The sequence below is a fragment of the Rhodococcus sp. B50 genome (assembly GCF_013602415.1).
GTDB lineage: Bacteria > Actinomycetota > Actinomycetes > Mycobacteriales > Mycobacteriaceae > Rhodococcus.
Map to the genome: position 1 here is coordinate 573,520 of NZ_WPAG02000002.1, position 57,671 is coordinate 631,190.

The window sequence follows — 57,671 nt, forward strand, 5'->3', positions numbered from 1 at the left end:
GAGGTCGTCCGGCATCCCACGACGCTGATGTTGCCCACCCCCGACGTCGCGCGACGCGCCACCCGCCTGCTCACCGAACACGACTGCGACACCGTCTGGTTCGGAGCCGCCGCGCCGCTGGCGCTGCTGGCGCCCGTGATGCGCCGCGCCGGGGCCCACCGCATCGTCGCCAGCACACACGGCCACGAGGTGGGATGGTCCATGCTGCCCGCCGCCCGGCAGGCCCTGCGGCAGATCGGCGACCACACCGACACGGTCACCTACGTCAGCCGTTACACCCGGGGGCGCTTCGCCTCCGCCTTCGGTCCGGAGGCGGGCCTCGAACACCTGCCGTCCGGTGTCGACACCGACGCCTTCCGGCCCGATCCGGGAGCGCGTGCCGAGCTGCGGGCACGCTACGGACTCGGTGACCGGCCGACCGTGCTGTGCCTGTCGCGTCTCGTACCCCGCAAGGGGCAGGACGTGCTCATCCGCGCACTGCCCGCGATCCGCACGCGCATCGACGGTGCCGTCCTCGTCATCGTCGGCGGCGGACCGTACGAGTCACGACTGCGCGAGCTCGCCCGCCGCACCGGCGTGGAGGAACATGTCGTGTTCACCGGCACCGTGCCGGCAGCCGAACTCGCCGCGCACCACACGATCGCCGACGTGTTCGCGATGCCGTGCCGCACCCGTGGCGGCGGTCTCGACGTGGAGGGTCTGGGCATCGTGTACCTCGAGGCGTCCGCGACCGGAGTACCCGTCGTGGCGGGCAGGTCGGGTGGAGCCCCGGAGACGGTGCGGGACGGCCGGACCGGGTACGTCGTCGACGGCACAGCGGTGACGGCCGTCGCCACCGCTGTGTCCGGCATTCTCGCCGATCCCGACCGTGCCGCCGCGATGGGCGCGGCCGGCCGCGAGTGGGTGTCCACCGACTGGAGATGGGACGTCCTGGGAGCGAGATTGCGCGGATATCTCGATGCCGCGGCGCCGCCGAGCGAGACCGTGGCGCCCTCGGCGGGGTGACCGGACGGGCCGCGGACGCGATATGTGAAGCTGTCCTGCGTGAGCAGCATTCAGGTGGCGGATCAGACCTTCGTAGCGGCGCCCCCGGAGCGCATCGCCGAGGAGGTCGCGGCGCCCGATCGGTGGCGTGCATGGTGCCCCGATCTCGCGCTGACCGTACGTGAGGACCGTGCGGAGAAGGGCATCCGGTGGACGGTGTCGGGCCCGCTCGACGGGACGATGGAAGTGTGGCTCGAACCGGTCCTCGACGGCGCGGTGATCCACTACTTCCTGCACTGCGAACCGGCGGGTGTCGCACCCGAGCGCGTCGCGGGTCTCGACCTCGCCGGCATGAACCGGACGCGCCGCGTTCAGGGAAAGGTGATGGCCTTCGAGGTCAAGCAGCGTCTCGAGGCCGGTCGTCCGGCCGGTGAGCCGCCGCGCCGCTGACCGGTGAGCCGCCGCGTCACCGAAGCAACCGAAGGACCGAAGTCCCGATACCGTTGTCCGCACGGTATGTGATAGACCCTCGGAGCGGGACTGATCGGTATCCACACGAGGGGCCGAGAAAGGGAGCCGTCACCACATGGCCGAGAAGACGAAGAGGTCGATCACCATCGGCGCGCCGGCCGAGCGTGTCATGCAGGTCATCGCAGATTTCGATGCCTATCCCACGTGGGTGTCGGCCGCGAAGACCGTGGAGGTCGTGGAACACCGCCCCGACGGGCGGGCCGAGCGCGTGCGCTTCGTCCTGGACGCCGGCATCGTCAAGGACACCTACGTCCTGCGGTACAAGTGGGCGCCCGACAACCGCGCCGTGAGCTGGGAGCTCGAGAGCGGCGAGATCCAGAAGGCCCAGTCCGGCTCGTACGTGCTGACCGAGAGCGCCGACGGCACCACCGTCGTCGACTACCAGCTCACCGTGGATCTCACGATCCCGATGATCGGTCTGTTCAAGCGCAAGGCGGAGAAGGTCATCACCGACACCGCCCTGAAGGAACTCAAGAAGCAGGTGGAGGGCTGAACGTCCGGCACGCCCCGGCCCGCGTGCGGTGGTTCCTCGGCAAGGGCGGCGCCGGGAAGACGACCTTGGCCGCGGCCGAGTCGCTCGCGACCGCCCGCATGGGGGAGCGTGTGCTCGTCGTCTCGATCGATCAGGCGCACTCGCTCGGCGACGTGCTCGACCTGCCCCGGGCCACCGACGGGGACACCGGCGCGTCCGACATCCGGACCGTCGAGGAGAACCTCGACATGGTGGAGATCGATGCGCTGCAGCTGCTCCGCTCGCGCTATGCGGTCCTCGCATCGATGGCGGCGCTCGCCGGGACCCACGAACACGCGGAGCAGTTCGACCTGCCCGAGCCCGACGAACTGACCGGCCTGCCCGGCGTCCAGGAACTCCTCATGCTCTCGGAGGTCGCGCGCCTCGCGGACACCGGGAGGTGGTCCCACATCGTCGTCGACGCGCCGGCCTCGGCGGACGCCCTGCGCACCCTCGCCGCGCCACGCACGGTGGCCGACTATCTCGAGCGGATCTGGCCGCAGCACAGTCGGGTCGCGGCCACCACCGGCCCCGATCCCCGGACGGCCGTCTTCGTCGCGCTGTTCGACCGGCTGCTCTCCGGCATCGCCGCGGTACGCGACCTGCTCGACGATCGCGGACGCAGCGCCGCGGTGATCGTGGCGACGCCCGACCGCGCCGGTCGTGCCGAGCTCCGCAGGGTGCGGTCGTGGCTCGCCCTGTCCGGCATCCGTGTCGAAGCTGTCGTGATCAACGGCGTCATGCCCTCGGTAGGCGGTTCGGGTGCGGCGGCGCGACTGCTCGCCGATCAGCGGGCCGCGCACGTAGCGATCGTGGAGGAGATCGGGACGACCGTCACCGACATCCCCGTGATCGTGTGCGAGCGACGTGCAGTCGAGCCGGTAGGGTTGGCAGCTCTGGAGGAGCTCGCTACGGTGCTCCGCCGGGATGCACCCACACCCTCGCCGGACACCGGCGATCCGGTCCGGGTGCAGCACGAATCGGGAACGGGGGTGGAATCGGTGTACGCGATGCGCATGTACCTCCCACTCGCCGACCCTGCGTCCCTGACGCTCGGACGGATCGGCGACGACCTGGTCGTCGGCGCCGACGGCATGCGCCGCCGGGTGCGACTCGCGTCGGGGCTGCGCCGGTGCACGGTCTCCGAAGCCGAGTTCGACGGCACCGATCTGGTGGTGCGCTTCGTGCCGGATCCGGCGGTGTGGCCGCTGTGAGGGACGATCACGAAGCCCTGCTCTCCGAGCTGTTGCTGCTCGCCGACGCCGTGCTCGACCGTGTCGAGGGTGCGGTGCAGCAGTTCGTCGTCGCGCCCGGCGAGGCACCGCATCCCGCCGACGACTCCGCTCCCGGCTCGGCGGCGACCCCGAGCGGGTGCGCGTGGTGCCCGCTCTGCGCGGCCGCAGCGCTGGTACGCGGCGAGAACCATGAGCTCGTCACCAGGCTCGCGACGAAGTTGGCGGCATTGATCGCGTTGCTCCGTGAGTTCCTCTCGCAGTTCCTGCCCGCCACCGGCGGCAGCAGCCCACCGGAACCCACCCCCGACGCGCCGACGCGCGAGCGGCCGGCCTTCGTGCCGATCTCCGTCAACGTCCGGCCGTGAACATCGGCAACGGGAACGGCGCTGTGCTCACGGTCGGGATCGACATCGGTGGAACGAGTATTCGTGCCGCGGCCGTCGATCGGAACGGCGAGGTCGCCGACAGTGTGCGCACGCAGACGCCGTCCTCCGCGGTCGCCCTCGAGAACGCTCTGTACCGTCTCGTCGATCATCTGCGCGGTCGCAACGACATAGCAGCGGTCGGGCTGGGGGTCGCGGGCTTCCTGACCGGAGACCGCACCACCGTGCGGTTCGCACCTCACCTGCCCTGGCGGGAGACGCCTCTCGCAGAGACGTTGACCGCGCGCTTCGGGCTGCCGGTCGTCCTCGAGCACGACGCCAACGCCGCGGCCTGGGCCGAATACCGCTTCGGTGCCGCTGCAGGTAGCGGAATCGCGGTGATGGTGGCACTCGGAACGGGCATCGGCGCCGCCCTGCTGCTCGACGGCAGGATCTATCGCGGTGCGTACGGTGTGGCGCCCGAACTCGGGCATGTGCAGGTCGAACCCGACGGTCGTCCCTGCCCGTGCGGAAAGCGCGGGTGCTGGGAAAGATATTGCAGCGGAACAGGTCTCGTGGACACGACCGTCGAGATGCTCGCGGCGGATCCTGGACGTTCCGTGCTCGCCGGCGAGATCGCGGCGGATCCGGGATCGCTCACCGGACGGCGGATCGCCGGCGCGGCCCACGACGGTGATCCCGTCGCGCTCGCGGCCTTCGACGACTTCGCCCGCAGACTCGGGCTCGGCCTGGCGCTCGTCGCCGATGTCTACGATCCCGAGCTCGTCGTCATCGGGGGAGGGGTCTCCGGCTCCGCTCCGCTGTTCCTCGACGCGGCGCGCGAACACTATGCGGCCGTCACCACCGGTGCCGGGCATCGTCCCCTCGCGCGCGTCCGGGTGGCGCAACTCGGTGACGCCGCCGGATTGATCGGTGCCGCCGATCTCGCCCGATCGGCGATCGAAACCTCCGGAGCGACGCAGTAGGTGAGATTATCGTCACGTCGGTGCCGAAAGGGTGGGGTCGGGCACTGAGGCGATGTGCGTGTGGCAGTCGCGTCGTCGTAGAGTCGACCGGCGGGCGGTGCTGCACCGATCCGTGTGGGGGATGATCGGATTCGGGAAGGATGCCATGTGGTACTGGCTGTTCAAGTACGTCCTCCTGGGACCGCTGCTGTGGCTCATAGGTCGTCCGAAGTTCGAAGGCGGCGAGAACATTCCGGCGCACGGCCCGGCGATCCTGGCCAGTAACCACCGCGCGGTCCTCGATTCGTTCTACCTTCCCCTCCTCGTGCGACGGCGGATCACCTTCCTGGCGAAGAGCGAGTACTTCACCGGGGCGGGCTTCAAGGGCGCCTTCCAGCGCTGGTTCTTCTCCTCGGTCGGGCAGGTCCCCATCGACCGCACCGGCGCCGACGCCGCGCAGGACGCGCTCAACGCGGGGGTCCGGGTTCTCGGCCAGGGCAAACTGCTCGGCATCTACCCTGAGGGCACCCGCTCACCCGACGGACGTCTCTACAAGGGCAAGACCGGCCTGGCGCGACTGGCACTGGAGACCGGCGTCCCCGTGATCCCCGTCGCCATGATCGGAACCGACCGGATGAACCCCATCGGTTCGAAGATGTGGCGACCGGCGAAGATCACCGTGCGGATCGGTGAGCCCCTCGACTTCTCCCGGTTCGAGGGCATGGGTGGCAACAGATTCGTCGAGCGCACCGTCACCGACGAGGTCATGTACTCGCTCATGCAGTTGTCGGGCCAGGAGTACGTCGACATCTACGCCGCGACCATGAAGAACAAGCCGGGCGCGACCGACGGCTCGGGTGCGCCAGGGGAGGCCGGCGCGTCGGCATCCGACGTCGTCATCCCGCCGCAGGACGGTCCCGTCGCGGACCGTGTTCCCGACACCCGCGCCGGGTGAGCGGGTGCGCTACTTCTACGACTGTGAGTTCATCGAGGACGGTCGCACGATCGAACTCGTCTCGATCGGTGTCGCCTGCGAGGACGGCCGCGAGTTCTATGCGGTGTCGACCGAGTTCGACCCGTCCCGGGCCGGTGCGTGGGTGCGCCGCAACGTGCTCCCGAAGCTGCCGCCCCCGGCACACCCCGCGTGGAAGTCGCGGTCGAGGATCCGCGACGACCTGCTGAAGTTCCTCGTGCCCCGGCCGGGCATCCGGCCCGAGTTGTGGGCGTGGATCGGGGCCTACGACCACGTCGTCCTCGCGCAGCTGTGGGGCACGATGCCCGAGCTTCCCGACGTCCTGCCCCGATACACCCGCGAGCTCCGGCAGCACTGGGAGGACTCGGGCTGCCCGCCCCTGCCTCCGGTTCCGGACGACAACCACGACGCACTCGCCGACGCCCGCCACAACCTCGCGAAGTTCGAGGCGATCGAGGCCGCCCGTCGTTCACGGTGACGCGGGTAACGGGGTGCTGCGCCGCTTCCGGCCGTCACGCCATATCCTGAACAGGTGAACTGGACTGTCGACGTGCCGATCGACCGCTTGCCCGAACTTCCTCCGTTGCCCGAGGAGCTGCGTGCCAACCTCGACGCGGCGCTCGCAAAGCCGGCGCTGCAGCAGCCCAGCTGGCCGGAGGAGCAGGCCGCGGCGATGCGCACCGTGCTCGAGAGCGTGCCCCCCATCACCGTGCCCCGCGAAGTCGAGGAGCTGCAGAGCCAGCTCGCCGCCGTCGCCCGCGGTGAAGCCTTCCTCCTCCAGGGCGGCGATTGCGCCGAGACGTTCGCGGACAACACCGAGCCGCACATCAAGGGCAACATCCGCACATTGCTGCAGATGGCGGTGGTGCTGACCTACGGTGCCTCGACGCCGGTCGTGAAGGTCGCGCGTATCGCCGGGCAGTACGCCAAGCCGCGCTCGTCCGACACCGATGCCCTCGGTCTGCCGTCCTACCGCGGCGACATGGTCAACTCGCTGGTCGCCGACGCGGAGGTGCGCAGGCACGATCCGTCCCGCCTCGTGCGCGCCTACGCGAACGCGAGTGCTGCGATGAACCTCGTGCGGGCCGTCACCGCCGCCGGCGAGGCCGACCTGCACCGCGTGCACGACTGGAACCGGGCCTTCGTCTCCGCCTCGCCTGCCGGCGCCCGCTACGAGGCGCTCGCCTCCGAGATCGACCGCGGTCTGCGGTTCATGGACGCCTGCGGCGTCGTCGACCCGAATCTGCGGGCGGCAACGATCTACGCCAGCCACGAGGCCCTCGTCCTCGACTACGAGCGTGCGATGCTGCGCCTCGACAATTCGGGCGACGAGCCGCGCCTGTACGACCTGTCGGCCCACTTCCTGTGGATCGGTGATCGCACCCGTCAGCTCGACGGCGCGCACATCGCGTTCGCGGAGCTGTTGTCGAACCCGATCGGCCTGAAGATCGGTCCGTCGACCACCCCGGAGATGGCCGTCGAGTACGTCGAGCGGCTCGACCCGCACAACACGCCGGGCCGGCTCACCCTGATCTCCCGGATGGGTCACTCGAAGGTCCGCGACCTGCTGCCCGGCATCATCGAGCGCGTCGAGTCCACCGGGCACAAGGTGATCTGGCAGTGCGATCCGATGCACGGCAACACCCACGAGGCGTCCACCGGCTACAAGACCCGACACTTCGACCGCATCGTCGACGAGGTCCAGGGCTTCTTCGAGGTGCACCGCGCGCTCGGCACGCATCCCGGTGGCATCCATGTCGAGCTCACCGGTGAGGACGTCACCGAGTGTCTCGGTGGCGCCCAGGACATCTCCGATCTCGACCTGCACGGTCGTTACGAGACGGCGTGCGATCCGCGTCTGAACACGCAGCAGTCGATCGAACTCGCATTCCTTGTCGCGGAGATGCTCCGCGGGTAGCCGGGGAAACGTCTCCGGATCAGGGCAGTGCGGTCAGCGTGACCGTGCTGCCCTGTTCGGCTCTCCGGCCCGCCCCGGGGTTCTGGCCGATCACGACCGACCTGTCGGAGTCGCCGAGCTGCCGCACCTCGACGTCGAAGCCGAGGCGGGTGAGTTCGTCTCGGGCCGAGCCCACCGAGCGTCCCAACATCGACGGCACCTTCACTGCATCGGATACGAGGAGAGTGACCGTTCCTCCTGCATTGACCTCGTCGCCCTCCGCCGGATCGGTGCCGGCGACGCGGCCCTCGTCGACGTCGGCGTCGAAGACCTCCCGGATCTCCCCGACGGTCAGCCCCGCCTCGTCGAGGATGCGCCTCGCCTCGTCGACCGTGCGTCCGGCGAGGTCGGGCAGGGTCACCGGGGGCGATCCTTTGCTCATCACGAGCTTCACCTCGGACCCGACGGGCAGGACCGTTCCGGGCGCGGGGTCGAGTGCGGCGACGCCTCCCTCGGGCACCGTGGTACTGAATGCGGTGCCGCCCTCCACCGGTTCGAAGGTGCGACGCCGCAGTTCGTCCTCGACGACGGATCTCTCCCCGGCGCCGGGGATGGACGGGACGGTGGGCTTACCGAGCGAGACGAGCAGCGCGATCGTGTCGCCGTCGGGCACGCGTGATCCTGCGGTGGGGTCGGTGCCGAGAACAGTGTCGACGGGGACCTCGTCGGAGTACTCGCCTCTGATCTCGCCGGCCAGCCCGGCGGTCTCGATCGCGGAGACTGCGGCAGCCCGGTCGAGCCCCTGCACGGTCGGGACGTCGGTGAGCCGGCCGGCGCCGAGCCACCACCCGGCGATCCCCATGAACAACGCGAGCACGATGATCGCGGCGATCCAGGCGGCCGCCGAGCGTCGCTGACGGCGACGGTCGGCAGTGTGGTCCGGCCGGGGCGCCACCGGTTCGGTGTCGGGGCGCGGATGGGTGCGGGTCGCGACCCGGGTGGGGTGCGGACGGGTGGCGGGAACATTCGGTCCGGGGGTGCCCGGCACGGCGGTCTGCACGGTCGTCGGCGCATGTGCGTTCGCCGCGGCGGCGCCGGGCAGCACCGCGGTCGCGGGGGCGGGGTCGTGGTGCCCGGCCGCGGAGCCGTCGGCGGTGCGCGCCGGTACGGCGGCGTCGGGATCCACCGGTGCCGGTGGCGTGCGCACCGCGGATCTCCTCGGGGCGGGAACCCGGTAGCGCGGAAGATCGAGCGTGTCGCAGATCTCCCCGAGAGCATCAGCCATCACCTGGGCATCCGCGTAGCGTTCGGCCGGTTCGCGCTCCGTGGCCCGGCGGACGAAGGCGTCGAGTTCGGGCGGCACCCCGTCGATCGCCGAACTCGGATCCGGCACGTCCTTCTCCACACGCTGGTACGCCACCGACAGTGACGTGTCGCCGGTGAACGGGGTGCGACCGGTGAGCATCTCGTACACGAGCACACCGGTCGAGTAGACGTCGCTGCGTGCGTCCGCGCTGCCGACGGTGACCTGCTCGGGAGACAGATAGGCCGCGGTGCCGAGGATCACGCTGCGCGAGGTGGTGGTCGCGGCGGCGACGGCCCGGACGAGCCCGAAATCGGCGATCTTCACCTCGCCGTTGCCGGAGATGAGAATGTTCTCGGGCTTGATGTCGCGGTGCACGAGACCCGCACGGTGCGCCACGGCCAGGGCCCCGAGAACCGGTGCCGCCACGGCGGCCGCGGCGTGAGGCGGCATCGGGCCGCGTTCGCGCAGCAACTCGCGCAGGGTGCCACCCTCGACGAGCTCCATCACGAGGAAGACGTGATCACCGTCCTGGCCCTGGTCGTACACCGCGACCAGCCCGGGGTGGGTCAGTCGCGCGACGGACCTGGCCTCGAACTCGAATCGAGCCAGGAACTGGGGATCGGCCGCGAACTGCGGGTCCATGATCTTCACGGCGACGGGACGGTCGAGTCGCATATCGGTGCCGCGGTAGACGGTCGACATGCCGCCCCGCGCGATCTGCGATTCGATGCGATAACGCCGGTCGAGCACGACGCCGACCAGTCGGTCGCCTCCAGCGGTCACCCGGTGTACCCCCGTGTCTCGTGCGTGATGGTGGGACGCCGGTACCCGGGTCTTCGAGGTATCGGCGTGACGAAGGTCCGGCCCCGCGTGTGCAAAGCGATTTCGTCCCCGTCGATCGTAGCCAGCTCTCGTGGACGGTAGCCGCGTAGCTGCCCGTGCGGGCGCAGAGATAACGTGGTGGGGTGAGTGCAATCCCTTACTGCGACGACGTTCTCGACCGCTCCGTCCCCGTGGTGCAGCTCGTCGACGTGGCGAAGAGCCTCGGCGTCGCCATCTCCCGCGTCCATCAGATGGTGCGCGACCGGCAGCTGCTGGCGTTCAAACGCGACCGGGTGCCCGTGGTCCCCGAGGCTTTCCTCGACGGCGAAGGGAACATCCTCAAGGGCCTCCCCGGTCTGATCGCGGTGCTGCACGACGGTGGTTACGAGGACGACGAGATTCTGCGGTGGTTGTTCGACGAGGACGATTCTCTTCCCGGCGGATGCCCCGTGGCCGCGATGCACACGCAATCCGCGCGCGAGGTGATGCGGCGGGCGCAGGCGCTCGCCTTCTGAGTTCCCCGGATCTCTCCGGGATCTCAGCGACGCCGCAACAGCGAACCGGTGACGTACTCGGTGAGCATCACCGCGGCGCGCGTGCGGCGAGGAACCGTCGCGCGCCGGTCGAGGACTCGGAAACCGCTACCTTCTACCTCGTCGAGGATCCGCCCGTAGAGCGTGAACGCGGTGCGGATGCCCGGCCGGATGCGGTCGGGGAGTAATGCCAGGCCGGGTTCGGCCCTGCGGTATTCGGCGCGGGTCAGCGCGACCGCGTGGGCGAGGGCCCGCCGGACCCTCGGATCCACCACACCGCTGCGCCTGCCCTCGCGCAGCAGGTCGAGGTCGACCCCGAACGCCGACCACAGGTCGAGCGGGATGTAGACGCGTCCGCGTTCGAGGTCTTCTCCCACGTCGCGAATGAAGTTGGTGAGCTGGAACGCCTCGCCGAGCGCGGCAGCGGCCGGCGGCGCGGCCGGATCGTCGACCTCGAAGATCGGAAGCAGTTCGAGCCCGATCACGGCTGCGGAGCCGTACATGTACTCGCGTAGTTCCTCCATGGTCCGGTAATGGGGCCGGAACTCGGGCGTGCCCGGCACGTCCATGCGCATGGACCGGATGAACGCCTCGAAACAGTCGATCGGGATCCGGTACTGCTCGATGGTGTCGGCGAGTGCGCGGACCACCAGCCCGGTGTCGTCGAGCGGGCCCGGATCTCCCGCGAGCGCGGCGTGCAGCCGCGTGTGCGCATCGTCGACCCCGCGGATCGCGGCTTCCGGGTCGTCCACGGCGGTGACATCGACGATGTCGTCGACGTGCCTGGCGAAGCCGTAGAGCGCGTGGACGGCGCGCCGCCGCGAGGCGGGCAACAGCCGGGTGGCGAGATTGTAGGTGCGTCCGTGCTCGGCGGTGAGGTCAGCGCAGTAGGCGTAGGCCCGGGTGAGATCGTCGGTCACGATCCCGGTAGGCCGGTCAGGCACGGTCGTCCCGCGCAGCACCCGTGGGCGGTGCCGGTCGCGGCCGCAGTCGCAGTCGCAGCGGATCGTAGGTGACCAGGGCGCGGGCCGCGACGATCGAGGCGAACACCGCGAGCGCGACGTGCGCGAGGTTGTACATGCCGATCGAGCCGTCGGGGTTGAAGATCAACATGAGCCAGGTCGACAGCGCGACGAGCACCATGAGGACCCGGGGCGACATCGTGAAGGCGGCGGCGACCGCGAGCGGCCACGAGTAATACCACGGCAGAGCAGCGGGCGACAGCAGCGTCACAGCGGTCAGGGCCACGACGATCCCGAAGACCGCGTCGCGTTCGGTGCGGCGGAACCGCCACCACGCCCACGCGAGGATCACCACCAGCGCGATCGCGCAGAGCAGGCGCGTGATGTCGAGGATCGAACCGAGGCGCCATGGAGTGATCCATGTGACGACGTGCGCCATCATCGTCGGCAGCGACAACCAGTTGATGATCTTCGACGATCCGGACAGGGCGGTGAGCCAGCCGATACCGACCCCGGCGAGCAACGAGGTGCCACCGAAGACCGCAGCGAACACGAGCAGTCCGAGTCCGGCCGCCTTGGCGAACAGGCGGACGGGCGCTGCCGGTTCGCGTCCCTCGGCGCGTGCACGGTCGCGTTCGTGAACCATCCACACCCACACCAGGAAGGGCAACGCCAACCCCGCGGTGGCCTTGATCGCGGCGCCGAGCGAGACCAGTGCGATGCCCCCGAGATGGTGGCCCTCGAGAACCAGCACGATGCCGGCGATCATGAGACCGACCATCAGCAGCTCGTTGTGCACTCCGCCGACGAGGTGGATCAGCACGAGCGGGTTCAGGACCGCGAGCCACAGGGCGATCGCGGGATTGCCGCCCATGCGGCGTGCGAGTTTCGGCACGGCCCACGCCATGAGCGCGAGGCCGGGGAGCATGGTCAGACGCCACAACCACGTTCCCGTCACCACGTTGTCGTCGGTGATGGACGTGATTCCCGCACCGAGGAGCAGGTGGACGGGGCCGTAGGGGGTGGTGGTGGTCGTCCACACATTGCTGACGTTGTCGAGCAGGACACCCGGATTGACGACCGGTCCCACCGCGTACGGATCGAAGCCGTCGCGCAACAGCGCACCCTGAGCGAGATAGGAATAGGCGTCGCGGCTGAACATCGGTGTGGCGATCAGCAGGGGAGCCGTCCACGCGGGCAGCACCGTCCACAGATCGCGCACCGTCACGAGCCCGGCGAGGGTCGCCCGGCCGACGCGTACCCACGCGCCGATCATGAGGAGCACACCGATCCACAAGATGATCGTCGAGAGCAACTGGCCGTGGCCGAAGCGCAGCCAGGACAGGTAGATGTCCTCGAGCAGCGGATCGACCCGGCGGACGCTGCCCGCCCCGAAACTGCCGAAGGTCATGAACACCGCACCGCACGCGCCGAGCAGTGCGGCATTGCCGGCGGGGCTCCTCAGGAAGGCATGTTTCGAACGCTCACGTGCCGGTGTGACCGTCCCCTCCGGCGCGGGCGAGGTCTGCGACTCGGCGTCGGGCGAGGCAGGGGACGACATCGGTACGGTTCCTCCCCCGTGGACGTGTGGATGCGCGGCGCGCAGATGCTGGCGAACGAGGACAGTTTAGTGGAGAGGTGGAGCGCGTTGCGCCGGGTATCACCGCGTGCGCGGAACACCGAGCCGTTCGGCGGCGAGCCTCCCGGACAACAGCACGGTGGGCACGCCGACGCCGGGCACCGTCGCCGAACCTGCGAGCACCACGCCGGGAACGGCCGGGTCGAGGTTGCGTCGCCGGAAGGGTCCGGTCTGGCGGAAGACGTGCGCGCTCGAGAACGGGCTGCCCGCCTGCATGCCACGGGCGTGCCAGGTCGCGGGTGTGTCGATGTGGTCGACGCGGAACCCGTTCGTGATCCCGCCGTATCCGCGGCGGTCGAGGACGTCGAGCAGCTCGTTGCGGTAGGGCACCGCGAGTTCCGCCCAGGCGAGTGGGGCGCTGTCGAGGTTCGGGCACGGTGCCAGCACCGACAGGGGCTCGTGTTCGACGCCCTCGCGGGTGAACCGCAGGCCGGGATCGGACAGTGCGGGCCGGGTGATCAGCAGTGACGGATCCGACATCAGGCGGCCGCGACCGCGGCTGCGGGTGATCTCGGCGAAGGTGCGGTCCCATGCGGCGCCGAAGTCGATCACGTGGTGATGTTGTGCCGACCAGCCGCCGGTCACCCCGGTAGGGATGGATCCGTGCAGCACCACCGCCGAGGGTGCGGCCAGCGTGCGCCGGCGCCGCCGGCGCGGCAGCACGGCGTCGACGATCGGGGTGTCGGGGGTCAGGACGGCCGCGTCGCACGGGAAGCGGTGCCCGTCGCGGGTGCGGACACCGTCGATCCGGCCGCCGGTGATGTCGACCGCGGTCACCTCCCGGCCGAGTTCGAGCCGCCCCCCGGCCTCGACGAACGCCGCGGCCATCGCGCGGGCGACCGACCGCATACCGCCGTCCACCGCGTACACACCCATCGAGGTGTCCATGTGGGCGATGGCTCCGTATACCGCCAGAGCCCGTGCCGGAGCGACACCGGCGTACAGCGCCTGGAAGGTGAAGACGCGGCGCAGGCGGGGGTCGGTGACCCTGCGGTTCACCTGCGCGCCGAGCCTGCCGAACCCGCCCAGACGGAGCAGGCGCACCAGATCGCGCACGGCGGCGGGCGACGAGACGAGGTCGAGCGGCGAGTCGAAGTTCGCGTCCATGAAGCGGTCGAACTCCGCCTCGAAGATGTCGGCGAGCCAGGAGCGCAACCGCAGGTAGCGCCTTGCTTCGTCGGGCCCGCACACCCGGGAGATCTCCGCGACCATGGCATCGGGATCCGAATGCACATCGATCGAGGTGCCGTCGGCGAAGCGTGCGTGATAGGCGGGGGAGAGTCGCCGGGTGCGGAGCGCCGGGCGGACGGAGTCCCGGTCGGCGCCCACCGAGGCGAGCGCATCGTCGATCAACTCGGGCATCGTCAGTACGGTGGCGCCGTTGTCGATCTCGTAGCCCGGCCCGTGATAGCTGCCGACCCGGCCACCGACGTCGTCGGCGCGTTCGAGCACCGTCACGTCCTTGCCCCCGCCACGCAGGTGCAGAGCCGCCGACAGACCGGCGAGTCCGGCGCCGACCACGACGACCCGGTCGACGCCGGAAACCGTCCGCATCGGTCTCACGCCACCCGTCGGGTCGCTGCGACCGCCGATTCGCGCAGAAGGGCCTTACCCTCCGGCGTGGCGCCGGACGACTCGAGAGCCTCGAATGCACTGTCGGTCAATGCGGTGATGCGATCCTCGATCCGGGCGACGGCACCGAGGTCGACGAGCACCGAGCGAACCTGCTCCACCTGAGAGTCGGACAGGTCGGTGCCGATCGAGCCGCGCAGCAGCCGGGCCGCTGCCGGATCGGAGGTATCGGCGGTCTCGAGGGCCAGTGCGTACAGGACCGTCCGCTTACCGGAGCGCAGGTCGTCGCCCGAGGGCTTTCCGGTGACCTCCGGGTCGCCGAACACCCCGAGCAGGTCGTCGCGCAACTGGAACGCCAGGCCGATGTCGGTGCCGAAGCGGCGGTAGGCATCGATCAGGTCGTTATCGGCGCCGGCGAGGGCGGCACCGATATGCAAGGGACGTTCGATCGTGTACGCCGCCGTCTTGAACCGGTTCACCCGCATCGCGGCCTCCACCGATTCGTCCGCCGCCACCTCGTTGGCGATGTCCAGATACTGCCCGCCGAGCACCTCGGTGCGCATCGCGGCCCAGACCGGCGTCACCCGCGCGACGGTCTCGGATGCGAGCCCGGCCGAGTGCAGCATGTCGTCGGCCCACACCAGGGCGAGATCGCCGAGCAGGATCGCGACGGATTCGCCGAACTGCTCTGCCCTGCCGTGCCAGCCCGCCGTCCGATGCTGTTCGGTGAACTCGACGTGCACGGTGGGGAACCCGCGACGCGTGGTGGACGCGTCGATGATGTCGTCGTGAACGAGCGCTGCGGCCTGCACGAGTTCGAGCGCGGAGCATGCCTGCAGGACGGCCTCTGCGTCCGGACCCGCCGGATCACCCCCGGCACCGAGCCAGCCCGTCCACGCGAAGCGCGGACGGACCCTCTTGCCACCGCGCAGCACGAACGCTTCGAGTGTGTCGACGGCCGGCCGGTATCCACCACCCACCGAGTCGATCAACGCGGAGCGTGAGGTGAAGAACTGCCGGAGGGAGTCCTCCACACGATGGGGGAGCTGCTCGGCAAGCAAATGATCGGCGCCGCTAGACAGGACGAAACCTCCAGATCGATGGTGACGGCACCTCGGCAGCGAGTGAAGCCTGGGCGCCGCGACCAGCCTATCTGCACTCTCGGATCGTCGCCGGTAGCGACGGCTCCAGCGGCGCCACCTATGCTGGACCGGTGACAAGCGACTTCGTCAGGGCAACCGAGGACGGCGGGATTTCTCGGACCCCGTCGATCGTGGACCGTCTCGGGTCCACGCGTTCGGGCCGCATTCCGTTCTCCGTCGAGTTCTCCCCGCCTCGCGACGCCGAGGCCGAGGGACGACTGTGGCGTGCCGTGCGGACGTTCGAGCGTCTCGGCCCGGCCTTCGTATCGATGACCTACGGCGCCGGGGGATCCACCCGCGACCGTACGGTCCGGGTCACCGGGCGTCTCGCCGAGGAGACCACCCTCCTGCCGGTCGCGCATCTCACGGCCGTCGGGCACAGCATCGACGAACTTCGCGCGATGGTCGGAGCGTATGCCGACCGCGGTATCACCAACATCCTGGCCCTGCGTGGCGATCCGCCGGGCAACCCGCTCGGCGAGTGGGAGAAGCACCCGGAGGGTCTCGAGTACGCCGACGAGCTCGTCCGGTTGGTGCGCGACCTCGGCGACTTCCACGTCGGCGTCGCGTCCTTCCCGGAAGGGCATCACCGGTCCCCGGATCTCGATCACGACACCCGCTATCTCGTGCAGAAGCTGCGCGCGGGCGCCGAGTACTCGATCACCCAGATGTTCTTCGACGTCGAGCACTATCTGCGTCTGCGCGACCGGGTCGTGGCGCACGACGCCGAGCAGGGACTGAAGCCGATCATCCCCGAGATCATGCCCATCACGTCGCTGCGCTCGGCGCGCCGCAGCCTCGAACTGTCGGGTTCGCAGTTGCCGCCCGTACTCGAGGAGCGCCTGCGGCGGGCGGCGGGCGACGGTCCCGAGGAGGACCGGGCGGCAGTACGCGAGGTGGGCATCGAGGTCGCGACGGAGATGTGCGAGCGCCTGATCGCCGAGGGTGCGCCGTGCCTGCACTTCATCACGCTCAACTTCGCCCGCGCGACCGGCGAGGTGCTCACCCGCCTCGGCTACGAACTCGAGGCTCCCGCCGCGGTGCAGCCGGTCTGAGCCCGTCACGGCTCCGGTCAGGGCAGGATGCGTGCCTTCCACGACGCGCGTCCGCTGCGCCGTGCCCGGATCGACGACGCCGTGAGCGCGCCGAAGGCCAGGACCGATGCCGGGTGGGCCGCGGCGTCCAGTAGATCGCCGGCGACACGGTCGGGGGTCTCCGGGTGCCGGCGGCCTCCCCGTTCGGTCGTTCGCGCGAGCAGCCGCGACAGCATTCCCGCGGCGGCTCCGGTCACGCCCCAGCGTCGCGTCCGCCCGTCTCCGAGCAGGGCTGCGGCCGGGGGAACGAGGTAGGCGACGAGATACAGCGCCACCACCGCGGCCGCCCCGGCAGGAGAGCCGAACGCCGACCACAGCCAGCGCGTGTAGCCGCCGACCAGCGGGCGGGGTCCGTCGTACATCCGGCACGACGCGAATCGGCCCGCGGCCGCGACCGTGGTGCGCTCTCCGGTGCGGCGTAGGGCCCGGGCGAGATCGAGATCTTCCGTGGGACTCGCCGCGACCTCCGCGTGCCCACCGATGGCGGCGTAGGCCCGGGCGTCGAAGACGAGGAACTGTCCGCACGCGACCGCCATCGACGGCCGGCGGGTGCGGTGCGAGAGCGCGACCGGCAGCAGCGAGAACCACGACCAGAACAGCAGGGGTTGCACGAGCCGCTCGAGTGCCGATCCGGTCCGCTGAAACGGGAACGGGGAGACGAGCGCGGCATCCTGGCGGCGCAGCAGCGTGACGGCGCCGGCGAGCGCATCGGGTGCGAGCCGGACGTCGGCGTCGATGAATACGACGACTCCCTCGTCCACCGCCGAGCCGGCGCGGGCCACCGCCGCGGCGCATGCGGCGGCTTTCCCGGTCCACCCGGCGGCAGGCGGGTCCGTCGACCGCACGACGGTGATGCGCTCGTCCCCTCCGGCGGCAGCCGCGGCAAGGTCGGCGGTGCCGTCGGACGAGTCGTCGTCGAAGACGATCACGTGCAGGACGCGCAGTCCTCGCTGTGCCCGCAGGTCGGAAACGATCGCACCGATGCGCGGGGCCTCGTCACGGGCGGGGACGACCACGGTGACCTGCTCGTCGACGACCGGGCCGGGCGCGAGACGGGGGAGCATGAAGCGGTTCGCGACGGCGACCACCGCGCCGTAGGAGGCAACGAGAGCGCCACCGGTGACGAGCCGCTCCCACGGGGTGGGACTCGGATCGCGCGACAGGCCGGTCAGGACCGCGTCCCGCTCGTCGCAGACCACTGCGGCGCCGGATTACGGGTGAACCAGGCGGCGCCCGCGATGATCAGCGTGACCCCGAAGGCGGCTCCGGCCATGATCCCGGCCCAGCCCGCGAAACCGCGCGTGTTGGGATCCGCGTAGCGCACCTCCGCCCGCAGGCTGCTCACCTCACCGGCCGGGAGCTTCCAGGTCACGATCGAATCCGACTCGCGGGTGCCGTTGGTGGTCGCCACCCGGGCCGGGAACGCGATGGTGAACTGCACGTCCGTGCCCTGGGACGGGGCGGACTCGAGGTCCACACGTCCGTTCAGCGCGACGAGGTCGCCGGAACGCTGCAGGTTGAGCTGGAACATGCCCGCGCTCTGATCGGACATCGTCGTGAGCTGCTGGACGTCGCCGAAGGTGAGGTCGTTGAAGAAGACCTGGCTCCCCACATAGCCGTCCTGCGAATACTCCTGCACCCGCACCTTCCCGGCCAGTGCCGAGGGGGCGGTGAGCTCGGGGCCGGGATCGTTCTCGTCGGCGGGAATGGTCGCGGCGACGATCTGCCCCGACACGCGGTCGTCGGAGGAGATCCCCATCGTCGCCTGCACGCGCAGGCAGCCGGTGAGGAGCGGAACGGCGAGGAGCACGAGCCCCACGACCGCGACGACACGACGGCGGGCGGACACGGTGGACGACTGCACGGAGAACATGGTGCCAGGCACGGTCATCCTCGTCGGTTCTTCGGGTCGCGCGCGGCGAGTCGTGCCTCGTCCCGTTCCGGGACGGATCCGCTCTCGCCGCGCGCACGGGCGAGCGAGACCAGCAGGGGAACGCCCAGCACACCCATGACGATCAGCCCGTACACGGCCGAATAGCGGAATTCGGGGGCATGGAGGAAGACACTGTGGGCGAGGGCCGAACCGAGCCACGTCCACAGGAACAAGGCGATCGGCACACCGTCGTGCCGGGGCGTATCGGCGCGGTCCGAACGGGAGTCGACGAGCACGAGTACGGTCGCCATGATCGCGGCGACGAGGAGCCAGCCCGCATAGTTGGTGAGCGGGATGTGCTCGACCCCGGGCAGGCCACCGCCGTTGCACCACGACCAGTGACCGTCCGCGACCATCTGGGGATCGAGATAGAGATCCCATCCGAGCATGCCGACAGTGACCGCCGCGACCCGGCCGGGACCGTTGCGGACGAGGCGCGAGGCCACACACCACACGGGGTACAGGCCCGCCGACCATGCCAGCGGCACCACGAGCGGGACGTCGAAGGCCGCCGGCCCGAGCCGATCGGTGACGTAGCTGTAGCAGCCGTAGGGATAGCCGGTCATCGTGCCGACCACCTCGGACAGATATCCGATACCGGCCGAGCTCACGAACAGGACGACGGCGAAGGTGAGACCGCGGTTCAGCGCTGCGTGGATGAGGCAGGCGACGGTGAGCAGTGCGACGACCGCGACGGTCGCGGCGTCTCGGGCGTCACCTTCGGTCAGGGGATAGGCGATCTGGGCGAGGACCGCGGCGACGGCCGGGACGACGGGAAGGATCGTCCGCCACCGGGTCGGGTGGGCCGCGGCCGGCACGTAGGTCTCGGTCATCGCGACACCCAGCCCTTCACGCGGTCGACGATGCCGCCCTTGGCGTCGGCGAGGGCGACGCGGGCGGCGTTGCGTCCGCTCGCGCCGGAGACACCGCCGCCGGGATGCGTCGAGGCGCCGGTGAGGTAGAGACCGGGCGCGTCGGGCACCCGATAGCCCGACAGTTCCGGCAGCGGCCGCCACAGGAACATCTGGTCCAGGGACATCTCCACGTGCATGACGTTCCCGCCGAGCAGCCCGAGTTCGCTCTCGATGTCCGCGGGGGTCTGTACGTGGCAATGTTCGACGCCGGCGGTGAATCCGGGAGATCGCGTCTCCATCTCCGCGAGGATGCGATCGGTTTCCGATCCGGCGATGTCCTCCCAGCGTCGTCCGCCTCGCAGCGCATACGGATGCCATTGGGACCACAGCGTGATCTGGTGTTTGCCGGCGGGCGCAATGGTCTGATCGAGTGCCGAGAAGCTCATGGCGAGAACCGCCGGTCGTGGGGGCAGGTCTCCCGCCATCGCGGCACCGTGCGCCGCCCGCAGGTGGGCGCGGTCGTCGACGAGCAGTTGCAGACCCGATGTGGTCAGCTCCGGTTCGTCGCACCCGCGGTAGTGCGGCAGCGAGGCGGTGCCCAGCCGCAGGACCATGCCGATGCCCGGGCCGACCCGCATGCTGCGCCGCCAGCCTTCGAGCCGGTCGCGGTCGTATCCGCCGCGGTCGAGCAGATCCAGCGTGGTGAGGACGTGGCAGCCGGCGACGACCCTTCGCGCCCGCACGGAGCGTCCGGATTCGGTGCGCACGGTCCACAGGTCGCCGGAGCGGCTGATCTCCGTGACGGCGTCGCCGCAGGTCACCGTGCCGCCGTCGGAGCGCAGTCGGGACAGCAGTGCCTGGGTGAGTGCGCCGCTCCCGCCGATCGCGCGGCCCGGGGGGAGGGTGTGCATGAGGGCCGCGAAACCCACCATCGCGGCGGTGCCGGGTTCGGACATGGGCGGTCCGGACTGCGCACCGAACCAGGCCAGTGCCGCTTTCAGGGGTTCGTCGTCGAAGTACTCGTCGAGCAGGCTGTCGCCGGTGGTGAGGAACCGGCGGGACAGGGCGCTGCCGCCTTCCCCGGCGTCGAGACCCCAGAACGAGGACAGCAGGTGCCGACCGGTCGGGGGATGGGTGAACGACTTCATCACCGCCGCGCTGCGCGGGCCCCAGTCCTGCACGAATCGGCGGTACGCGTCGGCCTCCCGGCGCCCGCACGCGGCCTCGACGGACGCGCACGTCCGGTCGAGATCGCGGTGGAACACGATGCCCGGACGGTCGGTGCCCTCCGGCGGCGGCGCGTACGCCCACGGGTCGCAGTCGATGTAGCGCAGTCCGTGGGCGGCGAGATCGAGTTCCTCGACGATCCCCGAGTGGCGGACCATGATGTGGGCCGAGGAGCCACGGTCGACGGCGTATCCGGGGAAGCGCTCGACGGTGGAGACGGCCCCGCCCGGCACGGTGTCGCGTTCGAGCACTTCCACCGACCATCCGTCACGGGCGAGATAGCACGCCGAGACCAGGGCGTTGTGACCCGATCCGACTACGACGGCGTCGAGTGTGGGGTTCATGAGGTACTGCTTCCGTCCGGATCGTCGAGCGTGTGGGGGTGATGCGGAACGAGGTCCGGCCCGAGTGGCAGGCTCCTGCCGAGGACCGCGAACGGGCGGGCATCGCCGGTGAAGACGAAGCGACGGACGACGTCCTGGAATCCGAACCGACGGTACAGCCGCCAGGCCCGGTTGTCCTCACCCTGTACTTCGGGAGTCGACAGCAGGACGGTCCCTTCCGTGCGGTCGCGCAGCAGTGCGTACAGGAGCAGTTCCCCGATGCGGCGTCCCTGCATATCGGGACGGACGTGCAGTTCGGTGAGCTCGAAGTAGTCGGCGAGGACCCGATCGATCTCCTCGGGGGGCCGTCCGGAATGACGCATGCCGGCGCGCACCTGCTGGTTCCACCACTGCCGGGTATCGCCCCGGTAGCCGTACGCGATGCCGACGATCGTGTCGGGCGCCTCGGGGAGAGCGGCGACGAAGGCCTGCCATCCCGCACGGGCCGAATGCTCGGACCACATCGGCGCCCGGTGGTACTCCGTGCCGCGGGGATAGCGCATCGCCGCGACGTAGACGGACAGCAGCTCGGGGAGGCGCGCACGGAAATCCGCAGGGGAGAGTTCGGTGAGGATCGCGGGGTCGTGGCGGGGGTCGGTGGTCATGCGTGACTCGTTCGGGTGGCTCGCGATGTGTCGGAGGTGCTCGTGTCTCGCTGATCGTTCGAGATGGCGTAGCCGCTTTCTCTTGACGGGTTGTCGGTGGGTCCAGCTATATTGAATACGTCGAACGCATGTTCGACACCGGTGATCCGGGGATGTTCGAGGGAAGCGAACATCCCCGGATCACCCTGGGGTCTCCCGCTCGGCGCCGTGTCGGCCACATTCGAGGAAGTGATCTCCGTTCCTCGGCGTTTCGGCGGGAATACCACCGGATACCGCTCGTTGTAGTGAGTGGTGCGACCACGCCGAGGAGGTGCGTGAATATGGCCAACGGTCACGTCGCGAGTCGAGGGCCGCGCCGAACGTCTCCGACACTCGGGCCGTCCTCATGCATGGACAGCCCCACCTCGGCGCGCGCGGCGACGCTGTTGCGCAAGGCCGACGACCTGCTCTCCGGCGCCGCCGGTGCCGACAATCCCGGTGAGCGATTCCGGCTCGCCTATCTGGCGGCGTTGCGCGGTGCCGGCGCGGTGGTCGCTGCTGCGGAGATGCGCTCCGGGGTCCGGCCGGCGCGCCGGCCGGTCACACGCAATGCGTGGGCGCTCATGGCGCGCGCCGACGAGTCCTTCGCTGTCTGGGCCGACTACTTCGCCGATCGTTCCGCCACCCGCGCGGCGATCGAGGCGGGCGTCGCGCGGGCGGTGGGAGCCGACGAGTCCGGGGCCTTCTACGACGAGGTGGGTCACTTCCTGCACGACGTGGAGGGTTATCTCGACGCCGAGGCGGAGTCGGAAGTCGGTGTCGGTAGGTGACCTTCGCCGTCTTACGAGGGTCTTCGCCGGGCGGGGGATCGAACTCACGTGTGGAGTTTGTGGTCCACAGCGACATCTGCTCGTATTATTGACTCAGGCGGCCGTATCGACGGCCCCCCACCGGCTTCGCCCCACGGATCCGGTGGCCACCGTTTAGTGCCGGGGGAGGTACCGTGCCACTCTCCGAGCACGAGCAGCGCATGCTCGATCAGATCGAGAGCGCGCTCTATGCTGAGGATCCCAAGTTCGCCTCGACCGTGCGTGGCAGCCGGTTGGGGATGGCGTCGAACCGGCGGCGGCTACAGGCCGGCGCCTTGTTCGTGTTGGGCCTGACGCTGTTGATCGCCGGTGTTGCCCTGCCGCTCAAGCCGGGCGGCTTCCCGATCATCAGTCTGCTCGGGTTCCTCGTGATGTTCGCCGCGGGAGTTCTGTTACTCCTCGGCGGTCGTCGGCCGTCGACTCCGGGGGCGACGGGCGGTAGTTCCGGTTCCGGAAAGACCGGCCGAAGTTCCCGCGGCGGCAAGAAGTCCTCGGGTGGTGGCTTCACCAACCGCATGGAAGAGCGGTTCCGGAGGCGTTTCGAGCAGGATTGACTCCTCGACCGATAGCTGTATCGACGACGGCGCGACCCACGGGTCGCGCCGTCGTCGTTCTGTGCGCACCTTCGTGCCCCACCATCGGTCGCCTTTCCGCCACCGCGCCCCACTCGCGCCACCCTCGGTCCCGTTCCGTCTCCCCGCCGTGTCTCATCCGCGGCATTTTCCCTGGTCGTCTCGCGCCTCGTTCTCGATTTCCGGGCGGGGCCGGTCGTCGACACGACCGCGTCGGCGGAGGCTGTATCACCTCCCTGGGCGTGTCCCCATTTTCCGCCACCCGCTCTGAGCTGGGGTTGTGATGACAACACGCGTGACCGGGCGGCGGTAATCCGTTTCCGGTGGGGCAAAGTGGGGTAATGTGGGGCACGGCGGGACGAGGTGTCCTGCCACGCGAAGCATCCGTCCGGCAGCGGGGAGGCGCCGAGTGTTCCTCGGTACCTACACCCCCAAGTTGGACGACAAAGGCCGGCTCACGCTGCCGGCGAAGTACCGAGACGAGCTGGCGGGAGGGTTGATGATCACGAAGGGGCAGGATCACAGCCTCACCGTGTTCCCTCGTGACGAGTTCGCCGCCTTGGCCGAACGCGCTGCGAGCGCCTCCCGGAGCAACCCCCAGGCACGTGCGTTCCTGCGCAGCCTCGCTTCGGGGACGGACGAGCAGCGACCCGACTCACAAGGCCGGATCACGCTGTCGGCCGCGCACCGCAAGTATGCCGGTCTCGCCAAGGACTGCGTGGTGATCGGCTCGGTCAGGTACCTCGAGATCTGGGACGCGACGGCATGGGAGACCTACCTCGCCGAACACGAAGAAGACTTTTCGGAAGCGAGAGACGAAGCACTGCGCGACATCTTGTAACCACGGCTCGGGCTGCGCGGCGAGTGCCGCGAGGCCTCTGCCCGATGTACCGGCCCTGACGCACTTCCCCAGCGCCAGGTACGGACCGGAGGGCCCTGACGCACTTCCCCGGCGTCAGGTCTCTTCGGACTCGGACAGAGACCTCGAGGCATTCGCCGTCTTCCGTATCCACCCCGTGGCGGCGAGCGGGCATCGATACGAGCGACAGGCAGGCACGAGGCGCACCACCGTCCACCCGACGAGCACCCCACAGACCGTAAGCGGCCCGAGCAGGATTCCGGAGGACACATGGTGGACGGCGAGCACGAATCCGTCGATGGTACGGATGAGGCCACCGGTGCCGATGTGACACCCCCCGCGGAGTTCGGTCACGTGCCGGTCATGCGCGATCGTGCCGTCGAGATCCTCGGTCCGGCGATCGAGAGTGCCGGACCGGAGGGAGAGGGCGCGGTCTACGTCGACGCGACGCTCGGGCTCGGCGGGCACTCCGAACACTTCCTGACGATCTATCCCAAGCTGCGGCTCGTGGGCCTCGACCGCGATCCCGATGCGCTGGCGATCGCGCGCGAGCGACTCGCCCGGTTCTCCGACCGCACCGACTTCGTCCATACCCGCTACGACGGGATCGCCGACGCCCTCGAGAGCGTCGGCCTCGACCGGTACGGCTCGGTCCACGCTGCTCTGTTCGATCTCGGTGTGTCCTCGATGCAGCTCGACGAGGCGGAGCGCGGCTTCGCCTACTCGAAGGACGCACCCCTCGACATGCGGATGGATCCCACCACCGGCATCACCGCGGCCGATGTGCTCAACACCTACAGCCACGGCGATCTCGCCCGCATCCTGAGCACCTACGGCGAGGAACGATTCGCCGGCAAGATCGCCTCCGAGATCGTGCGGACCCGGGCCAAAGCGCCGTTCCGGACCAGCGGCGAACTCGTCGAGCTGCTGTACCGCACGATCCCGGCCGCGACCCGTCGCACCGGTGGTCATCCGGCCAAGCGCACCTTCCAGGCGCTGCGTGTGGAGGTCAATGCCGAGCTCGACTCGCTGCGCGATGCGATCCCCGACGCTCTCGACGCCCTCGCGGTCGGTGGCCGGATCGTCTTCATGTCCTACCAATCGCTCGAGGACAAGGTCGTCAAGCAGGAGCTGACCCCGCGCTCGAAGTCCCGCAGTCCCGAAGGGCTGCCGGTCGAACTGCCGGGCATGGGGCCGGAATTGCGCATCCTCACCCGCGGCGCAGAGCGGGCGACCGAGGACGAGATCGAGGCCAATCCACGTTCGGCGCCCGTCCGCCTGCGTGCCGCAGAACGAATCGCCAGGAGGTAACCGATGACCGTACAGGTGGCACCCTCGCAGCGCCGGCACTCGGGCCGATCGACCGCAGCACAGCGTGCCTATCAGCGACGGTCTCAGCGCGCCGCGCAGCTCGGTGTCGAACCGGTCGAGACCCGCGGTCGGACGACGGGTGCCGGACGTGTCCGCACCCGGATCCCGTTCGTCGCCACGATCATCGCCCTTCTCGGCGTGGGCATGGCGGTGACGTTGTTGCTCACCACCCGGGCGACCGAGGACTCCTACGAGTTGAGCGCGGCGCGTTCCCTCAACGAGGAGCTCGCACAGAAGCGGGCGGTGCTGCAACGCGACGTGGCGACGGCCGAGTCGGCTCCCGCCCTCGCGGTCGCGGCGGCGGAGCTGGGCATGATCCCTACCGGGCAGGTCGCGCGGATCGTGGTCGCGCCGGACGGTTCGGTGCAGGTGGTGGGCGATCCGGTGCCGGCCCAGGGTGCCCCGCCGGCTCCGCTCGATCCGCCGGTCCGGGAGGACGCCCGCGTCCAGACCCCGCTGGCCGGTAGTGCAGGTGCGGAGACCCCGCGGCCGGTCGGTGACGTGAGCGAAGAACCCCGGCCGCGCACCGAAGCCGACGACACCCGACGGGCTGCGCCGTCCGCCGACGGCCGGCCGGCTGGCGAGGAACCTGCACCGGCCCCCGCACCGGAGGCTCCTGCGGGCGCCACGCCGGACGTCGAAGGTGCCCCACCTGCGCCGCCCGCAGCGGGACAATCGGTACCCGTGAGCGAACTGCCGCAAGCCGAGGTGCCCCGCGACGCGGCACCCGAAGCGCCTGTCCAGGCCGTGCCGGCGGAACCCGAGGGCGGGCCTCGGTGAACAACCGCCCCACCCCCCGGCGTGTACCGCAGCGACGTTCCACCCCTGCGACGCGCGGCGGACGCGCTCGAATGTCCGCGCCGCGCGACCGCAAGCAACGCGACAGGACGAGCTTCACCTACCGCAACAAGTGGGGCCGGATCGGCATGTTCGGGGCGCTCGGCGTAGCGATCGCGCAATTGCTGTCCGTGCAGCTCGTCCAGGCTCCCACTCTGTCCGCCGAAGCGGCGAGCCAGCGCACCACCCGCCTCGTCGAACCCGCGACCCGCGGCACCATCGCCGACCGCAACGGTGAACCGCTCGCCTACACCATGGAGGCGAAGGCACTGACCTTCCAACCCGTGCGGGTCCGAAAGGAACTCGAGGAGGAACGCGCGAAGGATCCGACCCGACCGGAGGTCTCGGAGTATCTCGAGGGTGTGGCCTCGGCGATCCACGACGCGCTCGGCGCCGCGGCGCCCGAGAAGGACGTGCTCGAGATGCTCGAGAGCGACGAAACCTTCGTCTACCTCGCCCGCGGTGTCGATCCGGGTGTCGCGGCGGAGATCGTCGACGAGTACGACAAGGTCGGAACCGAACGTCAGGACATCCGCCTGTACCCGGGTGGTTCCCTCGCCGCCAACATCATCGGCGCGACCGGTTGGGACGGACACGGCCTGATCGGGCTCGAAGCGTCGATGGACGCCGTGCTGGCGGGTACCGACGGTTCGTCGACCTACGACCGCGGTTCCGACGGTGCCGTGATCCCCGGTAGCTGGCGCGATCGGCAGCCGGCGGTCGACGGCTCGTCCGTCGAGCTCACCATCGACAACGACCTGCAGTACCACGTGCAGCAGGAGGTACAGCGCGCGAAGGATCTGTCCGGCGCGAAGAACGCCTCCGCGGTGGTGCTCGACGCGCACACCGGTGAAGTTCTCGCCATGTCCAACGACGGCACCTTCGACCCGTCGATCGGTGTCGCGAACAACCCGCCCGATGCGGAACAGGGCAACCTGGCGGTCAGTTCGCCGTTCGAACCCGGATCCGTGAACAAGATCATCACGGCGGCGGCGGCGATCGAGGACGGACTCACCAGGCCCGACGAGGTTCTGCAGGTACCCGGAACGATCACGATGGCCGGCGCGACCGTCAAGGACGCCTGGGATCACGGGGTCGTGCCCTACACCACCACCGGTGTGTTCGGGAAGTCGTCGAACGTCGGGACGCTCATGCTCGCGGAGCGGATCGGCGAGGACCGCTTCGCCGAGATGCTGCGACTGTTCGGACTCGGACAGCGCACCGACGTCGGCCTGCCCGGCGAATCGTCCGGCCTGCTGCCCAGCCGCGAACAGTGGTCGGGCGGTACCTTCGCGAACCTGCCCATCGGCCAGGGCCTGTCGATGACACTGCTGCAGATGACCGCGATCTACCAGACCATCGCGAACGACGGCGAGCGTGTCCCGCCGCGGGTCGTGCGCGCGACCATCGCGCCCGACGGCAGCCGTACCGAGACTCCCCGCCCGGATCCGGTGCGCGTGGTGAGCCCGCAGACCGCCGCGACGGTGCGCGACATGTTCCGCTCCGTCGTCCAAGCCGATACCGGCAACCAGCAGGGCACCGGCACGGGCGCCGCCATCGAGGGCTATCGCATCTCGGGCAAGACGGGCACCGCCCAGCAGATCGACCAGAACTGCAAGTGCTACTCGAACTCCGAATACTGGATCACCTTCGCCGGCATCGCGCCGTCCGACGATCCGCGATACGTCGTCGGCATCATGCTCGACGCCCCGACCCGCAGTTCCGACGGCAGCGGCGGACAGTCGGCCGCACCGCTGTTCCGCACCATCGCGTCGTGGTTGTTGCAACGCGACGGTGTGCCGTTGTCGGCCGAACCGGAGAGCAAGCTGATCCTCCAGGTCGACTGACCACGCGACCACGCGGCCTCGGTACGCTGACACGTCGGTAACGTGACACGACGGTCGTCGCCGAGACCGCAGAACGGGAACGAACCCGGGAACATCCGTCGGAATGCCTGCAGACGAGCTGCAGCGAAGCGAGAGGAAACTGGTGCCTGTGCCATCGAGTCCGGATCCGTCTCCTCCGGAGGAGGGGCGGAGACCCGAGCACCCACCGATGACGCAGATCGCGGTCCTCGCCGACGCCATCGGGGCGCGCGTGGAGATCGTGAACCCCGAGGCCGGAGAGGACACGGCCCGCACGGTCGCGGTCACCGGTATCGACCTCCGTGCTCAGGGCATCCGCCCGGGCGACGTCTTCGCGGCGCTGCCCGGCGCGAAGACCCACGGTGCCTCCTTCGCCGGCACCGCACTCGAACGCGGAGCCGTCGCCGTGCTGACCGACGAGGCCGGCCGCGATCTCGTCGCCGAGTCGACCTCGGAGCCCGTCGCGGTCCTCGTCCATCCCGAGCCGCGTGCCGCGCTGGGTGCGGCCTCGGCCACCGTCTACGGGCATCCGTCGCGGAACATGCAGGTCATCGGGATCACCGGCACCTCGGGCAAGACGACGACCTCCTATCTCGTCGAGGCGGGGCTCGTGTCGGCCGGTCGCGTCGTGGGTCTCGTCGGCACCGTGGAGACGCGGATCGAGGGGATCCGCTTGCCGAGCACCCTCACCACCCCCGAGGCGCCGCAACTGCACGCCCTGTTCGCCGTCATGCGCGAGCGGGGCGTGGACACGGTCGTGATGGAGGTCTCCAGCCACGCCCTCGCACTCGGCCGGGTGGACGCCACCGAGTTCGCCGTCGGAGGATTCACCAACCTGTCCCAGGACCATCTGGATTTCCACAAGGATCTCGACGACTACTTCGGCGCGAAGGCCAGACTGTTCGCCGAGGACTCGCAGGTCCGGGCCCGACGCGCCGTCGTGTGCACCGACGACGAGTGGGGACGCCGCATGGCCGAACTCGCCCGCGCCGGCCGCGACGACGCGACCACCGTCCGAACCGTCGCCACGGGCGCTCGCGGTGTCGGCGGTGCCGGTGGTGCCGGTGGTGCCGACTGGACGGTCACCGACGAGGTCCCCGACGAGACGGGCGTGCAACAGTTCACCCTCGTGGGTCCGGACGGCACCCGACACCGTGCCACCGTCGGCCTGCCGGGACGCTACAACGTCACCAACGCCGCACTCGCCGTCGCGATCTGCGCCGAAGTGGGTGTCGACATCGCCGCCGCGATCCGCGGCATCGGCGACGTCGCGGTGCCCGGCCGGGTCGAGCGTGTCGACCGCGGACAGGACTTCCTCGCGGTCGTCGACTACGCGCACAAGCCCGCCGCGCTCGAAGCGGTCATCGGAACCCTGCGCGCCGCGACCGAGGGGCGCATCGCCGTGGTCGTCGGTGCGGGCGGCGATCGCGACCGGACGAAGCGGCCGATCATGGGCGAGGTCGCGGCGCGGGCCGCAGACCTGGTGATCGTGACCGACGACAATCCACGAACCGAGAACCCCGCCGCGATCCGCGCGGCCGTCCTCGACGGTGCACACTCCGTACCGGCGGGCGACCGCGGTGAGATCCTCGAGATCGGGGATCGCGCTGCGGCGATCGACGCCGCGGTGGCGTGGGCCCGTCCCGGCGACGTCGTGCTCGTCGCAGGTAAGGGCCACGAGACGGGGCAGGAGATCGAGGGAGTGAAACATCCCTTCGACGACCGCGAGGTCCTCGGCGCAGCACTCGACAAGTACCGGACCGCAGGACCCGACGGTCACCATCCGCCTGCTGCGGGCGGTTCGCATCACGGAGGCAAGGCATGATCCCGATGACACTGGCTCGGATCGCGGAGGTCGTCGGGGGCACCCTGCACGACGTCGACGATCCGTCCGTCGAGGTGACCGGGTCCGTCGAGTTCGACTCGCGACGGATCGGTCCCGGCGGCCTGTTCCTGGCGCTGCCCGGTGCGCGCTCGGACGGGCACGATCACGCCCCGGCCGCGGTGTCCGCCGGTGCCGTGGCGGTCCTTGCCGCACGACCGGTGGGGGTGCCCGCGATCGTAGTGCCGCCGATCCCGCCCACCGAGACCAACGCCCTCGCACTCGAGCACGACAGCGACGGATCCGGCGCGGCGGTGCTCGCCGCCCTTGCCAAGCTCGCCCGCAACGTGGTGGACACGCTCACCGAGGCCGGTCTCACGGTCGTCGGCGTCACGGGTTCGGCGGGCAAGACGTCCACGAAGGACATGATCGCCGCCGTGCTCGCACCGTTGGGTGAGGTCGTCGCTCCGCCCGGATCGTTCAACAACGAACTCGGCCATCCGTGGACTGCCCTGCGCGCCACCGAAACCACTCGCTTCCTCGTCCTCGAGAAGTCGGCACGCGGCCCCGGGCACATCGCGACCCTGGCCCGCATCGCCCCGCCGCGGATCGGTGTCGTGCTCAACGTCGGCACCGCCCACATCGGCGAGTTCGGCTCGCAGGAGATCATCGCCGAGACCAAGGGTGAACTCGTCGAAGCCCTGCCCAGCGCCGCCGACGGGGGAGTCGCGATCCTCAACGCCGACGACACCCTCGTGTCGAAGATGGCGACCCGCACCACCGGTCGCGTGGTGTCCGTCGGGACCGGTTCCGGCGCGGCCTACCGCGCCGAGGACATCCACCTCGACGATCAGGCGCGCGCCTCGTTCACCGCCGTCGTCCCCGGCGCCGACGGGCAGGAGCAGCGCGTGCCCGTGCGCCTTGCCGTCCACGGCGAACATCAGATCGGCAACGCCCTGTCGGCGATCGCGGTCGCCGTGGAATGCGGTGCGACCGTCGAGCAGGCCGCCGACGCGCTCGCGACGGCCGGCCCCGTCTCGGCCCATCGCATGGCCGTACAGACCCGATCCGACGGCGTGACCGTCATCGACGACGCCTACAACGCCAACCCCGACTCGATGCGAGCAGCGGTGAAGGCCCTGGTCACGATGGCGCGGTCGGGCCCTGCTCGCCGCCGCACCTTCGCGGTGCTGGGGGAGATGGCCGAGCTCGGCGACGACGCGGTCGTCGCCCATGACGCCATCGGACGGCTCGCGGTGCGCCTCGACGTCACCCGCATCGTCGCCGTCGGGGCCACGCGCCCGGTCCGGGGTCTGTTCCAGGGCGCCGTGATGGAAGGATCGTGGGGTGAGGAAGCGAGCCACGTACCCGATGCCGACGCCGCGATCGCGTTGCTGCGCGACGAACTGCAGCCGGGCGACATCGTGCTGGTGAAGGCATCGCAGTCCGTGGGCTTGTGGACCGTCGCCGAGGCCGTCCTTGCGGACGATCCGGCCGGTACCGGAAAGAACGACGCTGCTGTGGGGACGGAGGACGCCCGGTGAGACAGATCCTGTTCGCGGCGGGCATCGCGCTCGCAGTCTCGATCCTGCTCACCCCCGTCCTGATCAAGATGTTCTCCCGGCAGGGCTTCGGGCAGGAGATCCGGGTCGAGGGCCCGCAGAGCCACCAGTCCAAGCGCGGCACCCCCACGATGGGTGGCGTCGCGATCCTCGCCGGTCTGTGGGCCGGCTACTGGGGGTCACATCTCATCGGGATGGGATACGACGCCGAAGGCCCCACCGCCTCGGGTCTGCTCGTGCTCGGCCTGACCACGGCGCTCGGCGGCGTCGGATTCCTCGACGACTTCATCAAGATCCGCAAGCAGCGCAATCTCGGTCTGAACAAGACCGCCAAGCTGGTGGGCCAGCTCGTCGTCGCGGTGGCCTTCGGCATCCTCGCACTGCAGTTCCGCAATGCGGACGGCCTCACCCCCGCCAGCACCGATCTGTCCTACGTGCGCGACATCGCTACGGTCTCGATGGGGTCGATCGTCTTCATCCTGTTCGTGTACCTGCTGGTCAGCGCGTGGTCGAACGCCGTGAACCTCACCGACGGTCTCGACGGTCTCGCCGCCGGCTCGATGGCACTCGTGCTCGGCGCCTACGTCATCATCACCTTCTGGCAGTACCGCAACGCGTGCGCAGTGGAGCCGACCGCCGGCTGCTACGACGTCCGTGACCCGCTCGACCTCGCATTGCTGTGCGCCGCCGGTGCCGCCGCCTGTATCGGCTTCCTGTGGTGGAACGCCGCGCCGGCCAAGATCTTCATGGGCGACACCGGCTCGCTCGCCCTCGGCGGCATGCTCGCCGGTCTGTCCGTCACCACCCGCACCGAACTGCTCATGGTGGTTATCGGAGCGCTCTTCGTCGCGGAGGCCGCGTCGGTGGTCATCCAGGTCGCGGTGTTCCGATCCAGCCGCAGGCGGGTGTTCCGGATGGCGCCCTTCCACCACCACTTCGAACTCGGCGGATGGGCCGAGACGACGGTGATCATCCGGTTCTGGTTGCTCGCCGCCATCGCCTCGGCCATCGGCCTCGCACTGTTCTACAGCGAATACCTCGCGGCGATCGGGGACTGACGTGACCGACGAACTGGAACGGCTCAGGGGGCGGGCGGTCCTCGTCGCCGGCGCAGGAGTGTCCGGCCGCGCGACGATCGAACCGCTCACCGACCTGGGTGCCCACGTCACCGTCACCGACCGTAACGAGCGGGCACTGGCCGAGTGCGCGGCGCTCGGCGCGCGGACGGTCGACCTCGACACGCTCGTCGACGACCCCTCCGCACTGCGCGAGTTCGCCCTGGTGGTGACGAGTCCCGGATTCCCGCCCCACGCGCTGTTGCTGTCGCGGGCGGCCGGAGCCGCGGTGCCCATCTGGGGCGACATCGAACTGTCCTGGCGCATCGACCGCGCCGAGATCTACGGACCGGCCCGGCGATGGCTGGTGGTCACCGGGACGAACGGCAAGACCACCACGACCATGATGTTGCACGCGATTCTCGAGGCCGCAGGCCGCAGCAGTGTCGCGTGCGGCAACATCGGCCTCCCCGTGCTCGACGCCCTGCGCCGTGACGACCCGCGCGCCGACGTCCTCGCCGTGGAGCTGTCGTCCTTCCAGCTGCACTGGGCACCGTCGGTGCGACCCGACGCAGGTGTCGTGCTCAACATCGCCGAGGACCATCTCGACTGGCACGGCGGGATCGAGAACTACATCGAGGCCAAGCTCGGTGCTCTCACCGGTGCCGTCGGGGTCCTCGGCCTCGACGACCCGATCGCCGGCGGTCTCCGGGATCGTTCCCGGGCGGTGGTCACCGTGGGCTTCACGCTGGGTTACCCCCAGGAGGGCGAACTCGGCATCAGCGGAGAACTGCTGGTCGACCGGGCGTTCGCGGACTCCGCCGTGCTGGCCCGAGTCGACGACGTGACGCCACCCGGCCCTGCCGGGTTGTCCGACGCGCTCGCGGCCGCCGCCCTCGCACGGGCGATCGACGTGCCCGAATCGGCGGTGCACGACGGTCTGCGACGGCACCGCGTAGGTCCGCACCGCGCCGCGCCGGTCGGTCGGGTCGACGGTGTCGACTACGTCGACGATTCGAAGGCGACCAACCCGCATGCGGCCCGCAGTTCGCTGCTTGCGCACGACCGCGTGGTGTGGATCGCCGGTGGTCTCCTCAAGGGTGCCCGCGTGGACGACCTGGTCGCCGAGGTGGCGCCGCGGCTGTCCGGTGCCGTGCTGCTGGGCCGCGATGCCGGCGAAATCGCCGAGGCACTGACGCGACACGCCCCGCAGGTCCCGGTCGTCGTGGTGGACACGGGCGACGATGAAGCGATGACCGATGCGACGAGTGAGGCCGACACGCCTCCGGTGAGGAGGATCGCGGCGCCGGGTGCCGACGGTCCCGCCGTGATGCGCGTGGCGGTCCGGGAAGCGGCCGCTCTCGCCTCGACGGGAGAGACGGTGCTGCTCGCCCCGGCTGCGGCGTCGCTCGACATGTTCGCCGATTACGCGGAACGCGGCCGGAGCTTCGCGTCCGTGGTCGAGGAACTCCGCGGGGGCGGGACGCCAAGGTGACCTCTCGGGCAGGCGCGACTCGGTCGGGGGCCGGCTCCGACGATCCGGTGGCGGGAGTCCGCGGCCGGTTCGGAGCCTGGTTGGCGCGGCCGCTCGCGTCCTTCCACCTCGTGGTGACGATCGCCGTGTTGCTCACCGTGCTCGGACTCGTCATGGTCCTGTCCTCGTCGAGCGTCGGTGCGGTGGCCGCGGCGGGGTCGGCCTACGGGTTGTTCACCTCGCAGTTGATCTTCGCCGCCCTCGGCATGGTGATCTTCTACATCGCGCTGCAGATCCCGGTGCGTCTGATGAGGCGGTTCGCCTTCCCGGCATTCGCGTTCTCGGTCGTGCTGCTGGTGCTCGTGCTCATCCCCGGTATCGGCACCGTCTCCCAGGGCACCCGGGGCTGGTTCGTCATTGCCGGCATCTCGTTGCAACCGGCCGAGATCGCCAAGATCACCCTCGCCGTGTGGGGTGCGCACCTGCTGGCCTCACGCCGCGGCGAGAACTCCACCCTGCGCGAGATGCTCGTTCCGCTCGTCCCGGCAGCCCTGCTCGTGACCGGCCTGATCGTGCTGCAGCCCGACCTCGGCACCACCGTCTCGATCGTGATCATCGTGCTCGCCCTGCTGTGGTTCGCGGGCCTGCCGCTCAAGGTCTTCCTCGGCATCGTCGGCACCGCCGCCACACTCGCAGTGATCCTGGCCCTGACGGCCGGTTACCGCTCGCAGCGTGTGCGGGCCTTCTTCAATCCCGGGGACGATCCGCAGGGCGCCGGTTACCAGGCACGACAGGCGAAGTTCTCCCTCGCGGACGGCGGTCTGTGGGGCCGCGGCCTCGGCCAGAGCCGCGCGAAGTGGAGTTATCTGCCCAACGCCCACAACGACTTCATCTTCGCGATCATCGGCGAGGAACTCGGCTTCCTCGGCGGGGTGGCCGTCATCGGCCTGTTCGGTCTGTTCGCCTATGTCGGGCTGCGTATCGCGATGCGTTCGGCCGATCCCTTCCTGCGTCTGTTCACCGCGACGGCGACGACGTGGATCATCGGCCAGGCCTTCATCAACATCGGTTACGTCGTGGGGTTGCTGCCCGTGACCGGTTTGCAGTTGCCGCTCGTGTCGGCCGGGGGCACGTCGACGGCCACCACCCTGCTGATGTTCGGCCTGATCGCGAACGCGGCCAGACACGAACCCGAGGCGATCGCGGCGCTGCACGCGGGGCAGGACGGCCGGTTCGCGCGATTGCTGCGCCTGCGCAAGCCCGAGGCCTACCGGGCCGGTCGCACACCGGCGCGTACGGCCGCAGCGCGGCCGCCGCGATCGCGGGTCGCGGCACCCGAGCGCACCGCTCCCGCAGCGTCGCGCGGTAGAGGATCGCGCAAGCGGCAGCCTCAGGTGCCGACCGAACGGCAACGTGGAGCGGCGCAGGACCGTCGGGCGGCCGCGAGTCGCGCGCAACCGGCGGACGGAACCGGCCGGGCCCGGCGCACACAACCCGCGCGGGAACCGGCCCGCGGCCGGCAGCAGACGAACCGCACGACACGCGGATCGAACGGACGAAACGGAGAGCGAGGGAACCGTAGGTGAGTGCGGAGAGGCCGGCACTGTCGGTGGTGGTGGCCGGAGGTGGTACGGCCGGGCATATCGAACCGGCGCTCGCGGTGGCCGATGCCGTCCGCGCACTCGTGCCCGATGCGCGGATCACGGCGCTCGGCACCGAGCGCGGACTCGAGACGACCCTGGTGCCGCGACGCGGCTACCCACTCGAACTCGTCCCGCCGGTGCCGCTGCCCCGCAAGCCGACGGTGGATCTGCTGAAGCTTCCGGGCCGGATCGTCGCGTCGGTGCGCCGCACCCGGCAGATCCTCGACGAGGTCGACGCGGATGTCGTCGTCGGTTTCGGTGGATATGTGGCGCTGCCGGCCTACCTCGCGGCCGAGGCCGGCCCGCTGCGTCGACGCCGCCGCATCCCCGTGATCGTCCACGAGGCCAACGCGAGCGCGGGCATCGCCAACAGGATCGGAGCCCTGAGGGCGGAACGCGTGCTCGCCGCCGTCCCGAACTCGGGAATCGTCCGGCGCGGTGACGCGCAGATCGTGGGGATCCCGGTCCGGTCGTCCCTCACGGGTCTCGACCGCGCCGGTCTGCGCGCGGAGGCGCGGCGGTACTTCGGTCTGCCCGACGACGTGCCCGTCCTGCTCGTGTTCGGCGGCTCGCAGGGAGCGCGGTCGCTGAACGAGGCCGTGTCCGGCGCGTCCGCCGCGCTTGCGGAGGCCGGCATCGCCGTGCTGCACGCGCACGGACCGAAGAACACCGTCGACATCCCCGCCCATCCCGGTCACGCTCGGGCACCGTACGTCGCCGTGCCCTATCTCGAACGGATGGACCTCGCGTACTCGGCGGCCGACGCGGTGGTGTGCCGATCCGGGGCCATGACGGTCGCGGAGGTCTCGGCGGTGGGGCTGCCCGCGGTGTACGTGCCGCTCCCGCACGGGAACGGCGAACAGGAACTCAACGCCCGTCCGGTCGTCGCGGCAGGTGGTGGGAGGATCGTCGCGGACGGCGACCTGAACTCCGATTATGTCGCGACGGACGTGGTGTCGTTGCTCGGCGACGAGCAGAGACTCGTGGAGATGGGTCGCAGCGCCGCGGCCGCCGGTCATCGCAGTGCCGCGGACGAATTGGCGCGCATAGTGCTCGAGGTTGCCGGAGTGGAACCGAACAGGAGTGAACGATGAGTGCGCAGTTGCCCGCCGAACTCGAGCGGGTGCACATGGTCGGTATCGGCGGCGCCGGGATGTCGGGCATCGCCCGGATCCTGCTCGCGCGCGGGGGGCAGGTGTCGGGTTCCGACGCGAAGGAGAGCCGCGGTGTGCTCGCCCTGCGGGCACGCGGCGCGCAGGTCCGCATCGGGCACGCCGCCGAGGCGCTCGACCTGCTCGACGGCGGTCCCACAGCTCTGGTCACGACGTTCGCCGCGATCCCGCAGGACAATCCCGAGCTCGTCGCCGCCCGCGAGCGGGGGATCCCGATCCTGTTACGCCCCACCGTGCTCGCCTCCCTGATGCGCGGACACCGCACCTTCCTGGTCTCGGGCACACACGGCAAGACTTCGACGACGTCGATGCTCGTCGTCGCGCTACAGCACTGCGGCTTCGATCCCTCCTTCGCGGTGGGCGGTGAACTCAACGAGTCCGGGACCAACGCACACCACGGCAGCGGGGACGTCTTCGTCGCCGAAGCCGACGAGAGCGACGGTTCGCTACTGCAGTACGACCCGAACACCGTCATCCTCACGAACATCGAGGCCGATCACCTCGACTACTTCGGGACGCCGGAGGCGTACACGGCGGTCTTCGACGAGTTCGTCGCCCGCATCGCGCCAGGTGGTCTGCTGGTCGTGTGCCTCGACGATCCCGGATCGGCGGCGCTCGCGGAGCGGGTCGTCGCGCTCGGCCGCGACGACCTGCGGGTTCGGGGCTACGGCACGGCCGATGTCATCGGCACGGAGGGTGATCACCGCGGCGTTCCCGTCGGCGTGCGGCTCCTCGGCTGGGAGGCCAAGGACGTGGGCGGGGTCGCGGAGCTCCACCTCGCGGGTGAGGATTCGCCGCGGACCGTGCGACTGTCAGTCCCCGGCCGGCACATGGCGTTGAACGCTCTGGCCGCGCTGCTCGCCGCGCTCGAAGCCGGAGCGCAGGTCGACGAGGCTCTCGAGGGACTGGCCGGTTTCGGCGGCGTGCACCGGCGGTTCCAGTACACCGGCCGCGAACACGGCGTGCGGGTGTTCGACGACTACGCCCACCATCCCACCGAGGTCCGGGCCGTGCTGGCGGCCGCAGCCGAACTCGTCGCGGGGGAGCCGCTGCGCTACACCGAGACCGGCACCGAACGGCCCCGTGTGATCGTGGTGTTCCAGCCGCACCTCTATTCGCGCACCGAAGCGTTCGCCACCGAGTTCGGCGCGGCTCTCGACCTCGCCGACGAGGTCGTCGTGCTCGACGTCTACGGCGCGCGGGAGGAACCGATCCCCGGGGTGAGCGGCGCCCTGGTCGCCCGGGCGGTGAGCAGACCGGTGCACTACCAGCCGAACCTGTCCGCGGTTCCCCGGCAGGTCGCACGTCTGACCAGGCCCGGCGACGTCGTGATCACGATGGGCGCGGGTGACGTCACGATGCTCGGCAGGCAGATCCTCGACGCACTGCACAGCAAACCGGGCCGCTTCCGTCCGGCCGGGGCCGCACCCGAGCCCGGCGGATTCCGCGCACCCGGCGGTTCCGGACCGGAGCCGATCGGCCCGTGACGCCCGCCGCCGTCTCGTCACGTGCACGTCGTGGGCGACCGTCACGAAAGCCTCGAGAACCCGGGGAACGCAGGGAGCGTGGTACCGCCCGCCGCCCGTCGGGCCGGTCGGTGCGGTTGCGCACCGTGCTCGTCGGGGCGGGGGCCGTCGTGGTACTCCTCGGAGCGATCGCGGTGGCCTGGTTGTCGCCGTTGCTATCCGTGCGGGCGATCGAGGTGACCGGGATCGACGTCGTCACCTACGACGAGGTGGTCGACGCGCTCGAGGTCGCCGAGGGCACACCGCTGTTGCGGGTCGATACGGCGGCGGCGGCGCAGCGTGTCGCGACGATTCCGCGCGCGGCCTCGGTCCGGGTGCAGCGGGTGTATCCCTCCACCGTGCGCGTGACGGTCACGGAGCGGGAGGCGATGGTCTTCTTCGACGCGCCCGACGGTACCCACTCGGTCGACATCGAGGGGGTCGACTTCGCGGTCGAGCCGCCGCCGATGTTCACTCCGCGACTGGTGACGCCGTCGCCCGGCACGGGTGATCCCGCGACCCGCGCCGCCGTGGAGGTGCTCGACATGCTGCCGCCCGACCTGCGCGTTCAGGTCGAGACGATCGAAGCGCCGACGGCCTCCGACATCTCACTCGTCCTCACCGACGGGCGTGTCGTGGTGTGGGGTGGAGTCGATCGTTCGGACCGGAAGGCGGCGGTCGTCGGTCCGCTCCTGACGCAGCCGGGGGAGCGATTCGATGTGGCGAGTCCCGACCTGCCGACGGTGAGGTGAGGGATCGGCGAAATTCGTCCGGCGTGTCCGGCGCGTCTGCTGGCTAATCCCGGTACCCGTGCCATAGCGTTTCGGACAGCCGCGTTACTTGACATAACCTTCAAGCTGTGGTTGAGGGTTTGTCGAGACGTCGTGCTGCAGGCCGACCGCCCGCCAGGCGGGCGTGACCGACATGAGCCAGACCCAGCACCACCCAGACCCGAGCACCACCCGGAATCATGCACCACCCGGAACTTCAGGAAGGCGAGAGCACATGACGCCCCCGCACAACTACCTCGCCGTAATCAAGGTCGTCGGTATCGGCGGTGGCGGCGTGAACGCGGTCAACCGCATGATCGAGCAGGGACTCAAGGGAGTCGAGTTCATTGCCGTCAATACCGACGCGCAGGCACTGCTCATGTCGGATGCCGACGTCAAGCTCGACGTCGGTCGCGAATTGACCCGCGGACTCGGCGCCGGCGCAGACCCGGAGGTCGGTCGCAAGGCCGCCGAAGACCACAAGGACGAGATCGAAGAGGTGCTCAAGGGTGCCGACATGGTCTTCGTGACAGCGGGCGAGGGCGGTGGAACCGGTACCGGCGGTGCACCCGTCGTCGCGAGCATCGCCCGCAAGCTCGGCGCGCTCACCGTCGGTGTCGTCACGCGTCCGTTCTCGTTCGAGGGCAAGCGCCGCGGAGGGCAGGCCGACACCGGCATCCAGACGCTGCGCGAGTCCTGCGACACGCTCATCGTCATCCCCAACGACCGGCTCCTGCAGCTCGGCGACGCCGCCGTCAGCCTCATGGACGCCTTCCGTTCCGCCGACGAGGTACTTCTCAACGGTGTGCAGGGCATCACCGACCTGATCACCACCCCGGGTCTGATCAACGTCGACTTCGCCGACGTCAAGGGCGTCATGTCGGGCGCCGGCTCGGCGTTGATGGGTATCGGCTCGTCGCGCGGCGAGGGTCGTGCCATCAAGGCTGCCGAGGCGGCGATCAACTCGCCGCTGCTCGAGGCGTCGATGGAAGGCGCGCGTGGCGTGCTGCTGTCGATCGCGGGCGGCTCCGATCTCGGCCTGTTCGAGATCAACGAGGCTGCCTCGCTCGTGCAGGAGGCCGCGCACATCGACGCCAACATCATCTTCGGCACGGTCATCGACGACTCGCTCGGCGACGAGGTCCGAGTGACCGTCATCGCCGCCGGGTTCGAGGGCGGGACTCCTGCCCGCCGTCCCGTCGAGGTGGGTCAGCAGCAGCCGGGTCAGTCGCAGCAGCCGCAGCAGCAACAGCCGTCCGGCCGTCCCGGTGCGATCGGTGTCGCGCGCGCCGGCGAACTCGGCCGGCCGGAGCGTGAAGCCGTCGAGCCGACCCCGGTGCGGGATCCCGCGCCCGTGGCCGGCGGACAGCCTCCGGCGGGAGGGAACAACGCACCGCGCAGCGTGGACATCGACGACGACGGTGACGACGACGTCGACGTGCCGATCTTCATGCGCCGTTGACGGCTCCGCATCGACTGCTGCGCGCCCGCCGGGTCGTGACGACTCGGGCCGGCGGGGTGTCCGCGGCTCCGTACGACAGTTTCAACCTCGCCGACCACGTCGGTGACGACCCGGCCGCGGTCGCCGCCAACCGGCGGCGGCTCGCGTCCGTCATCGGGCTGCCGCCGGAACGGTTCGTCTGGATGGAGCAGATCCACAGCCGCAACGTCACCGTGGTCGACGGCCCGGTGACCGAACCGGTTCCGGCCACCGATGCGCTCGTCACGCGCGAGCCCGGGCTCGCGCTCGCGACCCTCAGTGCCGACTGCGTGTCGATCCTGTTGTCCGACGAGGTCGCCGGGGTGATCGCTGCCGTGCACGCCGGTCGTGTCGGCGCGCGCATCGGGATCCTTCCGCGCGTCCTCGACGTCATGGTCGACCTCGGAGCCCGCCCCGACCGGATCGGCGCACTGCTCGGACCGGCGGCGAGCGGACGGCACTACGAGGTGCCCGCGGCCATGAGAGCCGACGTCGAGGCCCACCTGCCGGGCAGCGCGACCCGCACGAGTCGCGGCACGCCCGGTCTCGATCTGCGTGCCGGTCTCCGCCGGCAACTCGTCGAGCACGGCGTGACGGCCGTGGTCGAGGATCCGCGGTGCACGATCGAGGACACCGCCCTGTTCAGTCACCGGCGCTCGGCACCCACCGGCAGGTTCGCCTCGGTCGTGTGGCTCGAGGAGACAGGCGAGGTGGGGACGGCGTGAGCGCTCCCGCCTCCGAGGACAGACGCCGCGAACTCGCCGGACGCCTCGTCGCCGTCCGTGAGCGACTGGACGTCGCGGCCCGCGCCGCCGGTCGCGATCCGTCGGACGTCGCGCTGCTCACCGTCACGAAATTCTTCCCCGCCTCGGACGCCGTGCTCCTCCACGAGCTGGGATGCGTACGTTTCGGCGAGTCACGCGAGCAGGAGGCGAGCGCGAAGATCGCCGAGTTCCGGGCGAGCGTCGCCGAGCCGGTCGAGTGGCACATGATCGGGCGAGTGCAGCGCAACAAGGCCCGTGCCGTCTCCCGCTGGGCGCACACGGTGCACTCGGTCGACAGTCTCCGTCTCGTGCACGCCTTCGAGAAGGGCGTGCGGGTGGCACTCGACGACGGTGAGCGCAGCGCGCCGTTGCGGGCCCTGCTGCAGGTCAGTCTCGACGGAGACCGTGAGCGGGGCGGCGTGGTGGCCGAGGATCTTCCTGCCCTCGCGGACGCCGTCGGCGCGTCCGAGGTTCTCGAACTCGGAGGCCTGATGGGTGTCCCACCGCTCGGGTGGGAGCCCGAGCGGGCATTCGAGCAGCTGCACGACCTGCATGCACGCCTGCTGCAGGACCACCCCGCGGCCGTGGAGTTGTCCGCGGGGATGTCCGGTGACCTCGAGCACGCGGTTCGGTGGGGTTCGACGTGCGTGCGTGTCGGAACGGCGGTCTTGGGGTATCGACCGTTAGCCTGAATGACATCCGCCGCGCGAGGGAAAGGCGATCGATGAGCACACTCCACAAGTTCAAGGCGTACTTCGGGATGGTGCCGCTCGAGGATTACGAGGACGAATACCTCGACGATCCGGCGAGTGGCCGCCGCGACCGCGAACGGGACTACGGCGACGCGCCTTACGGCGGCTATGCGCCGTCGCACCGCGACGAGTACGCCCCGTCGCATCGCGAGGAACCGGTCCGCGAGTTCGAGCACGACGAATTCGACCGGTACGAGCCGGCGCCCCGTCCGCGGGTCGAGCCCATCACTGCCCGCAGCGCGCGCCCGGCGCCCGCCCCGGCCCGCGCTGTCGCCGGTCGCGCATCCTTGGGTGCGGAGAGCCGGCTCGAGCGCGCCGAGCCCCGGCGTGGCGCGCTCTTCGACGAGGGAGGTCCGTTGTCCAAGATCACCACGTTGCGCCCCCGCGACTACAGCGAGGCGCGGACGATCGGTGAGCGTTTCCGCGACGGGACGCCGGTCATCATGGACCTCGTCGAGATGAGCAACGCCGACGCCAAGCGGCTCGTCGACTTCGCCGCCGGGCTCGCGTTCGCGCTGCGCGGCTCGTTCGACAAGGTGGCCACCAAGGTCTTCCTGCTCTCGCCCGCCGATATCGACGTCTCCGCCGAGGAGCGGCGGCGCATCGCCGAGACGGGCTTCTACAACCAGCAGTAGTCGACGCGCGAGGCACTCGCGCCCACGGCGCGCCTGTCACCATGGGCACGCCCGTCATCGCACGTCCGTTGCCGTCCCTCGAGTGTCCCGACACGCCCGGCCATGATGCAGATCACTGCAGGCCGGGCGTTTCGGTTTTGATCGACCCGTCCTTGTCGGGCATTGTGGGCAGGTGGCCGTTTTCGAGGTGCTGTGGTTCCTGCTGTTCATCTTCTGGCTTCTGCTGATCGGACGGATCATCGTCGAGTTCATCAGAACCTTCGCGCGGGAGTGGAAGCCGTCCGGCTTCGTCGTCGTCGTTCTCGAGGCGATCTTCACAGTCACGGACCCGCCGGTGAAGCTGCTGCGGAGATTGATTCCTCCGCTCAATCTCGGTGGCGTACGGCTCGATCTGTCCATCATGGTCTTGCTGTTCATCGTGTACTTCCTCATGGCATTCCTGCCCAGGGGCGGCGCAGCATGACGCCCCCGTCCGACGTCGTGTCGGGCAGTCCCGGAGCTGCCGTGTGCCACAATGGAGTGCCATATACAGTGGGTTTTGATACGCGTAACGCACTGTCGATAACTCAGAACGCCTGCTTGACCGCTTACTCGACGCGTGAAGGGATCCTTCCATGCCGCTGACACCAGCTGATGTGCACAATGTCGCGTTCAGCAAGCCTCCGATCGGGAAGCGTGGTTACAACGAGGACGAGGTCGATGCCTTCCTCGATCTCGTCGAGCAGGAGCTGACGAACCTCATCGAGGAGAACGCCGACCTGCGTCAGCGGGTGGCCGAACTCGACCAGGAGCTCGCCGAGGCCAAGAAGGCGCCGCGCACCGCGTCGTCGTCCGCACCGGCAGCCCCGTCCAAACCGGAACCCGCCCGCGTGGTGGAGACGCCCAAGCCGGAGCCCGCGCCGGCCCCGGTTCCGGCCCCCGCCCCGGTCGCCGCGGCACCGTCGAGCAGCGATGCGAGCATGCAGGCCGCCAAGGTCCTCGGACTCGCGCAGGAGATGGCCGACCGTCTCACCGGCGATGCCAAGGCCGAGGCCGAGGAACTCGTCCGCAACGCCCGGACCAATTCCGAGCAGCTCGTCTCCGATGCTCGCACCCGCAGCGAGGCGATGATCGCGGACGCGCGGCAGAAGTCCGACGCGATGCTCGCCGACGCGCGCACCCGCTCCGAGACGCAGCTGCGTCAGGCCAAGGAGAAGTCCGACGCCCTGCAGGCCGACGCCGAGAAGAAGCACACCGAGATCATGGCGACCATCAACCAGCAGCGTTCCGTGCTGGAGGGCCGTATCGAGCAGCTCAAGACGTTCGAGCGCGAGTACCGGGTGCGTCTGAAGTCCTACCTCGAATCGCAGCTCGAAGAGCTCGAGCAGCGTGGTTCGGCCGTTCCGGTGGACGGCGGACAGGAAGCGTTCAACCAGTCCAACTCGTCGTCGTTCGGGTCGTCGTCCTTCGCGAAGGGCAACAGCTGACCGACGGTCTCTCCGGCCTGGTGCTGTACGGCCCTGGTGCTGTACCTCGGTAGAGGAGGAGCGTCGTGCTCGTCGTCACGCTGGTACTCGCAGCTGTCGGATTCGGTCTCCTCGTGATCGCGTTGATGACCGGATCGGTGGTGTGGGCATGGGGTTGTATCGCGGTGTGCGTCGTGGGAGCGGTCATTCTGCTGGCGAGCGCACTCGGCGGACGAAGCCCGGCCGAAGGTGAGTGGGCCGATCCGCGTTCCATCGGGCAGGCCGGACGTGCCGGCCGCGCGTCGCGGCGGCGACGTCCCGGCGACCGGAATTCGTCGGAGCGTTGAAGCGTCCTACAATATGCACCATCGAGTGAAGCTCGATCCCGCGTATGCGGGGCGGCGTCGATCCGGCCATCACCGGGGAGCCTCCGGAAGAACGGCGACCCTGGCGGTCGCTCACTAGAACCGGACGGGTGGGCCCGTCACAGCCCGAACGAGTGGCCGTCCGTACCGGACGTGCAAGCGGGGTGGTACCGCGGTAGCCGTGCACGCGCACGGTGATCGTCCCCGTGCCGAGACGTATCCAGGCACGGAGGAGCCACGCTGTGACCGAGAACCACGCTGCACCGGATCCCACCGCAGCAACCGCCGGCAGCGCTGCCGGATATCCGCGCGTCGACTACGACCTGCCGCGCGATTCGGGTGTCGACTTCCCTGCACTCGAGGAGCGCGTCCTCGCACAGTGGGCCACCGACGGAACCTTCGAGGCGTCCCTGCGCAACCGCGACGGCGCCGACGATTTCGTCTTCTACGACGGCCCGCCCTTCGCGAACGGCCTGCCGCACTACGGGCACCTGCTCACCGGCTACGTCAAGGACGTCGTACCGCGCTTCCAGACCATGCGCGGCAAGAAGGTCGACCGCCGTTTCGGCTGGGACTGTCACGGTCTTCCCGCCGAACTCGAGGCCGAGAAGCAACTCGGCATCACCGACAAGTCGCAGATCGACTCGATGGGTCTCGCGGAGTTCAACGCCTACTGCAAGCAGTCGGTGCTGCGCTACACGGGTGAGTGGCGCGACTACGTCACCCGCCAGGCCCGGTGGGTCGACTTCGACAACGACTACAAGACCCTGGACCTCGACTTCATGGAGTCGGTCATGTGGGCGTTCAAGTCGCTGTACGAGAAGGGCCTGATCTACCAGGGCTTCCGCGTGCTGCCCTACAGCTGGTACGAGCAGACCCCGCTGTCGAACCAGGAGACCCGCCTCGACGACGCCTACAAGATGCGTCAGGACCCGGCAGTCACCGTCGACATGGTGCTGCGCGCCCCCGGCTCCGAACTCGACGGCGCGTGCGCCCTCATCTGGACCACCACGCCCTGGACCCTGCCGTCGAACCTCGCGATCGCGGTACACCCCGAGATCGAGTACGTCGCGGTGCGCGGCACCGACGACAAGACCTACCTGCTCGCGCAGGACCGCCTCGGTCATTACGCCCGCGAACTCGGCGAGGAGCCCGAGGTTCTCGGCCGCCACCGCGGTGCCGATCTCGTCGGCCTCGCCTACGAGCCGCCCTTCGACTTCTTCACCGGGCGGGAGAACGCCCATCAGGTCATCGCCGCCGACTACGTCACCACCGAATCCGGCACCGGAATCGTCCACCTCGCACCGGCCTTCGGTGAAGAGGACATGGAGTACTGCCAGCGCAACGGCATCGAGCTCGTGCAGCCGCTCGACCCGGGCGGCAAGTTCACCTCGATGGTCCCCCCGTACGAGGGCCTGCAGGTCTTCGACGCCAACCCGGTGATCATCAAGGACCTCAAGGCAGCCGGAAAGTTGTTGCGGCACGAGACCATCGAGCACTCCTACCCGCACTCGTGGCGGTCGGGTCAGCCGCTGATCTACATGGCGGTGCCGTCGTGGTTCGTCGCCGTCACCCGCTTCCGCGATCGCATGGTCGAGCTCAACCAGCAGATCACGTGGGTGCCCGAACACATCCGCGACGGCCAGTTCGGCAAGTGGCTCGAAGGTGCCCGCGACTGGAACATCAGCCGTAACAGGTACTGGGGCAGCCCGATCCCCGTGTGGGTCTCGGACGATCCGGAGTACCCCCGCGTCGACGTCTACGGTTCGCTCGACGAACTCGAACGCGACTTCGGCGTGCGGCCCACCGACCTGCACCGGCCGATGATCGACGAGCTCACCCGGCCCAACCCCGACGACCCGACCGGAACGTCGACGATGCGTCGCGTCCCCGAGGTGCTCGACTGCTGGTTCGAGTCGGGCTCGATGCCGTTCGCGCAGGTGCACTATCCCTTCGAGAACACCGAATGGTTCGACTCGCACTATCCCGGCGACTTCATCGTCGAGTACAACGGGCAGACCCGCGGCTGGTTCTACACGCTGCACGTCCTCGCGACGGCGCTGTTCGATCGTCCTGCCTTCAAATGCGTTGCCGCGCACGGCATCGTCCTCGGCGACGACGGCCTGAAGATGAGCAAGTCGAAGGGCAACTATCCCGACGTCAACGAGGTCTTCGCCCGCGACGGCTCCGACGCCATGCGGTGGTTCCTCATGTCGTCGCCGATCCTGCGCGGCGGCAATCTCGTCGTCACCGAGCAGGGCATCCGCGAGGGCGTGCGGCAGGCGCTGCTGCCGTTGTGGAACGCGTGGAGCTTCCTGCAGCTGTACGCGTCGAAGCCGGGAACCTGGCGGACCGATTCGCCGAACGTGCTCGACCGGTACATCCTCGCCAAGCTCGCACACACCCGCGAGGTCATCACCGAGGCGCTCGAGACCGTCGACATCGCCGGTGCGTGCGACGAACTGCGCACCTTCTGCGACGCGCTGACCAACTGGTACGTGCGGCGCTCGCGGAACCGGTTCTGGGACGAGGACACCGACGCGATCGACACTCTTCACACGGTGCTCGAGGTCGTCACGCGCTTGGCCGCGCCATTGCTGCCGATGGCGTCCGAGGTGGTCTGGCGGGGTCTGACCGGTGGCCGGTCGGTGCACCTGGCGGACTGGCCCGCGGCCGACGACCTGCCGTCGGATCCGGCGCTCGTTGCAGCGATGGACGAGGTGCGCGGGGTGTGCTCGACGGTGCTGTCGCTGCGCAAGGCACAGAAGCTGCGCGTGCGGCTCCCGCTGCCGGAGGTCACGGTCGCGACCCCGGGATCGGCGCACCTCGATCCGTTCGTCGACCTCATCAAGGACGAGGTCAACGTCAAGCGGGTCGTCACCACCGACGACGTCGAGGCCCACGGCCGCTTCGAGGTGGTCGTCAACGCGCGTGCCGCCGGGCCGCGCCTCGGCAAGGACGTGCAGAAGGTCATCAAGGCCGTCAAGGCGGGCGACTGGACGCAGGCGGAGGACGGCACGGTCACCGCAGCCGGAATCACGTTGCTGCCCGAGGAGTACACCAGCCGCCTCGTCGCGGCCGAACCGGAGTCCACCGCTGCGCTGCCGGGTGGCAACGGCCTGGTGGTCCTCGACACGACCGTCACCGAGGAACTCGAGGCCGAGGGCTGGGCCAAGGACCGCATCCGCGAGTTCCAGGACGCACGCCGCAACCTCGGCCTGGACGTCTCCGACCGCATCTCGGTGCGGTTCGAGGTTCCGGCAGAGCGCACCGAATGGGCTGCGCGCCACCGTGATCTGATCGCGGGCGAGATCCTCGCCACGACCTTCGAAGTCGGTGCGGCCGAGGGTGACGCGATCGAACTGGGCGAGGGGACGCGCGCGTCGATCGTCAAGGCGTGACTCGGCGCTGGGTGTTGCACCTGGATCTCGACGCGTTCTTCGCGTCCGCCGAGCAGTTGACCCGGCCGACCCTGCGGGGTCGGCCGGTCCTCGTCGGTGGGCTCGGTGCCCGCGGGGTGGTCGCGGGTGCGAGCTACGAGGCTCGCGTGTACGGCGCGCGCTCGGCCATGCCGATGAGCAGAGCACGCCGGCTCGTCGGACCGGCGGCGGTCGTGCTGCCTCCGCGCGGCATCCTGTACCGCGAACTGAGCGGACTCGTCTTCGACACCCTGCGGGCACGGATTCCGATCCTCGAGACCCTCTCTCTCGACGAGGCGTTCGCCGAACCTCCCGAACTGGCGGGTGCCGACGTCGACGAGGTGGAGCGGTTCTGTTCGGAGCTACGCGAACATGTCAGGGAGAGGACAGGTCTCGTCGCGTCCATCGGGGCGGGGTCGGGCAAGCAGATCGCGAAGATCGGATCCGGTCTCGCGAAGCCGGACGGTGCACTCGTCGTGCGGCCGGAGGGCGAACTCCCGCTGCTGCACGGCCTGCCCGTGCGCAAGTTGTGGGGGATCGGCCCGGTGGCCGAGGACCGGTTGCGGCGGCTCGGCATCGAGACGATCGGAGATCTCGCGGCTCTGCCGGTCGCCGAGGCGGCATCGATCCTCGGCGGCACAGCCGGGCCGGGCCTGCACCGGCTCGCCAACGGGTTCGACGACCGGCCCGTCGCCGAGCGCGCCGAGGCGAAACAGGTCAGTGCCGAGACCACCTTCCCGACCGACATCGTCGCGATGCCCGGGCTGAGGCGTGCCATCGCGGCGTCCGCGTCCGCTGCCCACTCGCGGCTGCGCAAGGACGGCCGGGCTGCCCGCACGGTGGTGCTCAAACTGCGTAAAGCCGACATGTCGGTGCTCACCAGGTCGTCGACGCTGCCCTACGCCACCGAGGACGTACAGGTGCTCACCGCTGCGGCCCAACGTCTCGCGCTCGATCCCCTCGAGATCGGACCCGTCCGGCTCGTCGGTGTCGGCTATGCGGGTCTGTCCGCGATCGCGCAGGACACCCTGTTCCCCGAACTCGACCGGACGACGACCGAGGAGTCCGGACCGGCCGAGGAGGAGGGCGAGGAGCTGGTCCCGGCGAGCGGATCGGCCACCCGCTGGACGCCCGGGGCCGACGTCAGCCATCCCGAATTCGGGCACGGATGGGTGCAGGGCGCGGGGCACGGGGTGGTCACCATCCGCTTCGAGACGCGCAGTACGGGTCCGGGACCTGCACGAACACTCGACGAGAACGAGCCTGGTCTCGTCGTCGCGGATCCGCTCGCGAGCCTGAACTGAAACACGTTCCCGGCGCCCTCATGGTCTTCTTACTACCGCCGGGTACTCTTGCGGGCGATCCGCTGCCGGATGACCGAGCACGACGAACGCATCGTGCACGACCGAACGAGAAGGACGAGAAGTTGAAGCTTCGCAAGATCACCGTCGCCACCGTGGCGCTCGCCGCCGCCCTCACGATGTCCGCCTGCAGCTCGGACGACGGCGGTAGCTCCGCCGAGACGACCGCGAAGACCAGCACGACCACGACCGCCGCGGCTCCGGCCGTCGACTACCCGCCGGTGCCCACCGTCGAGGAGCTCAACGCCGACCTCGCACGCGCCTTCGACCTCGGCGTCCCGGCCGCCGAGAAGACCGACCTGGTCCAGGGCGCCGAGCAGGATCCGGAGCTGATCAACATGGTCGCCCAGGCGGCCAACGACGCCGGCGTGCAGGTCAACGTCGTCGACGTGACCGACAACGAGAACGGCACCATCACCGCCGGTGTCGAGATGGCGCTCGCGGGCAGCGACCAGCCGTCCTTCGGCACCGTCGACTTCGTCGCCGAGGACGGCACCTGGAAGGTTTCCAAGGACTACGCGTGCTCCATCGTCATCAACATGGCGCAGCTGCAGTCCCCGGCCTGCGTGTGATGTAGTACTCGTCCCGAACGACTCGACGGCCGGCGCGGAACATCCGCGCCGGCCGTCGCCGTCGTCTCCCTGCTGTTTCGGACTACCGATCCGGAGTGGCCCAACCCACCCGGTCGACCTGCGACTGGGACAGCCGCGCTCCGCCGTCCGGCTCGACGTAGGTCTGATCGCCCCGTACCGTCAGCTCTCCGCGGACAGGCAGGGGGAGCGACGCGTCGACCGTCATCGAACCCTCACCGGCCATCGTGTACTGCTCGATGTCGAGGCGGCCCTGCCCGTTCGGCAGCACCCAGGTGGACTCGCGCGGTGTCTGTTCGACCTTCACATCGACCGTGATGCGATCGTCCTCGCGCTCGACGAGTGTCGCCGTCCCGACCTGGTCGAGGGTGATGCCGGCGCTCATCACCTGCTGGTGGATCTCCCACACCGCGCCCACCCCGATGGCTTCCTCCGGGAACGACACGATGCGATAGACGGCCTGGTAGAAGGCCTGCTCGATGGCCGACCGCGCGATGTTCGCCGCGTCGGGAGCAGGTTCGAGGCGCAGCGCGCTGATGGCGCCGGTCGGCCCGATCGTCAATCCGGCTCCGGAGCCCTCGGCATCGGACAGCGCCGACCCGAGCGTCCCGTCCGGTGACGTCGCCGACCCGACCGTGATGTCGACGACGGTGCTCGGATCCTCGTCGGAGATCGCCCGCTCGACCGTGGCCGAGAGCGGAAGGGTCAACTCGGGTGTGGAGAAGTCTTGTTGCGGGTCGTCGCCGACCCGTTGGAAGACCTCGGAACGGGTGGTGAGGACGACGCCCTGCTGCACCCCCGCCGCGGGAGCGACCCGCGCCACCGATCGGGGTTCGGCACCCGGGTCGAGCACTGTCGTGGTCACCGCCGATACGGGCACCGTCACCTCCGTCGATGTCGCGGCCGTGACGGCGGGCGCGCCGTCCGAAGGACCACCGCAACCGGCGACGAGAGCGGAGAGGGACAGCACAGCCGCGAGGGCACACGGCCCCGAGCGGGCGAATCTGGACAGCGCAGGCACGACACCCAGGGTAGCCACGACGGGAGGGGGAACCGCCGCGGTCGTCCGGGTAGGGGATGATGGAGCGGTGACGAACGAAGCTTCCCGACCAGACCGCGACGCGGATCCGCCGGTTTCCGGTCGTGCCGACGAGCCGGCGCCGTCCCCGTCCACCGGCGTCGGCAGGCGCATGCTGCGACCGTTGCTGCTCGTGGCGCTCGTCATCTACGTCGCGGATCTGGTGACGAAGGTGCTCGCCGTCCACTACATCGACCCGGCCGACCCGATCTCCATCGTCGGCGACACGGTCACTCTGAGGCTCATTCGCAATCCCGGCGCCGCGTTCTCGATGGCCACGGGCATGACCTGGCTGCTCACGCTGGTCGCGATCGCCGTCGTCGTCGGCATCGTGAAGATCGGCCGGACCCTGACATCGGGGTGGTGGGCACTCGGTCTCGCCCTGGTCCTCGGGGGAGCGCTCGGCAATCTCACCGACCGTCTGTTCCGCTCGCCCGGACCGCTCCAGGGCCACGTCGTCGACTTCGTGTCGGTCGGATGGTGGCCGGTGTTCAACGTCGCCGACTCGGCCATAGTGTGCGGAGCAATTCTGCTCGTCGCCCTGACCGTCTTCGGCATCGAACCCGACGGCGGCGCCTCGAAGGACCGGGACACGGCGCCGGACGAAACGAGAAAGGAATCACACCAGTGAGGGAAACCCGCGCGATGCCCGTACCCGACGGGCTCGACGGGATGCGTGTCGATGCAGGCCTCGCGCGCCTGCTCGGTCTGTCCCGGACCGTGGTCGCCACGCTCACCGAGGAGGGCGCCGTCGTGGTCGACGGCACGGCCGTGGGCAAGTCCGACCGGCTGTCCGGCGGCTCGTGGCTCGAGGTCGAGCTGCCCGAGCCGCCCCGCCCCCTGACCATCGAGGCCCAGCCCGTCGAGGGCATGGAGATCCTCTACGCCGACGACGACATCGTCGCCGTCGACAAGCCCGTGGGTGTCGCCGCCCACGCGAGCGTCGGCTGGACCGGCCCGACGGTGATCGGCGGTCTCGCCGCTGCCGGCTACCGGATCTCCACGTCCGGCGCCCACGAGCGGCAGGGCATCGTGCACCGGCTCGACGTGGGCACCTCCGGCGTCATGGTGGTCGCGACGTCCGAACGCGCCTACACCGTGCTCAAGCGCGCGTTCAAGGAGCGCACAGTAGAGAAGCGGTACCACGCGCTCGTCCAGGGGCATCCAGACCCGAGCAGCGGCACGATCGACGCACCCATCGGCCGGCACCGCAGCAGCGACTGGAAGTTCACGGTCACCGCCGACGGGAAGCCCAGCGTGACGCACTACGACACGATCGAGGCGTTCCAGGCCGCGAGTCTGCTCGACATCCACCTCGAAACCGGTCGTACCCATCAGATCCGCGTGCACTTCTCGGCGCTGCGTCACCCGTGCTGCGGCGACCTCACCTACGGCGCCGACCCGCGCCTCGCGGCGCGTCTCGGTCTCGAACGGCAGTGGCTGCACGCCTGCACCCTCGGGTTCTCGCACCCGACGCGCGGACACTGGGTCGAGATCACCAGCAAGTACCCGCCGGATCTCGAACACGCGCTCGGCGTGTTGCGCAACGCCTGACCGATGGGACGCGTTCTGCCCTGGGCCGCGGTGGCCGTCCTCGTGGTCGCCGTGCTCGTCGCCGGGTGGACCTCCCCGCCGCGGCCTGCCCCGGTGGGCAGCGACACCCTCGGCCCCGACAACGGGGAAGTGGTCGACGACTACCTGACGAGAGCGTCCGACAGCCTTGCCGAGGCCGAGGAGTCCGGGGATTCGGAGCACTGGGGGCTGGTGTCGTTCGCCGACACCGTCGGTATCGACCGGGTCGTCGAGATCACTGAAGAGGTGCGGGTGGGACAGGTGCTGTTCCGCCTGCCGCTCGATCGTGTCCAGACACCTCTGGTGCCGGTCGCGGTGCCGGAGAATCCGGAGGCGCTGCGGCGAGCCCCGTCGGTCGCCGCGGGCAGGCTGGGCTCGGTGGAGTTCGGAACGGAACGCGCCGAGCGGGTCGCCGCGGTCTCCGCGGACCGGCTCGCCGCCGGATGCGAGTGCGTCGTCGCGGTGGTGCTCCGCGGTACCGCCGCTCAGTTCCGGGCCGTCGCCGACGAACCGGACGTGCGCGCCGTGGAGGTTCTGCCGGCCGACGCGGTCGCGGGACGCTTCGCCGTGACCCCGCTGCTCCCCACCCATGTCGAGACGGTCGTGCCCGGCCCCGACGACGGGGAGGTGTGATGTCGCCCCGGGACGACAGTGCACCCGCGACGCCGTACGGTGATCCGGTGACCGACTCGGGACAACAGGGCGACTCGGGGCAACGGAGCCTCGTGCGCACGGGCGTGTTGTGCGGACTCGGCGCCTACGGGTTGTGGGGACTGTTCCCGGCCTATTTCGGTCTGCTCGAACCCGCCGGCGCCGTCGAGATCCTCGCGCATCGCGTGCTGTGGACCCTCGTGCTCATGCTGGTCGTACTCGGTGTCATGGGCCGCCTGGGCACCCTGCGCGGCCTGTCCGCCCGCACATGGGGTCTGGTCGCCGCGGCGTCCACCGCGATCGCAATCAACTGGGGCGTCTACATCTACGGCGTGGTCTCGGGCCGCGTGGTGGAGACGGCGCTCGGCTACTTCATCAACCCGCTCGTCAGCGTGGTGTTCGGTGTCCTGTTCTTCCGGGAACGCCTGCGGCCGGCGCAGATCGCCGCGCTGGTGCTGGCGGTGTGTGCGGTGGTGGTGATCACCGTCGACTACGGCAGACCGCCGATCATCGCCCTGACCCTCGCGCTGTCGTTCGCGTCCTACGGGGTGATCAAGAAGATCGTGCCGCTCGACCCGCGGACATCCCTGGCGGGTGAGGGGGTCGTCGCCGCCCCGTTCGCGCTCGGATACGTGATCTTCCTCGCGGTGACGGGCACCGGAACCTTCCTCGGGCACGGCGCGGATCACACCGCCCTGCTCGTCTCGGCGGGTCTGGTGACCGCGGTGCCGTTGCTGCTCTTCGGCGCGGCCGCGCAACGGGTCCCCCTCGCGACGCTCGGCATGCTGCAGTACCTCACGCCGAGTCTGCAGATGGCGTGGGGTGTGTGGGTACTCGGGGAGGACATGCCTGCCTCGCGGTGGATCGGTTTCGTCCTGATCTGGATCGCGCTGGCGGTGTACAGCACCGACGCACTCGTGCGGGCCCGTCGTCAGCGTGCCGTGGTCACCGCGGAGCACCGCGCGGCTTAGACTCGTCTCTGCCCACAGACATCCCGGGAGAGGCACGCGTGGCTGACTCGTTCGTTCATCTGCACACCCACACCGAGTACTCGATGCTCGACGGTGCCGCCAAGGTCGGACCGTTGTTCAAGGAGGCCGAACGGCTGGGGATGACGGCCGTCGGCATGACCGACCACGGAAACATGTACGGCGCCAGCGAGTTCTACAACGTCGCGAAGAAGTTCGGCATCAAGCCGATCATCGGCATCGAGGCGTACGTGGCGCCGGAGTCGCGGTTCTCCACCAAGCGTGTCCTGTGGGGCGACCGCAGCCAGAAATCCGACGACGTCTCGGGCTCGGGTGCCTACACCCACATGACGATGGTCGCCGAGAACTCGACGGGTCTGCGGAACCTGTTCAAGCTGTCCTCGCTCGCATCGATCGAGGGCCAGCTCGGCAAGTGGGCACGTATGGACGAAGAGCTCATCGCCCAGCACCACGAAGGCATCATCGCCACGACCGGCTGCCCGTCGGGCGAGATCCAGACGCGTCTGCGCCTCGGCCACGACCGCGAGGCGCTCGAGGCCGCTGCGAAGTGGCAGGAGATCTGGGGCAAGGACAACTTCTTCCTCGAACTCATGGACCACGGCCTGTCGATCGAGCGCCGGGTGCGCGAGGGTCTGCTCGAGATCGGCCGCAAGCTCGACATCCCGCCGCTGGTGACCAACGACTGCCACTACGTCACCAAGGATGCGGCCGCGAACCACGAGGCGCTGCTGTGCATCCAGACCGGCAAGACGCTCTCCGATCCCACCCGGTTCAAGTTCGACGGTGACGGCTACTACCTCAAGTCGGCCCAGGAGATGCGCGAGCAGTGGGACCGTGAGGTGCCCGAGGCGTGCGACAACACGTTGCTCATCGCCGAGCGCGTGCAGTCCTACGACGACGTGTGGACCCACCGCGACCGGATGCCCGTCTTCCCGGTGCCGGAAGGGGAGACGCAGGCGAGCTGGCTGCACAAGGAGGTCATGCGCGGCCTCGACCGGCGCTTCCCGGCCGGCCCGCCGCGCGAGTACGTCGAGCGCGCCGAGTACGAGATCAAGGTCATCAACCAGATGGGCTTCCCGGCGTACTTCCTCGTCGTCGGCGACCTCATCAACCACGCGCGCGAGGTGGGTATCCGCGTCGGACCCGGCCGCGGTTCGGCCGCCGGTTCGCTCGTCGCCTACGCCATGGGCATCACCAACATCGACCCGATCCCGCACGGCCTGCTGTTCGAGCGATTCCTGAATCCCGAACGCGTGTCGATGCCCGATATCGATATCGACTTCGACGATCGCCGCCGCGGTGAGATGGTGCGGTACGCCACCGAGCGGTGGGGCAACGACAAGGTCGCACAGGTCATCACGTTCGGCACCATCAAGACGAAGGCCGCGATCAAGGACTCCGCGCGAGTGCAGTTCGGCCAGCCCGGATTCGCGATCGCCGACCAGATCACCAAGGCCCTGCCGCCGCCGATCATGGCGAAGGACATCCCGGTCTCGGGCATCACCGACCCGAGCCACGAGCGGTACAAGGAAGCCGCCGAGGTCCGTCAGCTGATCGAGACCAACCCGGACATCAAGAAGATCTACGACACCGCGCTCGGCCTCGAAGGCCTGATCCGCAACGCGGGTGTGCACGCATGCGCGGTGATCATGTCGTCCGAGCCGCTCATGGACGCGATCCCGCTGTGGAAGCGCGCGCAGGACGGTGCGATCATCACCGGCTGGGACTATCCGTCCTGCGAGGCCATCGGCCTGCTGAAGATGGACTTCCTCGGTCTGCGCAACCTCACGGTCATCGGCGACGCGATCGAGAACATCAAGGTCAATCGCGGGATCGATCTCGACCTCGACACCCTCCCGCTGGAGGATCCGGCCACCTACGAACTGCTCGCGCGCGGCGACACACTCGGCGTGTTCCAGCTCGACGGCAGCGCCATGCGCGACCTGCTGCGCCGCATGCAGCCCACCGGCTTCGAGGACATCGTCGCAGTGCTCGCGCTGTACCGCCCCGGCCCGATGGGCATGAACGCGCACAACGACTACGCCGACCGCAAGAACGGGAGGCAAGAGGTCAAGCCGATCCACCCCGAACTCGAGGAACCGCTGAAGGACATCCTCGCCGACACCTACGGCCTGATCGTCTACCAGGAGCAGATCATGCAGATCGCTCAGAAGGTGGCCGGTTACTCCCTCGGGCAGGCCGACCTGCTGCGTCGCGCGATGGGTAAGAAGAAGAAGGAGATCCTCGACGAGGCTTACGACGGCTTCGCGCAGGGCATGAAGGACAACGGCTTCTCGCAGGCGGCGATCACGGCGCTGTGGGACACCGTTCTGCCCTTCGCCGGTTACGCGTTCAACAAGTCGCACGCCGCCGGCTACGGCCTCGTGTCGTTCTGGACCGCCTATCTCAAGGCGAACTACCCCGCCGAGTACATGGCCGGTCTGCTCACCTCCGTCGGCGACGACAAGGACAAGGCCGCTGTCTACCTGTCCGACTGCCGCAAGATGGGCATCACGGTGCTGCCCCCGGACGTCAACGAGTCGCACACCAACTTCATGTCGGTGGGGGAGGACATCCGGTTCGGCCTCGGCGCGGTCCGTAACGTCGGCGCGAACGTGGTCGCTTCGATCATCAAGGGACGGGAGGAGAAGGGCCGCTACACCGACTTCTCCGACTATCTCAACAAGATCGACACCATCGCGTGCTCGAAGAAGGTCACCGAATCCCTCATCAAGGCAGGCGCTTTCGACTCGCTCGAACACCCGCGTAAGGGACTGATGCTCGTCCACGCCGACGCGATCGATGCGGTGATGAGCACGAAGAAGGCCGAGGCGATCGGCCAGTTCGACCTGTTCGGCGGGGCCGACGCCGACGAATCCGTCGCCGCGGTGTTCAACGTCCGCATCCCCGAGGAGGAATGGGACACCAAGCATCTTCTCGCCCTCGAACGGGAGATGCTCGGTCTCTACGTCTCCGGGCACCCGCTCAACGGTGTCGAGCACGTCCTTGCGTCCCAGGCCGACACCCAGATCCCGGCGATCCTCGAGGGCGCTCTCAAGGACGGCACCCAGGTCACCGTCGGCGGCATCCTCGCCTCGGTGAACCGCCGCATCAACAAGAACGGTCTCGCCTGGGCGTCCGCGCAGCTCGAGGATCTCACGGGTGGCATCGAGGTGCTGTTCTTCCCGCAGTCCTACGCCGTCTACGGCATGGACGTGGTCGAGGACTCGGTGGTCCTCGTCAAGGCCCGCGTATCCATCCGCGACGACCGGATCTCCCTGATCGCCAACGATCTCGTCGTCCCCGACCTGTCGCAGATCGGGGTCGCGAAGCCGGTCTCGGTATCGATGCCCACCCGGTTGTGCACCCCCGACAAGGTCGGGGCCCTCAAGAATGTGCTGACGCGCCATCCCGGTTCGTCCGACGTGCACGTACGGCTCATCACCGGCAGCAAGGTCACGGTCCTCAAGCTCGACGACAGTCTGCGGGTCGAAGCGTCGTCGGCGCTCATGGGCGACCTCAAGGCGCTGCTCGGGCCGGGTTGCCTGGCAACCTAGCGGTCTCGCCGCGCGGTGCGAGCGCCGTCGGGTGCACGACCGAGTTCTGCTGCGCCCCTCGTCCGGCCGATGCGGTTCACGATCGGCGCACGATACACCCACGCCGAACCGCTGCCCCTTCGTAGAGT

Annotated in this window: 51 protein-coding genes (1 of these 51 running past the window's edge); 40 read left to right on the forward strand and 11 right to left on the reverse strand. The window is 69.5% G+C overall.

Features of this window, described 5'->3' with window-relative positions; translation table 11 throughout:
• From GON09_RS03020 to GON09_RS03060, 9 genes are all read left to right on the forward strand, one after another.
• A protein-coding gene (locus GON09_RS03020; protein WP_213930539.1) for a glycosyltransferase family 4 protein crosses the window boundary here: on the forward strand, window positions 1-1,005 show its 3' portion. Its footprint begins 165 nt before the window's first position; the window shows 1,005 of its 1,170 coding nt (coding positions 166-1,170); its start codon lies off the left edge, out of view; the stop codon is at window positions 1,003-1,005.
• 39 nt (window positions 1,006-1,044) lie between these two features.
• The gene (locus GON09_RS03025; RefSeq protein WP_213930540.1) at window positions 1,045-1,434 is read left to right on the forward strand and encodes a polyketide cyclase / dehydrase and lipid transport; all 390 of its coding nucleotides are present in this window, start codon (window positions 1,045-1,047) and stop codon (window positions 1,432-1,434) included.
• A 136-nt stretch (window positions 1,435-1,570) separates the two neighbouring features.
• Entirely contained in the window at window positions 1,571-2,008 is a 438-nt protein-coding gene (locus GON09_RS03030; protein WP_213930541.1) for an SRPBCC family protein, read from the forward strand.
• A gap of 23 nt (window positions 2,009-2,031) precedes the next feature.
• Complete coding sequence (locus tag GON09_RS03035; protein ID WP_213930542.1) at window positions 2,032-3,240, forward strand: ArsA family ATPase; 1,209 nt, start codon at window positions 2,032-2,034, stop codon at window positions 3,238-3,240.
• The gene (locus GON09_RS03040) at window positions 3,228-3,626 is read left to right on the forward strand and encodes a hypothetical protein (RefSeq protein ID WP_213930543.1); all 399 of its coding nucleotides are present in this window, start codon (window positions 3,228-3,230) and stop codon (window positions 3,624-3,626) included. Before GON09_RS03035 ends, GON09_RS03040 begins: the two co-directional genes overlap by 13 nt.
• Window positions 3,623-4,609 (forward strand): ROK family protein, encoded by a 987-nt coding sequence (locus GON09_RS03045; RefSeq protein ID WP_213930544.1) that lies wholly within the window; start codon window positions 3,623-3,625, stop codon window positions 4,607-4,609. Before GON09_RS03040 ends, GON09_RS03045 begins: the two co-directional genes overlap by 4 nt.
• 145 nt (window positions 4,610-4,754) lie before the next feature.
• Window positions 4,755-5,543: a lysophospholipid acyltransferase family protein gene (locus GON09_RS03050; protein ID WP_213934245.1), complete on the forward strand. Its 789-nt coding sequence runs from the start codon at window positions 4,755-4,757 to the stop codon at window positions 5,541-5,543.
• 4 nt (window positions 5,544-5,547) lie between these two features.
• Entirely contained in the window at window positions 5,548-6,039 is a 492-nt protein-coding gene (locus GON09_RS03055) for a polyadenylate-specific 3'-exoribonuclease AS (RefSeq protein WP_213934246.1), read from the forward strand.
• Window positions 6,040-6,093: 54 nt separating this feature from the next.
• On the forward strand, window positions 6,094-7,479 hold the full coding sequence (locus GON09_RS03060; RefSeq protein WP_213930545.1) for a class II 3-deoxy-7-phosphoheptulonate synthase: 1,386 nt from the start codon (window positions 6,094-6,096) through the stop codon (window positions 7,477-7,479).
• Window positions 7,480-7,498: 19 nt separating this feature from the next.
• Here the strand turns inward: GON09_RS03060 and pknB are convergent, their stop codons facing one another.
• Window positions 7,499-9,547 carry a Stk1 family PASTA domain-containing Ser/Thr kinase gene (pknB, locus tag GON09_RS03065; RefSeq protein ID WP_213930546.1) on the reverse strand — a complete coding sequence of 683 codons (2,049 nt, stop codon included), beginning with the start codon at window positions 9,545-9,547 and terminating at the stop codon, window positions 7,499-7,501.
• Between the two features lie 182 nt (window positions 9,548-9,729).
• Here pknB and GON09_RS03070 point away from each other — a divergent pair, with 182 nt between their 5' ends.
• Window positions 9,730-10,101: an Rv2175c family DNA-binding protein gene (locus tag GON09_RS03070; protein ID WP_307854295.1), complete on the forward strand. Its 372-nt coding sequence runs from the start codon at window positions 9,730-9,732 to the stop codon at window positions 10,099-10,101.
• A 23-nt stretch (window positions 10,102-10,124) separates the two neighbouring features.
• On the opposite strand, the gene GON09_RS03075 is transcribed toward GON09_RS03070, so the two are convergent.
• From GON09_RS03075 to GON09_RS03090, 4 genes are all read right to left on the reverse strand, one after another.
• On the reverse strand, window positions 10,125-11,039 hold the full coding sequence (locus GON09_RS03075) for a phytoene/squalene synthase family protein (protein ID WP_307854296.1): 915 nt from the start codon (window positions 11,037-11,039) through the stop codon (window positions 10,125-10,127).
• 16 nt (window positions 11,040-11,055) lie between these two features.
• Window positions 11,056-12,642: an alpha-(1->6)-mannopyranosyltransferase A gene (locus GON09_RS03080; RefSeq protein WP_213930548.1), complete on the reverse strand. Its 1,587-nt coding sequence runs from the start codon at window positions 12,640-12,642 to the stop codon at window positions 11,056-11,058.
• Between the two features lie 99 nt (window positions 12,643-12,741).
• A complete protein-coding gene (crtI, locus tag GON09_RS03085) occupies window positions 12,742-14,274 on the reverse strand; it encodes a phytoene desaturase family protein (RefSeq protein WP_213930549.1) in 1,533 nt (510 codons plus the stop codon).
• A gap of 5 nt (window positions 14,275-14,279) precedes the next feature.
• Window positions 14,280-15,326: a polyprenyl synthetase family protein gene (locus GON09_RS03090; RefSeq protein ID WP_213930550.1), complete on the reverse strand. Its 1,047-nt coding sequence runs from the start codon at window positions 15,324-15,326 to the stop codon at window positions 14,280-14,282.
• Between the two features lie 218 nt (window positions 15,327-15,544).
• Here GON09_RS03090 and metF point away from each other — a divergent pair, with 218 nt between their 5' ends.
• The gene (gene metF / locus GON09_RS03095; RefSeq protein WP_213934248.1) at window positions 15,545-16,489 is read left to right on the forward strand and encodes a methylenetetrahydrofolate reductase [NAD(P)H]; all 945 of its coding nucleotides are present in this window, start codon (window positions 15,545-15,547) and stop codon (window positions 16,487-16,489) included.
• A 17-nt stretch (window positions 16,490-16,506) separates the two neighbouring features.
• Here metF and GON09_RS03100 read toward each other — a convergent pair whose 3' ends face one another.
• The 5 genes from GON09_RS03100 to GON09_RS03120 are packed head-to-tail and all read right to left on the reverse strand — an operon-like array spanning window position 16,507 to window position 21,530.
• Window positions 16,507-17,727, reverse strand: coding sequence for a glycosyltransferase (locus GON09_RS03100; RefSeq protein ID WP_213930551.1), 1,221 nt, complete (start codon window positions 17,725-17,727; stop codon window positions 16,507-16,509).
• Window positions 17,697-18,419, reverse strand: coding sequence for an LppM family (lipo)protein (locus tag GON09_RS03105; protein ID WP_213930552.1), 723 nt, complete (start codon window positions 18,417-18,419; stop codon window positions 17,697-17,699). Before GON09_RS03105 ends, GON09_RS03100 begins: the two co-directional genes overlap by 31 nt.
• Window positions 18,416-19,294, reverse strand: a complete 879-nt coding sequence (locus tag GON09_RS03110; protein WP_213930553.1) for a carotenoid biosynthesis protein — start codon at window positions 19,292-19,294, stop codon at window positions 18,416-18,418. The genes GON09_RS03105 and GON09_RS03110 overlap by 4 nt, the downstream gene beginning before the upstream one ends.
• On the reverse strand, window positions 19,291-20,886 hold the full coding sequence (locus GON09_RS03115; protein WP_213930554.1) for a phytoene desaturase family protein: 1,596 nt from the start codon (window positions 20,884-20,886) through the stop codon (window positions 19,291-19,293). Before GON09_RS03115 ends, GON09_RS03110 begins: the two co-directional genes overlap by 4 nt.
• Window positions 20,883-21,530 carry a GNAT family N-acetyltransferase gene (locus GON09_RS03120; protein ID WP_213930555.1) on the reverse strand — a complete coding sequence of 216 codons (648 nt, stop codon included), beginning with the start codon at window positions 21,528-21,530 and terminating at the stop codon, window positions 20,883-20,885. The genes GON09_RS03115 and GON09_RS03120 overlap by 4 nt, the downstream gene beginning before the upstream one ends.
• 320 nt (window positions 21,531-21,850) lie before the next feature.
• Here GON09_RS03120 and GON09_RS03125 point away from each other — a divergent pair, with 320 nt between their 5' ends.
• The 24 genes from GON09_RS03125 to GON09_RS03240 all read left to right on the forward strand — a co-directional run bounded on the left by GON09_RS03125 (window position 21,851) and on the right by GON09_RS03240 (window position 49,678).
• Entirely contained in the window at window positions 21,851-22,339 is a 489-nt protein-coding gene (locus GON09_RS03125; protein WP_213934249.1) for an SAV_6107 family HEPN domain-containing protein, read from the forward strand.
• Window positions 22,340-22,512: 173 nt separating this feature from the next.
• A complete protein-coding gene (locus GON09_RS03130) occupies window positions 22,513-22,932 on the forward strand; it encodes a DUF3040 domain-containing protein (protein WP_060652805.1) in 420 nt (139 codons plus the stop codon).
• Between the two features lie 427 nt (window positions 22,933-23,359).
• Window positions 23,360-23,791 carry a division/cell wall cluster transcriptional repressor MraZ gene (gene mraZ / locus GON09_RS03135; RefSeq protein WP_016934758.1) on the forward strand — a complete coding sequence of 144 codons (432 nt, stop codon included), beginning with the start codon at window positions 23,360-23,362 and terminating at the stop codon, window positions 23,789-23,791.
• Between the two features lie 381 nt (window positions 23,792-24,172).
• Window positions 24,173-25,120 (forward strand): 16S rRNA (cytosine(1402)-N(4))-methyltransferase RsmH, encoded by a 948-nt coding sequence (rsmH, locus tag GON09_RS03140; protein ID WP_244865771.1) that lies wholly within the window; start codon window positions 24,173-24,175, stop codon window positions 25,118-25,120.
• Window positions 25,121-25,123: 3 nt separating this feature from the next.
• Entirely contained in the window at window positions 25,124-25,960 is an 837-nt protein-coding gene (locus tag GON09_RS03145) for a hypothetical protein (RefSeq protein ID WP_213930557.1), read from the forward strand.
• Window positions 25,961-26,031: 71 nt separating this feature from the next.
• On the forward strand, window positions 26,032-27,864 hold the full coding sequence (locus GON09_RS03150; protein ID WP_213930558.1) for a peptidoglycan D,D-transpeptidase FtsI family protein: 1,833 nt from the start codon (window positions 26,032-26,034) through the stop codon (window positions 27,862-27,864).
• A gap of 208 nt (window positions 27,865-28,072) precedes the next feature.
• Window positions 28,073-29,707, forward strand: a complete 1,635-nt coding sequence (locus GON09_RS03155; RefSeq protein WP_213930559.1) for a UDP-N-acetylmuramoyl-L-alanyl-D-glutamate--2,6-diaminopimelate ligase — start codon at window positions 28,073-28,075, stop codon at window positions 29,705-29,707.
• Window positions 29,704-31,248: a UDP-N-acetylmuramoyl-tripeptide--D-alanyl-D-alanine ligase gene (locus GON09_RS03160; RefSeq protein WP_213930560.1), complete on the forward strand. Its 1,545-nt coding sequence runs from the start codon at window positions 29,704-29,706 to the stop codon at window positions 31,246-31,248. Before GON09_RS03155 ends, GON09_RS03160 begins: the two co-directional genes overlap by 4 nt.
• Entirely contained in the window at window positions 31,245-32,324 is a 1,080-nt protein-coding gene (mraY, locus tag GON09_RS03165; protein ID WP_213930561.1) for a phospho-N-acetylmuramoyl-pentapeptide-transferase, read from the forward strand. Before GON09_RS03160 ends, mraY begins: the two co-directional genes overlap by 4 nt.
• A 1-nt stretch (window position 32,325) precedes the next feature.
• Window positions 32,326-33,816: a UDP-N-acetylmuramoyl-L-alanine--D-glutamate ligase gene (murD, locus tag GON09_RS03170; RefSeq protein ID WP_213930562.1), complete on the forward strand. Its 1,491-nt coding sequence runs from the start codon at window positions 32,326-32,328 to the stop codon at window positions 33,814-33,816.
• On the forward strand, window positions 33,813-35,381 hold the full coding sequence (gene ftsW, locus GON09_RS03175; RefSeq protein ID WP_374195270.1) for a putative lipid II flippase FtsW: 1,569 nt from the start codon (window positions 33,813-33,815) through the stop codon (window positions 35,379-35,381). The genes murD and ftsW overlap by 4 nt, the downstream gene beginning before the upstream one ends.
• Window positions 35,378-36,532: an undecaprenyldiphospho-muramoylpentapeptide beta-N-acetylglucosaminyltransferase gene (gene murG, locus GON09_RS03180; RefSeq protein WP_213930563.1), complete on the forward strand. Its 1,155-nt coding sequence runs from the start codon at window positions 35,378-35,380 to the stop codon at window positions 36,530-36,532. The genes ftsW and murG overlap by 4 nt, the downstream gene beginning before the upstream one ends.
• Window positions 36,529-38,097 carry a UDP-N-acetylmuramate--L-alanine ligase gene (gene murC / locus GON09_RS03185; RefSeq protein WP_213930564.1) on the forward strand — a complete coding sequence of 523 codons (1,569 nt, stop codon included), beginning with the start codon at window positions 36,529-36,531 and terminating at the stop codon, window positions 38,095-38,097. Before murG ends, murC begins: the two co-directional genes overlap by 4 nt.
• Before the next feature lie 110 nt (window positions 38,098-38,207).
• Window positions 38,208-38,867, forward strand: coding sequence for a cell division protein FtsQ/DivIB (locus tag GON09_RS03190; RefSeq protein ID WP_213930565.1), 660 nt, complete (start codon window positions 38,208-38,210; stop codon window positions 38,865-38,867).
• A gap of 253 nt (window positions 38,868-39,120) precedes the next feature.
• Complete coding sequence (gene ftsZ / locus GON09_RS03195) at window positions 39,121-40,347, forward strand: cell division protein FtsZ (protein ID WP_213930566.1); 1,227 nt, start codon at window positions 39,121-39,123, stop codon at window positions 40,345-40,347.
• On the forward strand, window positions 40,344-41,090 hold the full coding sequence (pgeF, locus tag GON09_RS03200) for a peptidoglycan editing factor PgeF (RefSeq protein ID WP_213930567.1): 747 nt from the start codon (window positions 40,344-40,346) through the stop codon (window positions 41,088-41,090). The genes ftsZ and pgeF overlap by 4 nt, the downstream gene beginning before the upstream one ends.
• Window positions 41,087-41,821, forward strand: a complete 735-nt coding sequence (locus GON09_RS03205) for a YggS family pyridoxal phosphate-dependent enzyme (protein ID WP_213930568.1) — start codon at window positions 41,087-41,089, stop codon at window positions 41,819-41,821. Before pgeF ends, GON09_RS03205 begins: the two co-directional genes overlap by 4 nt.
• 32 nt (window positions 41,822-41,853) lie before the next feature.
• On the forward strand, window positions 41,854-42,516 hold the full coding sequence (locus GON09_RS03210; RefSeq protein WP_213930569.1) for a cell division protein SepF: 663 nt from the start codon (window positions 41,854-41,856) through the stop codon (window positions 42,514-42,516).
• A 172-nt stretch (window positions 42,517-42,688) separates the two neighbouring features.
• Window positions 42,689-42,979 (forward strand): YggT family protein, encoded by a 291-nt coding sequence (locus GON09_RS03215; protein WP_006554132.1) that lies wholly within the window; start codon window positions 42,689-42,691, stop codon window positions 42,977-42,979.
• Window positions 42,980-43,130: 151 nt separating this feature from the next.
• Window positions 43,131-43,982: a DivIVA-like cell division protein Wag31 gene (wag31, locus tag GON09_RS03220; protein ID WP_213930570.1), complete on the forward strand. Its 852-nt coding sequence runs from the start codon at window positions 43,131-43,133 to the stop codon at window positions 43,980-43,982.
• A gap of 65 nt (window positions 43,983-44,047) precedes the next feature.
• Window positions 44,048-44,308: a hypothetical protein gene (locus GON09_RS03225; protein ID WP_213930571.1), complete on the forward strand. Its 261-nt coding sequence runs from the start codon at window positions 44,048-44,050 to the stop codon at window positions 44,306-44,308.
• A 260-nt stretch (window positions 44,309-44,568) separates the two neighbouring features.
• Window positions 44,569-47,727, forward strand: a complete 3,159-nt coding sequence (ileS, locus tag GON09_RS03230) for an isoleucine--tRNA ligase (RefSeq protein WP_213930572.1) — start codon at window positions 44,569-44,571, stop codon at window positions 47,725-47,727.
• A gap of 11 nt (window positions 47,728-47,738) precedes the next feature.
• Window positions 47,739-49,049 carry a DNA polymerase IV gene (locus GON09_RS03235; protein ID WP_213934251.1) on the forward strand — a complete coding sequence of 437 codons (1,311 nt, stop codon included), beginning with the start codon at window positions 47,739-47,741 and terminating at the stop codon, window positions 49,047-49,049.
• A gap of 122 nt (window positions 49,050-49,171) precedes the next feature.
• Entirely contained in the window at window positions 49,172-49,678 is a 507-nt protein-coding gene (locus GON09_RS03240) for a hypothetical protein (RefSeq protein ID WP_213930573.1), read from the forward strand.
• An 82-nt stretch (window positions 49,679-49,760) separates the two neighbouring features.
• Here GON09_RS03240 and GON09_RS03245 read toward each other — a convergent pair whose 3' ends face one another.
• Window positions 49,761-50,717, reverse strand: coding sequence for a hypothetical protein (locus GON09_RS03245; protein ID WP_307854297.1), 957 nt, complete (start codon window positions 50,715-50,717; stop codon window positions 49,761-49,763).
• Window positions 50,718-50,784: 67 nt separating this feature from the next.
• On the opposite strand from GON09_RS03245, the gene lspA reads away from it, so the two are divergent.
• Genes lspA through dnaE form a run of 5 tightly spaced genes read left to right on the forward strand, consistent with a single transcriptional unit; the run spans window position 50,785 to window position 57,543 of the window.
• Entirely contained in the window at window positions 50,785-51,405 is a 621-nt protein-coding gene (gene lspA, locus GON09_RS03250; protein ID WP_213930574.1) for a signal peptidase II, read from the forward strand.
• A gap of 14 nt (window positions 51,406-51,419) precedes the next feature.
• On the forward strand, window positions 51,420-52,328 hold the full coding sequence (locus GON09_RS03255; RefSeq protein WP_213934253.1) for an RluA family pseudouridine synthase: 909 nt from the start codon (window positions 51,420-51,422) through the stop codon (window positions 52,326-52,328).
• A 3-nt stretch (window positions 52,329-52,331) separates the two neighbouring features.
• Window positions 52,332-52,979, forward strand: coding sequence for a hypothetical protein (locus GON09_RS03260; protein ID WP_213930575.1), 648 nt, complete (start codon window positions 52,332-52,334; stop codon window positions 52,977-52,979).
• Window positions 52,980-53,026: 47 nt separating this feature from the next.
• Window positions 53,027-53,968, forward strand: a complete 942-nt coding sequence (gene rarD, locus GON09_RS03265; RefSeq protein ID WP_307854298.1) for an EamA family transporter RarD — start codon at window positions 53,027-53,029, stop codon at window positions 53,966-53,968.
• A 38-nt stretch (window positions 53,969-54,006) separates the two neighbouring features.
• On the forward strand, window positions 54,007-57,543 hold the full coding sequence (dnaE, locus tag GON09_RS03270) for a DNA polymerase III subunit alpha (RefSeq protein WP_213930576.1): 3,537 nt from the start codon (window positions 54,007-54,009) through the stop codon (window positions 57,541-57,543).
• Window positions 57,544-57,671 lie beyond the last annotated feature (128 nt).

Excerpts from the sequence above, each read along its gene's own strand:
- GON09_RS03210 (WP_213930569.1), top strand. The coding sequence starts at position 41,854 with ATGAGCACACTCCACAAGTTCAAGGCGTACTTCGGGATGGTGCCGCTC.
- wag31 (WP_213930570.1), top strand. The coding sequence starts at position 43,131 with ATGCCGCTGACACCAGCTGATGTGCACAATGTCGCGTTCAGCAAGCCT.
- GON09_RS03260 (WP_213930575.1), top strand. The coding sequence starts at position 52,332 with ATGGGACGCGTTCTGCCCTGGGCCGCGGTGGCCGTCCTCGTGGTCGCC.
- GON09_RS03110 (WP_213930553.1), bottom strand. The coding sequence starts at position 19,294 with ATGACCGAGACCTACGTGCCGGCCGCGGCCCACCCGACCCGGTGGCGG.
- GON09_RS03080 (WP_213930548.1), bottom strand. The coding sequence starts at position 12,642 with ATGTCGTCCCCTGCCTCGCCCGACGCCGAGTCGCAGACCTCGCCCGCG.
- GON09_RS03115 (WP_213930554.1), bottom strand. The coding sequence starts at position 20,886 with ATGAACCCCACACTCGACGCCGTCGTAGTCGGATCGGGTCACAACGCC.
- GON09_RS03125 (WP_213934249.1), top strand. The coding sequence starts at position 21,851 with ATGGCCAACGGTCACGTCGCGAGTCGAGGGCCGCGCCGAACGTCTCCG.
- rsmH (WP_244865771.1), top strand. The coding sequence starts at position 24,173 with ATGCGCGATCGTGCCGTCGAGATCCTCGGTCCGGCGATCGAGAGTGCC.
- GON09_RS03145 (WP_213930557.1), top strand. The coding sequence starts at position 25,124 with ATGACCGTACAGGTGGCACCCTCGCAGCGCCGGCACTCGGGCCGATCG.
- GON09_RS03120 (WP_213930555.1), bottom strand. The coding sequence starts at position 21,530 with ATGACCACCGACCCCCGCCACGACCCCGCGATCCTCACCGAACTCTCC.
- GON09_RS03150 (WP_213930558.1), top strand. The coding sequence starts at position 26,032 with ATGTCCGCGCCGCGCGACCGCAAGCAACGCGACAGGACGAGCTTCACC.
- GON09_RS03255 (WP_213934253.1), top strand. The coding sequence starts at position 51,420 with ATGCCCGTACCCGACGGGCTCGACGGGATGCGTGTCGATGCAGGCCTC.
- GON09_RS03030 (WP_213930541.1), top strand. The coding sequence starts at position 1,571 with ATGGCCGAGAAGACGAAGAGGTCGATCACCATCGGCGCGCCGGCCGAG.
- GON09_RS03160 (WP_213930560.1), top strand. The coding sequence starts at position 29,704 with ATGATCCCGATGACACTGGCTCGGATCGCGGAGGTCGTCGGGGGCACC.
- ftsZ (WP_213930566.1), top strand. The coding sequence starts at position 39,121 with ATGACGCCCCCGCACAACTACCTCGCCGTAATCAAGGTCGTCGGTATC.
- GON09_RS03105 (WP_213930552.1), bottom strand. The coding sequence starts at position 18,419 with ATGACCGTGCCTGGCACCATGTTCTCCGTGCAGTCGTCCACCGTGTCC.
- GON09_RS03050 (WP_213934245.1), top strand. The coding sequence starts at position 4,755 with ATGTGGTACTGGCTGTTCAAGTACGTCCTCCTGGGACCGCTGCTGTGG.
- crtI (WP_213930549.1), bottom strand. The coding sequence starts at position 14,274 with ATGCGGACGGTTTCCGGCGTCGACCGGGTCGTCGTGGTCGGCGCCGGA.
- GON09_RS03155 (WP_213930559.1), top strand. The coding sequence starts at position 28,073 with ATGACGCAGATCGCGGTCCTCGCCGACGCCATCGGGGCGCGCGTGGAG.
- murC (WP_213930564.1), top strand. The coding sequence starts at position 36,529 with ATGAGTGCGCAGTTGCCCGCCGAACTCGAGCGGGTGCACATGGTCGGT.